Origin of the sequence: Pseudonocardia hydrocarbonoxydans (assembly GCF_006539565.1) — a bacterium.
GTDB classification, from domain to species: Bacteria; Actinomycetota; Actinomycetes; order Mycobacteriales; family Pseudonocardiaceae; genus Pseudonocardia; species Pseudonocardia hydrocarbonoxydans.
Genome location: NZ_BJNG01000043.1, coordinates 1 through 52,491 on the forward strand (window position 1 = coordinate 1; position 52,491 = coordinate 52,491).

57 protein-coding genes, 1 tRNA gene and 1 pseudogene are annotated in these 52,491 nt (G+C 74.5%); 40 read left to right on the forward strand and 19 right to left on the reverse strand.

From position 1 onward, the window contains the following. Positions 1 to 43: 43 nt before the first annotated feature. Positions 44 to 319, forward strand: a complete 276-nt coding sequence (locus PHY01_RS22815) for a hypothetical protein (protein ID WP_141281742.1) — start codon at positions 44 to 46, stop codon at positions 317 to 319. 43 nt (positions 320 to 362) lie between these two features. Here PHY01_RS22815 and PHY01_RS22820 read toward each other — a convergent pair whose 3' ends face one another. After that, positions 363 to 1,085 (reverse strand): class I SAM-dependent methyltransferase, encoded by a 723-nt coding sequence (locus tag PHY01_RS22820; RefSeq protein WP_170183942.1) that lies wholly within the window; start codon positions 1,083 to 1,085, stop codon positions 363 to 365. Beyond that, positions 1,082 to 2,188 carry a 5-methyltetrahydropteroyltriglutamate--homocysteine S-methyltransferase gene (locus tag PHY01_RS22825; protein WP_141281746.1) on the reverse strand — a complete coding sequence of 369 codons (1,107 nt, stop codon included), beginning with the start codon at positions 2,186 to 2,188 and terminating at the stop codon, positions 1,082 to 1,084. The genes PHY01_RS22820 and PHY01_RS22825 overlap by 4 nt, the downstream gene beginning before the upstream one ends. 46 nt (positions 2,189 to 2,234) lie before the next feature. Between PHY01_RS22825 and PHY01_RS22830 the strand changes: the two genes are divergently transcribed. Continuing rightward, complete coding sequence (locus PHY01_RS22830) at positions 2,235 to 3,068, forward strand: LLM class F420-dependent oxidoreductase (protein ID WP_141281748.1); 834 nt, start codon at positions 2,235 to 2,237, stop codon at positions 3,066 to 3,068. Positions 3,069 to 3,081: 13 nt separating this feature from the next. On the opposite strand, the gene PHY01_RS22835 is transcribed toward PHY01_RS22830, so the two are convergent. Continuing rightward, positions 3,082 to 3,864: an IclR family transcriptional regulator gene (locus PHY01_RS22835; protein WP_141281750.1), complete on the reverse strand. Its 783-nt coding sequence runs from the start codon at positions 3,862 to 3,864 to the stop codon at positions 3,082 to 3,084. A gap of 104 nt (positions 3,865 to 3,968) precedes the next feature. On the opposite strand from PHY01_RS22835, the gene PHY01_RS22840 reads away from it, so the two are divergent. Then, a complete protein-coding gene (locus tag PHY01_RS22840; protein ID WP_141281752.1) occupies positions 3,969 to 4,580 on the forward strand; it encodes a nucleoside/nucleotide kinase family protein in 612 nt (203 codons plus the stop codon). A 128-nt stretch (positions 4,581 to 4,708) separates the two neighbouring features. On the opposite strand, the gene PHY01_RS22845 is transcribed toward PHY01_RS22840, so the two are convergent. Then, positions 4,709 to 4,791, reverse strand: a tRNA-Leu gene (locus PHY01_RS22845). Positions 4,792 to 4,925: 134 nt separating this feature from the next. Between PHY01_RS22845 and PHY01_RS22850 the strand changes: the two genes are divergently transcribed. From PHY01_RS22850 to PHY01_RS22895, 10 genes are all read left to right on the forward strand, one after another. Then, a complete protein-coding gene (locus tag PHY01_RS22850; RefSeq protein WP_141281754.1) occupies positions 4,926 to 6,167 on the forward strand; it encodes an FHA domain-containing protein in 1,242 nt (413 codons plus the stop codon). A 37-nt stretch (positions 6,168 to 6,204) separates the two neighbouring features. After that, positions 6,205 to 6,669, forward strand: coding sequence for an FHA domain-containing protein FhaB/FipA (locus PHY01_RS22855; protein WP_141281756.1), 465 nt, complete (start codon positions 6,205 to 6,207; stop codon positions 6,667 to 6,669). A gap of 46 nt (positions 6,670 to 6,715) precedes the next feature. Next, positions 6,716 to 8,044 (forward strand): PP2C family protein-serine/threonine phosphatase, encoded by a 1,329-nt coding sequence (locus PHY01_RS22860; RefSeq protein ID WP_141281758.1) that lies wholly within the window; start codon positions 6,716 to 6,718, stop codon positions 8,042 to 8,044. A gap of 1 nt (position 8,045) precedes the next feature. After that, a complete protein-coding gene (locus PHY01_RS22865) occupies positions 8,046 to 9,470 on the forward strand; it encodes an FtsW/RodA/SpoVE family cell cycle protein (protein WP_141281760.1) in 1,425 nt (474 codons plus the stop codon). Between the two features lie 13 nt (positions 9,471 to 9,483). After that, positions 9,484 to 10,959 carry a peptidoglycan D,D-transpeptidase FtsI family protein gene (locus PHY01_RS22870; protein WP_141281762.1) on the forward strand — a complete coding sequence of 492 codons (1,476 nt, stop codon included), beginning with the start codon at positions 9,484 to 9,486 and terminating at the stop codon, positions 10,957 to 10,959. A 13-nt stretch (positions 10,960 to 10,972) separates the two neighbouring features. Next, positions 10,973 to 12,277, forward strand: coding sequence for a serine/threonine-protein kinase (locus tag PHY01_RS22875; RefSeq protein ID WP_246086092.1), 1,305 nt, complete (start codon positions 10,973 to 10,975; stop codon positions 12,275 to 12,277). 106 nt (positions 12,278 to 12,383) lie between these two features. After that, a complete protein-coding gene (gene pknB, locus PHY01_RS22880; RefSeq protein ID WP_141281764.1) occupies positions 12,384 to 14,303 on the forward strand; it encodes a Stk1 family PASTA domain-containing Ser/Thr kinase in 1,920 nt (639 codons plus the stop codon). A gap of 27 nt (positions 14,304 to 14,330) precedes the next feature. Further along, complete coding sequence (locus tag PHY01_RS22885) at positions 14,331 to 14,966, forward strand: aminodeoxychorismate/anthranilate synthase component II (RefSeq protein WP_141281766.1); 636 nt, start codon at positions 14,331 to 14,333, stop codon at positions 14,964 to 14,966. A 150-nt stretch (positions 14,967 to 15,116) separates the two neighbouring features. Then, positions 15,117 to 15,386, forward strand: a complete 270-nt coding sequence (crgA, locus tag PHY01_RS22890) for a cell division protein CrgA (protein ID WP_141281768.1) — start codon at positions 15,117 to 15,119, stop codon at positions 15,384 to 15,386. Between the two features lie 62 nt (positions 15,387 to 15,448). After that, the gene (locus PHY01_RS22895; protein ID WP_141281770.1) at positions 15,449 to 15,895 is read left to right on the forward strand and encodes a PH domain-containing protein; all 447 of its coding nucleotides are present in this window, start codon (positions 15,449 to 15,451) and stop codon (positions 15,893 to 15,895) included. On the opposite strand, the gene PHY01_RS22900 is transcribed toward PHY01_RS22895, so the two are convergent. Genes PHY01_RS22900 through PHY01_RS22910 form a run of 3 tightly spaced genes read right to left on the reverse strand, consistent with a single transcriptional unit; the run spans position 15,881 to position 18,391 of the window. Further along, entirely contained in the window at positions 15,881 to 16,741 is an 861-nt protein-coding gene (locus tag PHY01_RS22900; RefSeq protein ID WP_141281772.1) for a rhomboid family intramembrane serine protease, read from the reverse strand. The two genes, PHY01_RS22895 and PHY01_RS22900, sit on opposite strands and share 15 nt — an antisense overlap. 10 nt (positions 16,742 to 16,751) lie before the next feature. Continuing rightward, on the reverse strand, positions 16,752 to 17,291 hold the full coding sequence (locus tag PHY01_RS22905) for a peptidylprolyl isomerase (protein WP_141281774.1): 540 nt from the start codon (positions 17,289 to 17,291) through the stop codon (positions 16,752 to 16,754). After that, positions 17,279 to 18,391: an alpha/beta hydrolase family protein gene (locus PHY01_RS22910; protein ID WP_246086093.1), complete on the reverse strand. Its 1,113-nt coding sequence runs from the start codon at positions 18,389 to 18,391 to the stop codon at positions 17,279 to 17,281. Before PHY01_RS22910 ends, PHY01_RS22905 begins: the two co-directional genes overlap by 13 nt. Positions 18,392 to 18,539: 148 nt before the next feature. Here PHY01_RS22910 and PHY01_RS22915 point away from each other — a divergent pair, with 148 nt between their 5' ends. After that, positions 18,540 to 19,145, forward strand: coding sequence for a hypothetical protein (locus PHY01_RS22915; protein ID WP_141281778.1), 606 nt, complete (start codon positions 18,540 to 18,542; stop codon positions 19,143 to 19,145). Between the two features lie 143 nt (positions 19,146 to 19,288). Continuing rightward, complete coding sequence (locus tag PHY01_RS22920) at positions 19,289 to 19,708, forward strand: hypothetical protein (RefSeq protein WP_218030294.1); 420 nt, start codon at positions 19,289 to 19,291, stop codon at positions 19,706 to 19,708. Between the two features lie 42 nt (positions 19,709 to 19,750). Here the strand turns inward: PHY01_RS22920 and PHY01_RS22925 are convergent, their stop codons facing one another. Then, complete coding sequence (locus PHY01_RS22925) at positions 19,751 to 20,077, reverse strand: putative quinol monooxygenase (protein ID WP_141281780.1); 327 nt, start codon at positions 20,075 to 20,077, stop codon at positions 19,751 to 19,753. Positions 20,078 to 20,186: 109 nt separating this feature from the next. On the opposite strand from PHY01_RS22925, the gene PHY01_RS22930 reads away from it, so the two are divergent. Beyond that, positions 20,187 to 21,353 (forward strand): luciferase domain-containing protein, encoded by a 1,167-nt coding sequence (locus PHY01_RS22930; RefSeq protein ID WP_141281782.1) that lies wholly within the window; start codon positions 20,187 to 20,189, stop codon positions 21,351 to 21,353. A 7-nt stretch (positions 21,354 to 21,360) separates the two neighbouring features. On the opposite strand, the gene ligD is transcribed toward PHY01_RS22930, so the two are convergent. Then, positions 21,361 to 22,350: a non-homologous end-joining DNA ligase gene (ligD, locus tag PHY01_RS22935; RefSeq protein WP_246086094.1), complete on the reverse strand. Its 990-nt coding sequence runs from the start codon at positions 22,348 to 22,350 to the stop codon at positions 21,361 to 21,363. Between the two features lie 518 nt (positions 22,351 to 22,868). Here ligD and PHY01_RS22940 point away from each other — a divergent pair. From PHY01_RS22940 to PHY01_RS22970, 7 genes are all read left to right on the forward strand, one after another. Then, a complete protein-coding gene (locus PHY01_RS22940) occupies positions 22,869 to 23,753 on the forward strand; it encodes a molybdopterin cofactor-binding domain-containing protein (RefSeq protein ID WP_141281784.1) in 885 nt (294 codons plus the stop codon). An 11-nt stretch (positions 23,754 to 23,764) separates the two neighbouring features. Beyond that, on the forward strand, positions 23,765 to 24,652 hold the full coding sequence (locus PHY01_RS22945) for an LLM class flavin-dependent oxidoreductase (RefSeq protein WP_141281786.1): 888 nt from the start codon (positions 23,765 to 23,767) through the stop codon (positions 24,650 to 24,652). Then, positions 24,649 to 26,364 carry an acetyl/propionyl/methylcrotonyl-CoA carboxylase subunit alpha gene (locus tag PHY01_RS22950; RefSeq protein WP_141281788.1) on the forward strand — a complete coding sequence of 572 codons (1,716 nt, stop codon included), beginning with the start codon at positions 24,649 to 24,651 and terminating at the stop codon, positions 26,362 to 26,364. Before PHY01_RS22945 ends, PHY01_RS22950 begins: the two co-directional genes overlap by 4 nt. A 432-nt stretch (positions 26,365 to 26,796) precedes the next feature. After that, positions 26,797 to 27,204 carry a Fur family transcriptional regulator gene (locus tag PHY01_RS22955; protein ID WP_170183945.1) on the forward strand — a complete coding sequence of 136 codons (408 nt, stop codon included), beginning with the start codon at positions 26,797 to 26,799 and terminating at the stop codon, positions 27,202 to 27,204. Positions 27,205 to 27,268: 64 nt separating this feature from the next. Then, entirely contained in the window at positions 27,269 to 29,449 is a 2,181-nt protein-coding gene (gene katG, locus PHY01_RS22960) for a catalase/peroxidase HPI (RefSeq protein ID WP_141281833.1), read from the forward strand. Between the two features lie 134 nt (positions 29,450 to 29,583). Then, positions 29,584 to 30,474, forward strand: a complete 891-nt coding sequence (locus tag PHY01_RS22965; protein WP_141281792.1) for an ABC transporter ATP-binding protein — start codon at positions 29,584 to 29,586, stop codon at positions 30,472 to 30,474. Beyond that, complete coding sequence (locus PHY01_RS22970) at positions 30,471 to 32,048, forward strand: efflux permease Rv1217c-related protein (RefSeq protein ID WP_141281794.1); 1,578 nt, start codon at positions 30,471 to 30,473, stop codon at positions 32,046 to 32,048. The genes PHY01_RS22965 and PHY01_RS22970 overlap by 4 nt, the downstream gene beginning before the upstream one ends. A 52-nt stretch (positions 32,049 to 32,100) precedes the next feature. Here the strand turns inward: PHY01_RS22970 and PHY01_RS22975 are convergent, their stop codons facing one another. Then, positions 32,101 to 33,333 (reverse strand): MFS transporter, encoded by a 1,233-nt coding sequence (locus PHY01_RS22975; RefSeq protein ID WP_141281796.1) that lies wholly within the window; start codon positions 33,331 to 33,333, stop codon positions 32,101 to 32,103. 182 nt (positions 33,334 to 33,515) lie between these two features. On the opposite strand from PHY01_RS22975, the pseudogene PHY01_RS28290 reads away from it, so the two are divergent. From PHY01_RS28290 to PHY01_RS22990, 5 genes and pseudogenes are all read left to right on the forward strand, one after another. After that, positions 33,516 to 33,653 (forward strand): annotated as a pseudogene (locus PHY01_RS28290) (GntR family transcriptional regulator); the annotation flags it as partial. Positions 33,654 to 33,979: 326 nt separating this feature from the next. Continuing rightward, positions 33,980 to 34,432, forward strand: coding sequence for a substrate-binding domain-containing protein (locus tag PHY01_RS27245; RefSeq protein WP_507763226.1), 453 nt, complete (start codon positions 33,980 to 33,982; stop codon positions 34,430 to 34,432). A gap of 64 nt (positions 34,433 to 34,496) precedes the next feature. Then, positions 34,497 to 34,619, forward strand: a complete 123-nt coding sequence (locus PHY01_RS28035) for a hypothetical protein (protein WP_281283698.1) — start codon at positions 34,497 to 34,499, stop codon at positions 34,617 to 34,619. Next, positions 34,616 to 35,248, forward strand: a complete 633-nt coding sequence (locus PHY01_RS22985; protein ID WP_246086095.1) for a maleylpyruvate isomerase family mycothiol-dependent enzyme — start codon at positions 34,616 to 34,618, stop codon at positions 35,246 to 35,248. The genes PHY01_RS28035 and PHY01_RS22985 overlap by 4 nt, the downstream gene beginning before the upstream one ends. Positions 35,249 to 35,367: 119 nt before the next feature. After that, complete coding sequence (locus PHY01_RS22990; RefSeq protein ID WP_246086096.1) at positions 35,368 to 37,302, forward strand: SpoIIE family protein phosphatase; 1,935 nt, start codon at positions 35,368 to 35,370, stop codon at positions 37,300 to 37,302. Positions 37,303 to 37,331: 29 nt separating this feature from the next. Here the strand turns inward: PHY01_RS22990 and PHY01_RS22995 are convergent, their stop codons facing one another. From PHY01_RS22995 to PHY01_RS23015, 5 genes are all read right to left on the reverse strand, one after another. Beyond that, the gene (locus PHY01_RS22995; protein WP_141281798.1) at positions 37,332 to 38,402 is read right to left on the reverse strand and encodes a C45 family autoproteolytic acyltransferase/hydrolase; all 1,071 of its coding nucleotides are present in this window, start codon (positions 38,400 to 38,402) and stop codon (positions 37,332 to 37,334) included. A 1-nt stretch (position 38,403) separates the two neighbouring features. Continuing rightward, complete coding sequence (locus PHY01_RS23000; RefSeq protein ID WP_174824151.1) at positions 38,404 to 38,841, reverse strand: cupin domain-containing protein; 438 nt, start codon at positions 38,839 to 38,841, stop codon at positions 38,404 to 38,406. Between the two features lie 33 nt (positions 38,842 to 38,874). Further along, positions 38,875 to 39,480, reverse strand: a complete 606-nt coding sequence (locus PHY01_RS23005) for an Asp23/Gls24 family envelope stress response protein (RefSeq protein WP_141281800.1) — start codon at positions 39,478 to 39,480, stop codon at positions 38,875 to 38,877. Continuing rightward, positions 39,477 to 40,031, reverse strand: coding sequence for an RNA polymerase sigma factor (locus PHY01_RS23010; RefSeq protein WP_141281802.1), 555 nt, complete (start codon positions 40,029 to 40,031; stop codon positions 39,477 to 39,479). Before PHY01_RS23010 ends, PHY01_RS23005 begins: the two co-directional genes overlap by 4 nt. Before the next feature lie 78 nt (positions 40,032 to 40,109). Continuing rightward, positions 40,110 to 40,343 carry a hypothetical protein gene (locus PHY01_RS23015; RefSeq protein ID WP_141281804.1) on the reverse strand — a complete coding sequence of 78 codons (234 nt, stop codon included), beginning with the start codon at positions 40,341 to 40,343 and terminating at the stop codon, positions 40,110 to 40,112. Positions 40,344 to 40,743: 400 nt separating this feature from the next. On the opposite strand from PHY01_RS23015, the gene PHY01_RS23020 reads away from it, so the two are divergent. The 9 genes from PHY01_RS23020 (at position 40,744) to PHY01_RS23055 (ending at position 45,278) form a co-directional block, all read left to right on the forward strand. Continuing rightward, on the forward strand, positions 40,744 to 41,205 hold the full coding sequence (locus tag PHY01_RS23020; RefSeq protein WP_141281806.1) for an Asp23/Gls24 family envelope stress response protein: 462 nt from the start codon (positions 40,744 to 40,746) through the stop codon (positions 41,203 to 41,205). After that, on the forward strand, positions 41,202 to 41,549 hold the full coding sequence (locus PHY01_RS23025; protein ID WP_218030295.1) for a hypothetical protein: 348 nt from the start codon (positions 41,202 to 41,204) through the stop codon (positions 41,547 to 41,549). The genes PHY01_RS23020 and PHY01_RS23025 overlap by 4 nt, the downstream gene beginning before the upstream one ends. Positions 41,550 to 41,554: 5 nt before the next feature. Continuing rightward, positions 41,555 to 41,770: a DUF2273 domain-containing protein gene (locus tag PHY01_RS23030; protein WP_370467389.1), complete on the forward strand. Its 216-nt coding sequence runs from the start codon at positions 41,555 to 41,557 to the stop codon at positions 41,768 to 41,770. Then, a complete protein-coding gene (locus PHY01_RS23035; RefSeq protein WP_141281808.1) occupies positions 41,770 to 42,201 on the forward strand; it encodes an Asp23/Gls24 family envelope stress response protein in 432 nt (143 codons plus the stop codon). The genes PHY01_RS23030 and PHY01_RS23035 overlap by 1 nt, the downstream gene beginning before the upstream one ends. After that, positions 42,198 to 42,731 carry a DUF6286 domain-containing protein gene (locus PHY01_RS23040; protein WP_141281810.1) on the forward strand — a complete coding sequence of 178 codons (534 nt, stop codon included), beginning with the start codon at positions 42,198 to 42,200 and terminating at the stop codon, positions 42,729 to 42,731. The genes PHY01_RS23035 and PHY01_RS23040 overlap by 4 nt, the downstream gene beginning before the upstream one ends. Next, a complete protein-coding gene (locus PHY01_RS23045; protein WP_141281812.1) occupies positions 42,731 to 43,333 on the forward strand; it encodes an alkaline shock response membrane anchor protein AmaP in 603 nt (200 codons plus the stop codon). Before PHY01_RS23040 ends, PHY01_RS23045 begins: the two co-directional genes overlap by 1 nt. Before the next feature lie 39 nt (positions 43,334 to 43,372). Then, on the forward strand, positions 43,373 to 43,522 hold the full coding sequence (locus PHY01_RS26710; protein WP_170183943.1) for a hypothetical protein: 150 nt from the start codon (positions 43,373 to 43,375) through the stop codon (positions 43,520 to 43,522). Positions 43,523 to 43,651: 129 nt separating this feature from the next. Next, complete coding sequence (locus PHY01_RS27805; RefSeq protein WP_246086097.1) at positions 43,652 to 44,755, forward strand: helix-turn-helix transcriptional regulator; 1,104 nt, start codon at positions 43,652 to 43,654, stop codon at positions 44,753 to 44,755. A gap of 76 nt (positions 44,756 to 44,831) precedes the next feature. Further along, a complete protein-coding gene (locus PHY01_RS23055) occupies positions 44,832 to 45,278 on the forward strand; it encodes a hypothetical protein (RefSeq protein ID WP_141281814.1) in 447 nt (148 codons plus the stop codon). Between the two features lie 71 nt (positions 45,279 to 45,349). Here PHY01_RS23055 and PHY01_RS23060 read toward each other — a convergent pair whose 3' ends face one another. Further along, a complete protein-coding gene (locus PHY01_RS23060) occupies positions 45,350 to 47,071 on the reverse strand; it encodes a serine/threonine protein kinase (RefSeq protein ID WP_141281816.1) in 1,722 nt (573 codons plus the stop codon). Positions 47,072 to 47,092: 21 nt separating this feature from the next. Here PHY01_RS23060 and PHY01_RS23065 point away from each other — a divergent pair, with 21 nt between their 5' ends. Continuing rightward, positions 47,093 to 47,371, forward strand: coding sequence for a GlsB/YeaQ/YmgE family stress response membrane protein (locus PHY01_RS23065; RefSeq protein WP_141281845.1), 279 nt, complete (start codon positions 47,093 to 47,095; stop codon positions 47,369 to 47,371). Between the two features lie 39 nt (positions 47,372 to 47,410). Here PHY01_RS23065 and PHY01_RS23070 read toward each other — a convergent pair whose 3' ends face one another. From PHY01_RS23070 to PHY01_RS23080, 3 genes are read right to left on the reverse strand one after another with little or no spacing between them, the layout of a single operon-like run. Next, positions 47,411 to 47,980 carry a GNAT family N-acetyltransferase gene (locus PHY01_RS23070; RefSeq protein ID WP_141281818.1) on the reverse strand — a complete coding sequence of 190 codons (570 nt, stop codon included), beginning with the start codon at positions 47,978 to 47,980 and terminating at the stop codon, positions 47,411 to 47,413. Between the two features lie 9 nt (positions 47,981 to 47,989). Continuing rightward, entirely contained in the window at positions 47,990 to 48,634 is a 645-nt protein-coding gene (locus PHY01_RS23075; protein ID WP_141281820.1) for a response regulator transcription factor, read from the reverse strand. Beyond that, entirely contained in the window at positions 48,625 to 50,652 is a 2,028-nt protein-coding gene (locus PHY01_RS23080) for a sensor histidine kinase (RefSeq protein ID WP_141281821.1), read from the reverse strand. Before PHY01_RS23080 ends, PHY01_RS23075 begins: the two co-directional genes overlap by 10 nt. Before the next feature lie 107 nt (positions 50,653 to 50,759). Between PHY01_RS23080 and PHY01_RS23085 the strand changes: the two genes are divergently transcribed. Beyond that, positions 50,760 to 51,428: a hypothetical protein gene (locus PHY01_RS23085; RefSeq protein ID WP_141281823.1), complete on the forward strand. Its 669-nt coding sequence runs from the start codon at positions 50,760 to 50,762 to the stop codon at positions 51,426 to 51,428. Beyond that, the gene (locus PHY01_RS23090) at positions 51,425 to 52,255 is read left to right on the forward strand and encodes an SDR family oxidoreductase (RefSeq protein ID WP_141281825.1); all 831 of its coding nucleotides are present in this window, start codon (positions 51,425 to 51,427) and stop codon (positions 52,253 to 52,255) included. The genes PHY01_RS23085 and PHY01_RS23090 overlap by 4 nt, the downstream gene beginning before the upstream one ends. The last annotated feature ends 236 nt before the right edge of the window (positions 52,256 to 52,491 follow it).

The window sequence follows — 52,491 nt, forward strand, 5'->3', positions numbered from 1 at the left end:
AGGCGATCTACGCCGGCGCCGAGAACATGTGAGAGGCCCGGACGTGAAGAAGAAGCTCCTCGTCGGCGCGATCGTCGCCGCCACCCTGCTCGGCGGCGCGGGTGTCGCCCTGGCGGCCCCGTCCACCCCCGACGACCTGGTCCAGGGCGGCAGCGCCGTCTCCGCCCTGCTCGGCGACGCGGGTGCCCAGTTCACCGACTTCCTCGACGGCAACCGCCCCGAGGGCGCCGACGGCACCGAGGTCGAGCCCGTCGAGGCGGACCCCCGCTTCGTCGAGGGCCCGCTCGGCGGCCTGATCACCGACGGGCCGCTCGACTAGCACTCCCGTCCGGCAGTGGAGCCCCGGTGGGACGACGGTGGCTCTACTGCTGTGCGGGGGCCCGTGCGGTGAGGACCCGGAACGTGTTGTCCAGCCGGTAGCCGTCGCCGTCGCGGTGGCGTTCGAGGCGCTCCAGCACCGCCTCGCGCACCGCGGCCGGGCCGGCCGCGTTCATCGCGTGCCGGCCCAGTCCGGAGTCGAACAGCGGGCCCAGCACCGCGTCGGCGTCGGGGTAGCGGAACGCGCACACCACCTGTGCCGACCCCAGTACCTCCAGACCGGCCCCGGTGACGAGGTCGGCGAGCAGGTCCGGGCCGTCCTCGGGCGGCGGGCGGCGCGGACCCAGCCACGGCGCCAGCGCCTCGCCGAACGCCCGCACGTCGCAGTCCTGCTCCGCGCCCCATACGGTGACGGCGACGAACCCGCCCGGTGCCACCCGCGCGGCCTCCCGCAGCGCGCCCCGCGGATCGCGCAGGTGGGCGACCAGCTGCACGAGCCCGACGACGTCGACGGGCCCGACCCCGCCCAGGTCGGTCGCGTCCGCGACGGCGAACGTCGCCTCCGGCACCTCGCGGGCGGCCAGCGCCACGGCGGACGGGTCGCCGTCGACGCCGTGCACGCGGGCCCCGCGCGCCACCGCGGCCCGGGAGAAGCCCCCACCGCCGCACCCGACGTCGAGCACGCGGGTGCCGGGGCCGACGCCGGTGGCGTCGAGCACCGCCCCGTAGAGCGGTTCGGCCCAGCCCCGTGGCCCCTCCTCGGTCACGACCACACCTCGTCGGCGACGCGCACGATCAGCTCCAGCTTCGCCTTCTGCTCGTCGACGGTGAGGTCGTTGCCCTCCACGGTGGAGGAGAAGCCGCACTGCGGGGACAGGCAGAGCTGGTCGAGCGGCACGTACTGCGCCGCCTCGTCGATGCGCCGCTTGAGCGTGTCGGCGTCCTCCAGCCGCCCCGACTTCGTCGTGACGAGCCCGAGGACGACCCGCTTGCCCGGCGGCACGAACCGCAGCGGGGAGAACCCGCCGGAGCGCTCGTCGTCGAACTCGCAGAAGAAGCCGTCGACGGCCAGCTCGCCGAACAGCGCCTCGGCGACGTGGTCGTAGCCGCCCTCGGCCGCCCACGAGGAGCGGTAGTTGCCGCGGCACATGTGGGTGGTGACCCGCAGGTCGGCGGGCCGGTCGGCGATCGCCGCGTTGATCTGGCGGATGTAGCGCAGGTGCTGCGTCTCGGGGTCGTCGCCCTTGGCGGCCAGGTCGGCGCGGTGGGCGGGGTCGTTGAGGTAGGCCAGGGCGGTGTCGTCGAGCTGCAGGTAGCGGCAGCCCAGGCCGTACAGGGCGGTGAGCTCGTCGGCGTAGGCGGCCGACAGGTCGGTCCAGAAGCCCTCGATGTCGGGGTAGACGCTGCGGTCGATCACCGCGGAGCCGCCGCGGGCGTAGACCATGCTGGGTGAGGGGATCGTCAGCTTCGGGACGGCCGTGGTGACCTGCTCGGCGAGGAACGCGTAGTGGTCGGCGAAGATCGGCTCGGCCAGCCGCACCGGGGAGTCGACGGCCATGCCTGCGGAGGTGAACGCCCCCTCCCCGCTCGCGTTGCGCATCCGCACCTCGATCTTCTGGTCGGTGCGGCTGATCCCGCCGAGGCGGTAGATGAAGTCCATGTGCCAGGAGGTGCGGCGGAACTCGCCGTCGGTGGCCGCGCTCAGGCCCACCTGCTCCTGCAGCGCCACGACGTCGCGGATCGCGGAGTCCTCCGCGGCACGCAGGCCGACGTCGTCGAGGGTGCCGGCGGCGTGCCGCTCACGGGCGGCGAGCAGCTCGGGCGGGCGCAGGAGGCTGCCGACGTGGTCGGCGCGGAACGGTGCCGTCATGCCCGTGAGGCTATGCCCGCGGACGCATCGGTTGCATGATCGGCCGATGGAGATCGGCGTCGTGACGTTCCTGACCGACTACGGAATCACCCCCGTGGAGCTGGGTCGCGCGGTGGAGGAGCGCGGCTTCGACGCGCTGTTCCTCACCGAGCACACCCACATCCCGACCAGCCGTGAGTCGCCGTGGCCCGGCGGCCCCGAGCTGCCCACCCGCTACTCCCACACCTACGACCCGTTCGTCGCGCTGGCCGCCGTCGCCGCGACGACGGGGCGGATCGCGCTCGGCACCGGGGTGTCGCTGGTCGCCCAGCACGACCCGATCGTGCTGGCCAAGACCGTCGCGAGCCTCGACCGCATCGCCGGTGGCCGGTTCGAGCTGGGGATCGGGCCGGGCTGGAACGTCGAGGAGATGGCGCACCACGGCGTCGACCCGGCGCGGCGGACGGCCCGGATGCTGGAGCACGTCGAGGCGATGCGGGCGATCTGGACCGCGGACGAGGCGGAGTACCACGGCCGGTTCGTCGACTTCTCCCCCATCTGGTCCTGGCCCAAGCCGACGCGGGTCCCCCCGGTCCTCATCGGGGGCGGCGGGCCGACGGTGCTCGACCGCGTCCTGTCCCACGGCGACGGCTGGATCCCGCTGCGCGTGCCGGTCTCGGGCCTCGACGCGTTCGCCGCCCGGGTCGCCGAGCTGCGCGACCGGGCCGCCGACACCGGGCGCGGGCCGCTCCCCGTCACCGTCTACGGGGCGTCGCCGCGGCCGGAGGCGCTGGAGTCCTACGCCGCGGCGGGGGTCGACCGGGTGCTGTTCGAGCTCGCCGACCACGGCCCCGACGGCACCGCCGCCACCCTGCGCGAGCTGGACGCGCTGGCCCGCTAGTTCCCGGGCACGGCTAGTGGGCGCCGGTCGCGCGGGCGTCGTCGGTCTCGGCCCTGGCGACGCGCGCCGCGGCCTCGCGGACGGCGACCTCCAGCTCCCAGCGCCGCGCCGCGAACTCCGCACGCGACACCGTCACCCCGACGGCGGCCCGCACCACGGCGCCGGGCACCGGGGCCGCGACGCCCGCGATCCCCGGCCGGTACTCCTCCACCTCCACCGCGACGCCCGCCGAGCGCACCCGCATCAGCTCCCGGTCCAGCCCGCGGCGCTCCACGAGGGTGCGGGAGGTGAGCCGCGGCATCCCGTAGGGCGCCAGCAGCTCGCTGACCCGCGCCGGGCGCAGCGGGGCGAGCAGGACCTTGCCCCCGGCCGTGGCGTGCGCGGGCGTCGGCTCGCCGACGTCGAAGCCGTCGGGCCGTGGATGGTCGGCGCACTCGTCGACGGCGGCCACGACGACGTCGGTGTCGCGGAACACGACCAGGTGCGTCGCCGCGCCGACGGAGCCGTGCAGCTCGTGCAGCAGCGTCCGCACCGGGGCAGTGGGCCGGACCTGGTCGGCGAGGCTGCGGTGGAGCTCGGCGATCCGGTAGCCGAGGCCGTAGCCGCGGCTCTCCTGCAGGCGTACGAGGTAGCCCTCCTCCACCAGCGTGCCCAGCGCCCGGTACACCGTCGGCAGCGGGCAGGACAGGCGCCGGGCGATCGCCTTCGCGGTGACGCCGTCGCCCGCCGCCGCCACGGCCTCGACGATCCGCAGCGCCCGCGTGATCGACGTGCCGGTGCTGCGTTCGGGCTCCACGGCCCCAGTGTCGGGCCGGTCGGCCGTCGGGCGCCAGCAGGCGCCCACGGGCAGGTACCCGGTGCCGGGGCGCCACCGGCGGACCGGCTGGCAGCATCGGGTGCGTGCAGGTCACCCCGCTGACGCCCGACCGGCTCGCCGACCGGGTCGCCACGCTCGTCGAGGCCCGACCGGGCCGGGTGCGCCTGGTCGTCGACGGCCCGCCGCCCACCCGGCCCGACGTGCTCGCCGGGCACGTCGCGCGGGACCTGCGGACGCGTGGCCGGGCCGCGGTGCTCGTCGCGGCCGCCGACTTCCTGCGGCCGGCGTCGCTGCGCCTGGAGCGCGGCCGCACCGACCCCGACGAGTTCCTCGACGGCTGGCTCGACGACGCCGGGCTGCGCCGCGAGGTCCTCGACCCCGCCGCCACGACCGGCCGGGTGCTGCCCCGGCTCCGCGACGCGGCGGTGGACCGGGCGTTCCGCGACGGCTACACGCAGCTGCCGGCGGACGGGGTGGTCGTCGTCGCGGGCGGGTTGCTGCTGGGCCGCGGGCTGCCGTTCGACGTGGCCGTGCACCTGCGGATGGGTCCGGCCGCACTGGCCAGGGGCCTACCCGCCGACGAGCACTGGACGCTGCCGGCCTACGCCCGGTACGCCGCCGAACGCGATCCGGAGGGTGCCGCGGACGTGCTGGTGTTCGCCGACCACCCGGATCGGCCCGCGGTGCGGCGGTGACGGCGACCGCTCGGCGACGCCACGGACGTGCTCGGCGACAGGTCTCGGTCCCGTAACGGGAGGGAGAGGGGCCGACGTCGGGATCCCGACGGGCCGGGAGGCCCACGGCGGGCCTCCGGATGATGTTGTGGGCGAGGAGGGAGTTGAACCCTCACGTCCTTTCGGACACACGGACCTGAACCGTGCGCGTCTGCCATTCCGCCACTCGCCCTGGCGAGGGAAAAGCTAGCACGGCCCGTCCGACCCCCCGTGCCGCACCCCCGGATCGGGGGCGGCACGCTGGGGGGTAGCACAGATACGATCGGTGCTGTCAGCAACACGCCGTCGTGATCGGAGGAAGATCGGTTGGGCCGCGTCGAGAAGTTCGAGCGCCGTCTACAAGGGATGGTGGGCGACGCCTTCGCGCGGGTTTTCGGTGGCAGTGTCGTCCCCCAGGAAGTCATGCAGGGGCTGCTCCGAGAGGCCGAGGACCACATCGAGCAGCTGGCGGGGGGGCGCCTCCTGGCGCCGAACCGCTACACCGTGCTGCTCGGACCAGCCGATTTCGATCGCATGGCCGGTGACACCGCTCAGATCGTCGACTCGCTCTCGAGCTACGTCACCGAACAACTCGCCGACCAGGGATGGGACACCTACGGCGAGGTCGTAGTCTTTCTGGAGCGCTCCGATGCGCTGCACACGGGACAGTTCCGCACCCGCTCGTCCGTGGACCCCGACGCTTCCCGTCGGGACGCCACGCGAGCTCGCGACGCAGGAGAAGCACCCATGAGCCAGCAACCGGGCCACCCCGAGGAGAACGGGCAGTACGGCTACGACCGTCCCGCCCCCGGCGGATACGGCCAGCAGACCTACGCCCCGCCCGCCTACGACCAGCGCCAGGGCGGGTACGACCAGGGCGAGCAGCCGGGCTACGGCCAGCAGGGCGGCGCCGCCGACCCGTACGGCCAGCAGGGCTACGGCCAGCAGCAGGGCTACGGCCAGCAGGGCGCAGACCCGTACGGCCAGCAGGGCTACGGGCAGCAGCCCGGCTACGGCGGCCAGCAGGGCTACGACCAGGGCTACGGCCAGCAGCAGCCCGGGTACGGCCAGCAGCCCGGCTACGGCCAGCCGCAGGGCTACGACCAGGGCTACGGCCAGCCGCAGGGCTACGACCAGGGCTACGGGCAGCCGCAGCCGGGCTACGGCCAGCAGCAGGGTTACGGCCAGCAGGGCTACGACCAGGGCTACGGGCAGCAGCAGGGTTACGGCCAGCAGGGCTACGACCAGGGCTACGGCCAGCAGCAGGGCTACGGCCAGCAGGGCTACACCGCCACGCTGAGCCTCGACGACGGCTCGGGCCGCAACTACGAGCTCACCCAGGGCAGCCACGTGATCGGCCGCGGCCAGGAGTCGGCGTTCCGCCTTCCCGACACCGGCGTGTCGCGCCGTCATCTGGAGATCAGCTGGGATGGTCAGGCCGCGACGCTCACCGACCTCGGTTCCACGAACGGCACCACCGTGAACGGCAACCCGGTGCAGACGTGGCAGCTCAACGACGGTGACGTCATCCGGGTCGGGCACTCGAGCCTGGTCTTCCGGACCCAGTAGTCACCCTCACCAGACCCCAGGACGGAGTTCGCCGCGAGTGCCGGAGTTGGTGCTGCAGCTGACCAGGGCGGGCTTCCTGGCCCTCCTCTGGCTGTTCGTGCTGGTCGCGCTCCGGGTGGTGCGGTCGGATCTGTACGCCGCGTCCGGGCTCCGGTCGATGCTGCCCGGGGGAGGTCGGGTGGCGCCCCGCGGCGGGGGCCGGGGCCGCATGCCCCGGCAACTGCTCGTCACCGCGGGCGCGCTGGCGGGCACCCGGGTGTCGTTGGAGGACTCCCGGCCGATCCTGATCGGCCGGGCCGACGACTCCACCCTGGTGCTCGACGACGACTACGCCTCGACCCGCCACGCCCGCATCTCCCTGCAGGGGGAGGAGTGGTACGTCGAGGATCTCGGGTCGACGAACGGCACGTACCTCGACCGGGCTAAGGTCACCGGACCCACCCGGGTCCCCCTGGGAGTCCCTGTCCGCATCGGCAAGACGGTGATCGAGCTCCGATCATGAACCGGATCCCTCCCGCGCCCGCCGACCGAGCCGCCGGAGCCGCCCGATGACGCTGGTCCTGCGCTACTCGGCCCGTAGCGACCGTGGGCTCGTCCGGCAGAACAACCAGGACGCCGTCTACGCCGGCCCCCGGCTGCTGGCGCTCGCCGACGGCATGGGCGGGCACGCGGCCGGCGAGGTCGCGTCGTCCCTGGTGATCTCCGCGCTCGCCCCGCTCGACGAGGACGACCCCGGCGACGACCTGCTGCGCGAGCTGCGCGAGGCCACCGTCGAGGGCAACGCGGCGATCACCCACCACGTGCACGAGGCCCCCGACCTGGAGGGCATGGGCACCACGCTCACCGCCATCCTGTTCGCCGGCAGGCGGCTGGGCCTGGTGCACATCGGCGACTCGCGGGCCTACCAGCTGCGCGGCGGCGTCCTCACCCAGATCACCAAGGACGACACCTTCGTCCAGTCGCTGATCGACGAGGGCCGGATCACCGAGGAGGAGGCGCACACGCACCCGCAGCGCTCGCTGCTGCTGCGCGCCATCACCGGCCAGGACATCGACCCGTCGCTGACGATCCGCGAGGCCCGCGCGGGCGACCGCTACCTGCTCTGCTCCGACGGCCTGTCCGGTGTCGTGAGCGACGAGACGCTGGCCGACACGCTGCGCGGCTACCGCGACCCCCGCGAGTGCGCCGACCGCATGATCGAGCTGGCGCTGCGCGGCGGCGGGCCCGACAACATCACCTGCATCGTGGCCGACGTCGTCGACATCGAGTTCGGCGAGGACGCCCCGATCGTCGGCGGTGCCGCGGGCGACGGCCGCGACGACGGCCCCCGCCCCGACTCCGCCGCCGCCCGCGCGTCGGCCACCACCCTGACGCGGCCCGCCCCGCAGCGCACGGCCCCGGCCGCGGAGGCCCCCGCCGTGGCCCGGCGCTCCCGGGCACGGCTGTTCGTCGCGGCGGCCGCGGCGCTCGTGGTCCTCGTCGGCGGCGGCCTGCTCGCCACGGTCTGGGTGCTCCAGCAGTACTACGTGGGCGCCGACGCCGACCGGGTCACGATCTTCCAGGGCGTCCAGGGCGAGGTGCTGGGGGTGCCGCTGCACACCGTCGCCGAGCGCACCGACATCGCGCTCGACGACCTGCCGGAGTCCGACCGCTCCCTGGTCCGCGGCGGCATCGACGCCGCGGGGCTGGACGGCGCGCAGGGCGTCGTCGAGCGGCTGCGCACCAAGATGCTCGACCCCTGCCCCGCACCGACCCCGGCCGCGCCCGAGACGGCGCTGGTGCCGACCCTCCCCGACGTGACCTTCCCGGACTACGGCGCCACCGCGTTGCCGAGCGTGCCGCCCGAGCCGGGGATCAACTGCCGGCCGGTGGGCTGACGTGGTGGCACAGGGCGAGGCGCGGGAGCAGGCAGGCCCGCCGACCGGCCGCACGATCGAGCTCGTGCTGCTGGCGTTCGCGGCGGTGCTGGTCACCGGCGCGCTCATCCTGGTGGAGGCCAACCAGGAGCAGACGCTGACGATCGACCTGCTGCTCATCGGCGCGGCCTACCTGGCGCTGCTGGTGGGGGCCCACCTCGCCGTCCGCAGGCTGGCGCCCTACGCCGACCCGCTGATCCTGCCCGCGGTGGCCCTGCTCAACGGGCTGGGCCTGGTGATGATCTACCGGCTCGACCTGGCCAAGGCCGACCGCGCCGTCGCACTGGGCAACGACCTGCCGACGCTGCTGTGGCCGCGCCAGGTCGCCTGGACCGGCGTCGGGCTGCTGCTGTTCGTCGCGGTGCTCTGGGTGGTCCGCGACCACCGCAAGCTGGCCGCCTACGCCTACACCGCGGGGTTCACCGGGCTGATCCTGCTCGCGCTGCCGGGCGTGCTGCCGTCGTCGATCTCCGAGGTCAACGGGGCGAAGATCTGGCTGCGGCTGGGCATCTTCTCCATCCAGCCCGGCGAGTTCGCGAAGATCCTGCTGATCATCTTCTTCGCGGCGTTCCTGGTGCAGAAGCGCGACCTGTTCTCCACGGCCGGGCGCCGCTTCCTGGGCATGGAGCTCCCCCGCGCCCGCGACCTCGCGCCGCTGCTCGTCGCCTGGGCGTTCTCGGTCGGCGTGCTGGTGCTCGAACGCGACCTGGGCACCTCGCTGCTGTTCTTCGGCATCGTCCTGGTGCTGCTCTACACGGCCACCGAGCGCGTGTCCTGGATGCTGATCGGGCTGTCGTTCTTCGCCGCGGGCGGGTTCGTCGCCTACCAGCTGTTCGGCCACGTCCGCACCCGCGTCCAGATCTGGATCGACCCGTTCGCCGACTTCGACGGCGCCGGCTTCCAGATCGGCCAGGCGCTGTTCGGCCTGGGCACCGGCGGGCTCGGCGGCACCGGTCTCGGCGCGGGCCGCCCGGAGCTGGTGCCGTTCGCCGAGAGCGACTTCATGCTCTCCTCGCTGGGCGAGGAGCTGGGCCTGATCGGGCTCGCCGCGATCATGGTGATCTACCTGGTGCTGATCACCCGCGGGCTGCGCAGCGCGCTCGCCGTGCGCGACAGCTTCGGCAAGCTGCTGGCCACCGGCCTGGCGTTCACGCTCGCCCTGCAGGTGTTCATCGTCGCGGGCGGGGCGTCCAAGCTGATCCCGCTCACCGGCCTGACGCTGCCGTTCCTGTCCTACGGTGGCAGCTCGCTGGTCGCCAACTACGCGCTGGTCGCGCTGCTGCTGCGCATCTCCAACGCCGCACGCGCGCCGCTGCCCCGGCGCCCGGCCGTCCCGCTGCCGCCGATCGCGGAGGCCGGGACCGAGCTGGTGGAGCGGCCCTCATGATCGGTTTCCGGCTGTGAACACCCCCGTCCGCCGCATCGCCATCGCCGTGATGGCGATGGTCCTGCTCCTGATGGCCAACCTGACCTACATCCAGGTGGTCAAGGCCGGCGACTACCGCACCGACCAGCGCAACCAGCGCGTCCTGCTCGCGGAGTACTCCCGCCAGCGGGGGCAGATCAGCGCGCAGGGGCAGGTGCTGGCGCGCAGCGTCGAGACCGACGGCCAGTACCCGTTCCAGCGCGAGTACCCCGACGGGCCCGCCTTCGCCTCGATCACCGGCTACTACTCGCTGATCTACAGCGCGGGCGGCCTGGAGCGGGCGGCCAACGACGTCCTCAACGGCAGCGACGACCGGCTGTTCACCCGCCGCCTGTCCGACCTGATCACCGGCCGCGACCCGAGCGGCGGCAACGTCGTCACCACGATCGACCCGGCGGTGCAGCAGGCCGCCTACGACGCGCTCTCGGAGAACGGCTACACCGGCTCGGTCGTGGCGCTGCAGCCCTCGACAGGCGCGATCCTGGCCATGGCCTCCACGCCGTCCTACGACCCGAACCCGCTGGCCGCGCAGGGTGCCCGGACCCAGCAGGACGCCTGGGCGGAGTACACCGACGCCGACCCGCCGGTGCTCACCAACCGGGCGATCCAGGAGATCTACCCCCCGGGCTCGACCTTCAAGCTGATCGACGTCGCCGCGGCCCTGGAGAGCGGTCGCTACACCCCGGAGAGCCAGTTCACCGCGGCGTCGAGCATCACCCTGGCCGACACCGCCACGCCGCTGCAGAACTTCAACGGCAACGCCTGCGGCACCGGCCGGACCGCGTCCTTGCGCGACGCCCTGCAGCGCTCGTGCAACACCGCGTTCGCGGAGCTGGCCGAGCAGCTGGGCGAGCAGGCGCTGCGCGACCAGGCCGAGGCGTTCGGGATCGGCACCGAGGACATCGCGATCCCGATGGGCGTCGTCCCGTCGACGATCGGCGACATCGAGAGCACCGCGGCGCTGCAGCAGACCAGCATCGGGCAGCGCGACGTCGCGCTCACCCCGATGCAGAACGCCATGGTCGTCGCCGCGATCGCCAACGGCGGCCGCCTGATGGCGCCGTACCTGATCTCGGAGATCCAGGGCCAGGACCTGGAGACCCTCGACACCACCGAGCCCGACCAGATCGGCCAGTCCGTCAGCCCCGGGGTGGCGCGCACGCTCACCGAGCTGATGGTCAACAACGAGAACAGCTACCAGGGCGAGGGCAAGATCCGCGGCGTCCAGATCGCCGCGAAGACGGGCACCGCCGAGCACGGGGTCGACCCCAAGAGCACGCCGCCGCACGTCTGGTACGTCGCGTTCGCGCCCGCGGAGAACCCGCAGGTCGCGGTCGCGGTGCTGGTCGAGTCCGGCGGTGACCGCAACAACCTGGCCGCCACCGGCGGCGCCGTCGCCGCCCCGATCGGCCGCGCCGTGATCGGTGCGGCGCTGCGGGGTTCCCAGTGAGGGGCCCGGCGCGGTGAGGGCGTTCGCGGCCGGGGTGCTCATCGCCGACCGGTACCAGCTCGACCGACGCATCGCCGTCGGCGGGATGGGCGAGGTCTGGGAGGCCTCCGACACCCGCCTCGGGCGCAGCGTGGCCGTCAAGGTGCTGCGGCCGGAGCTGTCCGACGACGAGGAGTTCCTGCACCGGTTCCGGATCGAGGCGCGCACGGTGGCCTCGCTCGACCACACCGGCATCGCCGCCGTGCACGACTACGGCGAGGACGACCCGTCCGACAGCGGGCGGCGCACCGCGTACCTGGTGATGGAGCTGGTGCGCGGCGAGCCGCTGTCGGCCGTCATCGCCCGCGGGCCGATCGAGGCCGGGGAGACGCTGCGGATCATCGAGGAGACCGCCCGCGCGCTGCAGGCCGCGCACGAGCGCGGGTTCGTCCACCGCGACGTCAAGCCGGGCAACATCCTCGTCCGCACCGACGGGCTCATCAAGATCACCGACTTCGGCATCGCGAAGGCCGCCGACGCCGTGCCCGTCACGCGCTCGGGCATGGTGATGGGCACCGCGCACTACATCGCACCCGAGCAGGCCAGCGGGGCCGAAGCCGGGCCCGCGGGCGACGTCTACTCGCTCGGCATCGTCGGCTACGAGTGCCTGGCCGGGCACCGGCCGTTCCGCGCCGACAGCGCCGTGGCCGTCGCGATGATGCAGGTGCGCGACGAGCCGCCGCCGCTGCCCGGCACGATCCCGGTCGAGGCGCGCGAGCTGATCGAGTCGGTGCTGGTCAAGGACCCGACGCAGCGCTACGCGACGGGCGGGGAGTTCGCCGAGGCGGTGGCCGCCGTCCGGCGCGGGCAGGCGCTGCCGGTGCCGTCCGGGCTCACGCCCCGCGGCGGGTCCACCCCGGTGGCCCCGCCCCCCGAGGCCCGCACCCGGCGTCGCGCGCCCGCCCCGCCGCCGCCGCCCGGGGCCGCGCCCGACGGGCGGTACACGCCGGGGCGGCACGCCTCGGGCCCGCACCGGCTCCCGGAGCCGCGGCCCGACACCGGGCCCGGCGCCCGTGCCGAGGGACGCGCGGCCGAGCGTCACCACGAGCCCGCCCGCCGGCCCCCCACGGAGCCCCTGCGGCTGCAGCCGGCCACCGGGCCGGGTCGCGGGCTGCTGATCGTGCTGTTCGTGCTGCTCACCGTCGCCGCGGTGGTGTTCGGCATCTTCGTGGTCCGGGCTCTCGGGGAGGGCGACCCGGGCACGGGCGCGGGGGTACGGGTGGTGGCGCCCCAGGGGGTGGCGGCCGGCTCGATGATCGACTCAGGAACGGTCCGGTGAGCCCGCACAACACGCCGACCGGCGCTCGGGTGGTGGGGGGAACACCTCGGGCGTACACGGCGCCCGGCATGATGACCTCGTCCACACGAACCTCCCAGAGGCCGCGATGACCACCCCCCGCCTGTTGTCCGAGCGCTACGAGCTGGGCGAGACGCTCGGCTACGGAGGCATGTCCGAGGTCCACCACGGGCTCGACACCCGGCTGGGCCGTGACGTCGCGATCAAGGTGCTGCGCGCCGACCTGGCCCGCGACCCGCAGTTCCAGATGCGCTTCCGGCGCGAGGCCCAGAACGCCGCCGCCCTCAACCACCCCGCGATCGTCGCCGTGTACGACACCGGCGAGGTGCAGAGCGAGGCCGGTCCGCTGCCCTACATCGTCATGGAGTACGTCGACGGGCAGACGCTGCGCGACATCGTCAAGACCACGGGCCCGATGACCCAGCAGCACGTCATCGAGGTGATGGCCGACGTCTGCGCGGCGCTGGACTTCAGCCACCGGCACCAGATCATCCACCGCGACGTCAAGCCCGCCAACATCATGATCAACAATGCCGGCGCGGTGAAGGTGATGGACTTCGGCATCGCCCGCGCGCTGGGCGAGGGCCAGAACGTCACCCAGACCGCGGCCGTGATCGGTACCGCCCAGTACCTCTCGCCCGAGCAGGCCCGCGGCGAGGCCGTCGACGCCCGCTCCGACGTCTACGCCGCCGGCTGCGTGCTGTTCGAGCTGCTCACCGGGGAGCCGCCGTTCACCGGCGACACCCCGGTCGCCGTCGCCTACCAGCACGTCCGCGAGGACCCGCGGCGTCCCTCCGAGCTCAACCCGGAGATCCCGCCCGCGCTCGACTCGGTGGTGCTCAAGGCGCTGTCGAAGAACCCGGCCAACCGCTACCAGTCCGCCGCCGAGATGCGGTCGGACCTGGTCCGCGTGCGCAGCGGGCAGGCCCCGATGGCGCCCGCGGTGATGAGCGAGGACGAGCGCACCGCGATGCTCGCCCACCAGACCGGCCCCACCCGGCGGGTCAACGGCGGACGGCACACCCTGCCCCCGGCCGCCCCCACCGAGTACTACGACGACGAGCCGCGCCGCAGCACCGGGCGCATCGTCGGGATCGTGGCGGCCGTCGCGGTGGCGCTGGCACTGATCGGGTTCGTGGCGTTCCAGATCTTCGGGGGGCCGGCCGCACCGGAGCAGTTCGCGATGCCCGACGTGGTCGGCCAGGAACAGGAGGCGGCCCGGACCACCCTGATCAACGCCGGCCTGATCCCGAACATCCAGACGGAGGAGTCCACGGTCGACGATCAGGGCCGGGTCGTGCGTACCGACCCCTCCGCGACCACGCAGGTCCAGGAACGGGCGAACGTCACGATCTTCGTCGGGTCCGGTCCTGCTGTGGCCGCGGTACCCCCGCTCGCCGGCCTGACGATCGCCGACGCACAGACGGCGCTGGCCGCCCGAGGCCTCTCGCTGGGCGAACAGGTACCCGAGGAGACCACCGACGAGGCGCTGATCGACCGGATCATCCGGTCGACCCCGGCCGCCGGCGCGGACGCGCCCGGTGGCAGCGCGGTCGCGGTCGTCATCGGCACCCGGCCGACCACCCGGGAGGTGCCGTCGGTGTCGGGCCAGAGCCGCCAGCAGGCCCGCCAGACGCTGGAGGCGGCCGGCTTCACCGTCCAGGAGTCCGAGGTCGACGGGTCCGGCGAGAGCGGTGACGTCGTCGGCACCAACCCGGCCGCGGGGGCCCAGGCCGCTCCGGGCTCGACGGTCACCCTGCAGATCTCGCGCGGCAACCAGGTCACGATGCCCGACCTCATCGGGCTCGACCGCGGCGACGCCCTGCGCGCCCTGCAGCAGGCCGGGATCAGCCTGCGCGACGTCACCCAACGCGAGCGCAACGTCAGCGACGACAGCCAGGACGGCCGCGTGATCGAGCAGTCGATCGGCGAGGGGCAGTCCTACCAGGAGGGCGACGAGCTCGTCATCACGATCGGCGACGGCGGGGGCGGGTTCTTCGGCAACTGAGTCGCGCGCCGGGGCACACTGGTGCCCATGCGCGTGCTCGTGATCGACAACTACGACAGCTTCGTCTACAACCTCGTCCAGTACCTCGCCCAGCTCGGCGCCGACACCACGGTGCGGCGCAACGACGAGGTCGACCTCGACGAGCTCGGCGACGTCGACGGGGTGCTGGTGAGCCCCGGGCCGGGCACGCCCGAGCGGGCCGGGATCAGCGTCGAGGCGATCCGGCGGTGCGCCGACCGCGAGCTGCCGCTGCTCGGCGTGTGCCTGGGCCACCAGGCGATCGGGGCGGCCTGGGGCGGGGTCGTGGAACGGGCGCCCGAGCTGCTGCACGGCAAGACCTCGCTGGTGCACCACGAGGGCGCGGGGGTGCTCGCCGGTCTGCCCGACCCGTTCGTCGCCACGCGCTACCACTCGCTGTCGATCCGGCCGGACACCCTGCCCTCGGAGCTGGAGGTCACCGGCCGCACCGACAGCGGCGTCATCATGGCGGTGCGGCACCGGGCGCTGCCCATCGAGGGCGTGCAGTTCCATCCCGAGTCGGTGCTCACCGAGCACGGCCACCGCCTGCTGGCCAACTGGATGGCCGCCGCGGGCCATCCCGCCCCGGAGCCGGTCGTCGAGGCCCTGACGGCCGAGACCGCGGCCCTGAGCGCCCGCGCCTGACCCCACCGGTTGCAGTGGTGTGGCTCTACTGCAACCGGGTCGGAGTGGAGCCACCCCACTGCAACCGGCTCGGCCGGGGGTCTGCGCGCTAGCCTGGGGCCAGAGTCCGGTGCGGTGTGCGCCGGTGACGCCGTCTCACGAGGTCTGCAGATGCCGAAGAGCAAGGTCCGCAAGAAGGCCGTCTACACCCCGCCCGCGGGCGACAAGCGGACGACCACACCGGTCAAGGTCACGGGCCCCACGAACCCGATCTACGTCGCCGTCTTCCTGGGGCTGATGCTGCTCGGGCTGCTCTGGCTGGTCGTCAACTACCTGGCTGTGGACTACATCCCGTGGATGGCCGCCCTCGGCCCCTGGAACTTCCTCATCGGGTTCTCACTCATCGTGATCGGCCTGTTGATGACGATGAGGTGGCGTTGAGCTGCGGAAACACACCACTGTAAGTAGTCCCCAGTGTGGATGGACGCTGTGGACAAACTACCGTGAGTGATCATGATTGGGCCGTTCGGACCTGGAGCCCGGCCGCCGGCCTGGTCGCGCTGGGCTGGGTCGGGGCGGTCGCGGCCACGGCCTGGTGCGCGCTCCTGACGGTCTCCGGCGCCGATCCCGCCGGGCGCCTGCTGGCCGGCTGCGCGGCGCTGGCGCTCGTCGTCGCCGCGCTGTTCGGTACCCGCGCCCGGCCGCGCCTGCGCGTGGACGCCGACGGCCTGACGGTCGGCGGCATGCTGCGCGCCCGGCACCACCCCTGGCCGCTCGTGCAGGGGGTGCGCGTCCTGCGGACGCGGAGGTTCGGCCGGGAGACCTCGTTGCTGGAGGTCGACACCGTCACCGCCGACGGCGGGGAGCGGCTGCTGCTGTTCGGTCGCCTCGACCTCGGCGCCGACCCGGAGGACGTCGCGGCCGAGCTGCTGGCCCTACGCCCCCGCTAGGACGGCGCCCGCGGCGACCACCACGAGCAGCACCACGGCGATCGCCGCCAGGCCGCCGCCCTGCACCGGCGCGCGCCGGGCGGGTGGGGCGTAGACGAGCACGGCGGTGGCCGCGGCGCCCGCGAGCAGGCCCCCGAGGTGGGCCTGCCAGGAGATGCCGGGGACGAAGAACCCCAACGCCAGGTTGACGGCGAGCAGCCCGAGGACCTGGTTGAGCGGCCTGCGCAACCGCAGCAGGGCGACCACGAGCCCGCCCATCAGGCCGAACACCGCGCCGGAGGCGCCCGCGACGTACTCGCCGGGCCCGTAGAGCACCATCACCGCGGCCGCCCCGCCGAGCATCCCGAGCAGGTACACCGCCAGGAACCGGCCGCGGCCGACCAGCATCTCCATGTCGCGGCCGATGATCCACAGCGCGAACATGTTGAACGCGAGGTGCAGCGGGCCGATGTGCAGGAAGCCCGAGGTGACCAGCCGCCACCACTCGCCGGCGGCCACCGTGCCGGGCGAGAGCGCCCAGTCGACGAACAGCGCGGAGCGCGTGTTGGCACCGATGCTGCCCGCCTGCACGGCCGTGGCGGCGAAGGCGAGCAGGTTGAGCACCACCAGCGCGGGCACGACCAGCGGCCGCGCCCCGAGCACGGCGCCGGCGACGGTGGTGGCGCGGCGCACCTCCCGCTGCCCCTGGCGGACGCAGTCGACGCACTGGTACCCCACCGACGCCTCGCGCAGGCACTCCGGACACGCCGGGCGCGCGCAACGGGTGCACGCGAGCCCGGTGGGCCGGTCGGGATGGCGGACGCACACCGCCGGGGCTCCGGTGGGCGGGCCGGCGGGGTACGTCACGGCACGTCGCTCAGGAGATCTCGATCTTCTGGATCACGATGTCGGTGAGCGGCCGGTCGGACCGGTCGGTGCTCGTGGACGCGATCTTGTCGACGACGGCGCGCGAGTCGGCGTCGGCGACCTCACCGAAGATCGTGTGCTTGCGGTTGAGGTGCGGCGTGGGGCCGACGGTGATGAAGAACTGCGAGCCGTTGGTGCCGGGCCCCGCGTTGGCCATCGCCAGCAGGTAGGGCCGGTCGAACTGCAGCTCGGGGTGGAACTCGTCGCCGAACTGGTAGCCGGGCCCGCCGCGGCCGGTGCCGGTGGGGTCGCCGCCCTGCAGCATGAAGCCGCTGATCACGCGGTGGAAGACCGAGCCGTCGTAGAACGGGCCGGTGTCGCCGCCGCTGGCGTTGGGCTGGCTGTAGTTCCCGTCGCCGGTCGCGAGGCCGACGAAGTTCGCGACCGTCTTCGGCGCGTGGTCGGGGAAGAGGGTGATCGTGATGTCGCCCTCGGAGGTCCGCAGCGTCGCGGTGTTCTTGGCGTTGCCTGGTTCCGTCACAGGGACCATGGTGCCAGCACCTCGGTGAGGAAGGACGTCACGGTGCCCTCGTAGGCCCCCGGGTCGGCGTTCCAGGCGGCCGTGTGCTCGGGCCCGGCGACCTCGACGTAGCGCAGCGGCCACTGCAGGCCCGGGGCCGCGGCGGCCAGTGCCCGGCTCGCGGACACCGGCACGGAGGTGTCGTCGTCGGTGTGGAACAGCAGCGTGGGCGGGGTGACGGCGGGCGGGCGGCGGCGCAGGTCGAACCGGTCGAAGTCGATGCGGATGCGCCGGCTGGTGATCGCCAGGGCCAGCGGGCTGAGACCGGGGGGCAGCCGCCGGTTGCGGGCCTGCTGGCGCAGCGTGGCCCGCCAGTCGACGAGCGGGGCGTCCCAGACCACGGCGTCGACCGCTCCGGCCTCCGTCGAGCGGTCGAGGAAGGCGCCGGTGATGGCGCCGCCCATCGACCAGCCGTAGAGCACGATCCGGCGGGCGCCGTGGCGGCGGGCGTAGCGCACCGCGGCCTCCAGGTCCTCCCACTCGGAGTCGCCGAGGTGGTCGCGGGCGTCGGGGCTGGGCGGGGCGTCGCCGTCGTTGCGGTAGCTGGCGACCAGCACCGGCAGGCCCAGCTCGTGCAGCGCCGGGAGCACCCGCAGCGCCTCGCGGCGGGTGCCGCCGCGGCCGTGGACCGCGACGACCCAGGTGTCGCCCGGGGCCGGCACCAGCCAGGCGGGCGCCGGGCCCACCGGCGTGGGCACCTCGACCTCGGAGAAGGCCAGGCCGCGCTGCCCCGGGTCGTCCCACGGCCCGGTGTCCAGCACGGCCGACGAGCCGGGCTCCGGGACGTCGCCGCCGAGCAACGGACGGCGCACCGTCCCGTCGACGACCTCGGCCACCGGTCCCATCCGCGCGAGCCCGCCCACCCAGCGCAGGCCCCAGGTGCCCGGCTGACGGGTCAGGCGCGAGTCCGCGAGCACGACCGTCGAGCCGGTGACGGCCAGGACGCGCTCCGGATAGACGAGCTGCCGGCGGGTGTCGAGCAGCACGCCGGAGTAGAACCAGCCGATTCCGCCGAGACCGGCACTGATCCCCACACCGGCACCTGCTGCGAGCCTCGCCACGACCGTCACGGTGTCGATGATGTCCGACACGCCGGGGCGGGGTCGACGGCCACCATAACGAGTGAAAGACGATGACGGACACGTTAAGTGCACAACCGGGTGCACACCGTTTCGTTGAGGGGTCTGACCACGAACGCGTCTGGAAGGAACTTCCCGCATGAGCAGCCTCGCACGGCGCAGCCTGCGCACCACCGCCGCCGCGGCCGGAATCGCCGCACTCGGCCTCGGGTTCGCCGGCTCCGCGCTGGCCGCCCCCGAACTCCCGGCCCTGCCCGGCACCGACGGACTCGGAGGCGCGGGGATCCCCGAGGCCCCGGCCGCCCCCGGCCTCGACGGACTCCCCGCCGCCCCCGAGGCCCCCGGCCTGCCCTCGGCCGAGGGCTGGAGCGTCCCCGGCCTCGTCAACGTCGAGATGCCGGCCGTCAACACCGACTCCCCGGAGCTCCCCGCCGGCGACGCCTTCGAGCTGCCGGCCCTGCCCGGCGCCGAGGGTCTGCCCGAGCTCCCCGCCCTGCCCACCGCGGCGGACACCCCGGCCCTGCCCGAGGCCCCCTCCGCCGACGCGCTGCCGGAGGCCCCCTCCACCGACGGGATCGTCAACATGGGCGGCGGCGTCGACCAGGTCAGCGGCCCGACCCCGGACGGCTTCGGCCAGAACCAGGTCGGCGCGATGGCCGCCGCCGACATGGCGAAGATGATCGCCGAGCTGGCGCAGGGCGCCGGGTCCGGCGAGTCGATGACGGAGAACCAGCAGATCGGCTGACCCACGTCGGCCCGACGGCCACTGCGCAACGGGGCGCAGTGGTCCGTTACCCCCCCAGTTATCAGTCATCGCAGTGGTCAGTCACCCCGTGCGCTACCTCCGAGGTCATCGACCCGACGACCGGGCTGCACGACAGTTCGGTCATGACATCGACGACCGGATCCCGCACCTCCGCCCCCACCCGCGACGGCGGTCGCCTGCTGCGCCGCGCCCTGCGCCTGGACGCCGCCGCCTCGGGTGCGCTCGGCGTGGCCGCCCTGGCCGCGGCGCCCGCGCTGGCCGGCCTGCTCGGCCCGCCCACCCCGGTGCTGCTCGGGGTCGGCGCGTTCCTCGCACTGTTCGCCGCCGGGCTGCTGGTGCTCGCCGCCCGGCCCGCGATCCCCCGGCCCGCCGCGTGGACGGTCGTCCTCGGCAACGCCGGCTGGGTCGCCGCGAGCGTCGCCACGGCCGTGCTGGCGGCGCCCGTCCTGACCGGGCTCGGCGTCGCCGTGGTGCTGGCCCAGGCCGCGGCCGTCGCGGTGTTCGCCGACCTGCAGTGGCTGGGCCTGCGCCGGATGGGCTGAGCGGGTACGGGCGGTGGGCCCCGGACCCACCGCCCGCCGAGTTCAGCGGGGCGTGATCTCGCCCATCGGGCCCCAGCCCTTCACCTGCTCGTCGTCGACGTAGATGATCTGCGGCTGGCGCGACACGAGGTCGGGCGCCTTCTCGACGAAGTCGGCGAAGTGCGCGGTCTTCGTGTGGGCGCCGCCGGCTTCGGCGTCACGGAAGCACTCGATGGTGACGAACTCCAGCGGGTCGGCCAGGCCGCGCGACCACTCGAAGAAGACGCAGCCCTCCTCGGCGTTGACCGCGGTCGCGTACGACTCGGCCAGGGGCAGCCACTCGTCCACCTTCTCGGGACGGATCGGGAACTTGACGTTGATCAGGATCATGGCGCACATGCTAGTGACGGGCGTCGCTGTTCCACGTGGAACGTCCCGGGATGAGACGCCGTATCGAACTGAGACCGGCGGGCCGAGCCGCCGCTTCTAATGTGGCGCGATGGGTGACCAACGCCACGCCGGACCGGCCGACATCCCGCTGGTCGCCCGGTGGGGCACCGAGCATCCGCGGGCCCCGCTCGTCGTGGCGCTGCACGGCAGCGGCACCAGCGAGCACTCGCTCATCGAGATCTCGCCGTGGCTGCCGCACGGCCCCGTCGCCTACGTCACGGTGCGCGGGCCGCTGCAGCTGGGCAGCGGCTACGGCTGGTACACCGATCCCGGCGACGGCCCGCCCGACGCCGACGACCTGCGCCTGACGTGCACGTGGCTGCTCGACTGGCTCGACACCGAGGGCGACCCGGACCGGCCGGTGCTGCTCATCGGCTTCCGCGAGGGCGTGACGATGGCGGGCGCGCTGATGCTCACCGCGCCGGAGCGCTTCGCGGGTGCGGGCCTCATCTACGGGGCGCTGCCGCTCGACTCGGGGCTGCCCGCGGGCCGGGGCGTCCTCGCCGGCATGCCGGTGTTCCTGGCCCACGGCGACGCCGACGTCCGCACCCCGGCCCCGCTGCTCGCCCGCACCTGGGAGTGGCTGGCGCAGGAGAGCGGGGCCCCGCTGTGGGCCGAGCGTGGCGCGGGCGGGGGTCAGCTGGAGGGGGCCGTGGTCGGGCATCTGGGCACCTGGCTCGGCGACCGCCTCGACCACATCCGGGCCCACGGCGAGAACCCGCTGCCCGACGGCGACGAGCCGCCGTGGCCCTCGGTGCCCGGCGGGCGGCTGCCGGCCCGCGGCGGGCCGCCGCCGGAGACCACCACCACCGTCCCGCAGCACCAGCTGACCCAGCACGCGCCCGCCGCGCGGCAGGACGAGCTGTGGACGCGGGTCTCCCATCTCGCCGGGGTGACCACCGCGCCCGCCACCGTCGGGGTGGAGGGCACGCGCTCGCTGCTGCTCGACCGCGCCGACGCCACCGGCCCCGACGCCGCGTACCTGCTCCCCGACCTCGGCGAGTTCGCGCACCTGCACCCCGACGGCAGCGTGCACGCGGCCCTGCCCGACGAGCTGGCCTACGACGGCATCGCCAAGGGCTGGGTGGTGCCGCACCCGCTCGCCGGGATCCGGGTGCGCTCGGGGATGGTGCTGGTGCCCGGCCCGCGCGACGAGGAGGAGGTCGGCGTCGTCGCGGGGATCGTGGCCGCGGCGCACCAGTTCGCGACGGGGTGAGGGGCGGTCAGCGGCGGGGCAGCACGACCTCGGCGGGATCGCGGTCGGGCCGCAGGCCACGCCAGACCGCGTGGCGGAGCCGGTGGTCGTGGGTGAGCGTGCGGTACTCGACCTCCCCCACCAGCACGGGCTCGACCCACCGCGCGGGCCGGGCGTACTCGCGGGGGACCTCGTCGTCGTCGAAGGCGCCGGTGTCGCGGCGTAGGGGCGCGAGCCGGGCGTGCAGGTCGCGCAGCACCGCGTCGGTGAACCCGGTGCCGACGTGCCCGAGGAACCGCAGCCGGCCGGTGTCGTCGCGGGCGGCCAGCAGCAGGGCCCCGATGCCGCCCGCGCGCCGGCCCTCCCCCGCCGTCCAGCCCGCGACGAGCACCTCCTGCGTGCTGAGCAGCGCGGTCTTCACCCAGGACGACGAGCGCCTGCCCGGTTCGTAGCGCGACCCCCGGCGCTTCGCGACGATCCCCTCCAGACCGTGCGCGCGGGCCACCTCCAGCAGCTGCGCCGCGGGGACGTCGGCGACCGAGGGGGGCACCTGCACACCGGGCACCTCGCCCAGCCCCAGCGCGTCGAGCCGCTCGCGCCGCGCGTCGTAGGGCTCGCGGAGCAGCCGGAGCCCGTCGAGCTCCAGCAGGTCGAACACGTAGAGCGCCACCGGCACCCGAGCCACGAGCTCCGGGGCCGGGTGCCGCAGGTGCATGCGCTGCTGCAGCAGCCCGAAGTCCGGGCGGCCGGCCGCGTCGAGCGCGACCAGCTCGCCGTCGAGCACGACCGGGCGGCCCGCCGCCCAGCCGCCCAGTGACGCGGTGCGGGCGAGCTCCGGATAGCCCGCGCTCAGGTCGTTGCCGTTGCGGCTGGTCAGGCGTACGCCGTCGGCGGTGCCGTCGACGATCGCCCGCACGCCGTCCCACTTGAACTCCACCGCCCACCCGGTGGTCGTCACCGGGGCCGGGCCGGCGGTGGCCAGCATCGGGCGCACCGGCTCGGCCTGCGGGGCATCCATGCCGCACACCCTGGTCGTCCGGGACGGCCGCCGCCAGACGCCGGGCCCCGCCGGACGGCCTCGCGCACCCGCGCCCGCGCCGCCGCCACGTCCGCTTCTGCGGCTACACCACCCTATGGGGTGAATTCGGCGGAGCTGCGCCCGCGATCGGCGAGTTCGACCCGCGGTCGGCTCTGACCTGCGGAGATGCCGGAAACGACCGAACCGGACGATGTTGCAGGGGTGTGAACTGGCGAGGGACGCCCGACCAGCGGTCGGTCTCGTCGGACCGGCGTCGATCATCTCGGGAGGTCGAAGCGGCCTGAACGGGGCAAAACCGCATTTGCGGAGAAGCGGGTCGAGTATCGCAATACCCCAGCGGTCGTTACGTCCACCATCAGCCGCGGTGATGCGTGCCACACCACTGACCCGCTGCCGTGCCGAACTGTCGCGCGGGTTCCGTGCTGACGCCGCTCCCCCTGATGTCGAGGTCGTCCAGGTGACGCCCTCCGCCTCACCGTCCCGTGGAAGGACCGAAGATGGCCAGCCCCACGCATGCGCCACCCGGTGACCGTTCCGGTCGCCACCGCGCCACCAAGTCGATCGAGATCGACCGGCGTCGGTTCCTGACCTACCTGGTCAGCGGCGCGACACTGACCGTCGCGACCTACGCCGGCGTCGAGGCGCTGGCCCCCTCGAGCGCGAGCGCCGCCCCGATCCCCAGCGGACCGCACCCGATCGACTTCCAGGACCTCGGCGACATCCTCATCGCCGCCTACCGCCCGACGTTCAACCTCATGCGCCTCGAGGTGCTGGAGAACGGCAAGGTCCGCTTCGAGCTGCCCCGCACCGACGTCGGCACCGGCATCAGCACGGCGATGGCGATGGTCATCGCCGACGAGATGGACGTGCCGGTCGAGAACGTCGAGGTGCCGATGTCCGACGCGCGCCCCGAGCTGCTGTTCAACATGCTCACCGGCGGCTCGTGCACGCTGCGCGCGCTGATCCCGCCGGTGCGGGCCCTGGCCGCGGTGGCCAGGGGCCGGCTGGTGGCGGCCGCGGCGAACATGCTCGACGTCCCGCCGGGCACCATCCGCACCCTGGACGGCTACGCGGTCGACGACGAGGGCCGCCAGATCGCCTTCGGCGACCTCAGCTCGGTGGCGGCCCAGCTCGACCTGCCTCTCGAGGACGTCCCGGTCAAGACCTCGGCGGAGGAGATCGCGCACGCCCGCGCCGTGCTCGAGGCGGGGGCGTCGGGCGTCGGGATGGTCGACGGCGCGATGGTCGACGACGTGCACCTGCGCATGGCGCAGGCGTTGCTGGACCGGGCGGACGGACGACCGGCTCGCACACACCTCCGGGGGCCGGCACACAGGTCCGGCCCTCTGTGCCGACCCCGCACCCTGTGTGCGAGCCCGTAGCGGTGGGGCTGATGCTCGCGCCGCAGGGCGACCCGGCGGAGGTCGTCGGGGCCGCGCGGCGGGCCGAGGAGCTGGGGTTCGACTTCCTGGCCTGCGGCGAGCACGTGTTCTTCCACAGCCCGACGCCCAACGCGTTCGTCGCGCTCGCGGCCGCGGCGGGCGCCACCTCCCGCATCCGACTGCTGTCGGCGCTGACGATCCTGCCGGTGTACCCGGCGGCGCTGGCCGCGAAGATGGCCGCCACGCTCGACCGCGTCTCCGGGGGCCGGTTCGACCTCGGGATCGGCGTCGGCGGGGAGTTCCCGGCCGAGTTCGCGGCCGTCGACGTGCCGGTCACCCGGCGCGGGCGGCGCACCGACGAGGCCCTCGACGTCCTGACCCGGCTGTTCGCGGGCGAGCGGGTCTCCTTCGACGGGCACGAGGTCACGCTCGACCCGCTGCCGCTGCAGCGCCCCCGTCCCCCGATCTGGGTCGGCGGGCGCAAGGAGGCCTCGATGCGCCGCGCCGGCCGCTTCGGCGACGTGTGGGTGCCCTACATGTACAGCCCCGAGCAGCTCGCGGCCGGCCTGGCGACGGTGGCCGCGTCGGCCGCCGAACACGGACGCGGGCCCGTCGAGGGCGCGGTGTTCTGCTGGACCGGCGCCGGCCGCGACGGCCCGGCCGCCCGGCGGGCGGCCGTCGAGACGCTCGGCGCGGTGTACCGGCAGGACTTCGGCCCGCTCGCCGACCGGTACGTCCCCGGCGGCACCCCGGAGCAGGTCGTCGCCCGGCTGCGCGAGTACGTCGACGCGGGGGCGCGGTCGATCGTGCTCGTGCCCGCCTGTCCCGACACCGACCGCGCGGCGATGGTCGAACTGTTCGCCCACGAGATCGTCCCGGCCCTGAGGAGTTCACCATGACCACCCTCCGCAAGGTGCTCGTCGCCAACCGCGGTGAGATCGCGGTCCGGGTGGTCCGCGCCTGCGCGGACGCCGGGCTCGCCAGCGTCGCGGTGTACGCCGACGGCGACGCCGACGCCCCGCACGTCCGGCTCGCCGACGAGGCGTACCCGCTGCACGGGACGACCGCCGCGCAGACCTACCTCGACCAGGCCAAGATCCTCGACGCGGCCGACCTGGCCGGCGCCGACGCCGTCCACCCCGGCTACGGCTTCCTCTCCGAGAACGCCGACTTCGCCCAGGCCGTCGTCGACGCCGGGCTGACCTGGATCGGCCCGACCCCGCAGGCGATCCGCGACCTCGGGGACAAGGTCACCGCCCGCAAGATCGCCGCCGCGGTGGGTGCGCCGCAGGTGGCGGGATCGGCGGGCCCGGTCGGCGGCGCCGACGAGGTGGTCGCGTTCGCCGCCGAGCACGGCCTGCCGGTGGCGATCAAGGCCGTGTACGGCGGGGGCGGACGCGGGCTCAAGGTCGCGCGCACCGCCGAGGAGATCCCCGAGCTCTTCGACTCCGCGGTGCGCGAGGCGCAGGCGGCGTTCGGGCGCGGCGACTGCTTCGTCGAGCGCTACCTGGAGCGCCCCCGGCACGTCGAGGCGCAGGTGCTCGCCGACACCCACGGCACGGTCGTGGTCGTCGGCACCCGGGACTGCTCGCTGCAGCGCCGCCACCAGAAGCTGGTCGAGGAGGCCCCGGCGCCGTTCCTCACCGACGCGCAGCGCACCGAGATCCACACCGCGGCGCGGGCGATCTGCGCCGAGGCCGGCTACCACGGGGCGGGCACCGTCGAGTTCCTCGTCGGGCAGGACGGCGTCATCTCGTTCCTGGAGGTCAACACCCGGCTGCAGGTCGAGCACCCGGTCTCGGAGGAGACCACCGGCCTGGACCTGGTGGGCGAGCAGTTCCGGATCGCCGCCGGGGAACCGCTGCGGATCACCGAGGACCCCGCCCCGGTCGGGCACTCCATCGAGTTCCGGATCAACGGCGAGGACCCGGCCCGCGGGTTCCTGCCCGCGCCCGGCACGGTGACCGCGTGGGAGCTGCCGTCCTGTCCCGGCGTCCGGGTGGACGCCGGGGTCGAGGCCGGCACCGTGGTCGGCGGGCAGTTCGACTCGCTGCTGGCCAAGCTGATCGTCACCGGCACCGACCGCCGCCAGGCGCTCGCCAGGGCCCGGCGCGCGCTCGCGGACTTCCGCGTCGACGGGCTGCCCACCGTGCTGCCGTTCCACCGTGCCGTCGTCGAGGACCCCGCGTTCACCGCGCAGGACGGCTTCGGCGTGCACACCCGGTGGATCGAGACCGAGTACGCCGCCCCCGAGTCCGCACCCGGGAACACCGTGACGATTCAGGTCGGCGGTCGCGCGCACGTGGTGACGCTGCCCGGGCTGTCCGCGGTGAGCGCCGAGACGGCAGCGGGGATCCGCGCCGGTGCGCAGCAGACCGGCGGGGCGGCCGCTCAGGGCGACGATGTCGTCGCGCCGATGCAGGGCACCGTCGTGAAGATCGTGGTGGCCGACGGCGACGCGGTGCGTCGGGGCGACCTGGTCGCCGTGGTCGAGGCGATGAAGATGGAGAACCCGATCACCGCGCACCAGAACGGGACCGTCGCCGGCCTCGCGGTCGCGACCGGCGCCTCGGTCGGCCAGGGCTCGGTGCTGTGCCGGATCGAGGGCTGATCGGCGCCGCGGAGCGGCGTGGCCGAACCTGGTGTGGGCGTGGTGCTCGCGCAGGCGGTGCGACTCCTCCGGGCTCGACGCCGAGCGGTCACGTCGCGAGCTCGGCGCCGCGGGTGAGATCGACGTGGTGGGGGTCTCGCCACCGGAGAATCCCGATGGTGTCGATCTCACCCGAGTGCGGCGACAGCGCGGGCTGGTCGCGGTCGTGGAGGTCATGAAGCGGGAGAACCCCGATCGCCGCGTACCGGATCGAGTCGGGCGACCCCGTCTCTCATTGAGACGGCGGCGGCGCCCCGGCCGCCTCTACCGTGGCGCGGTCCGCCGGCCGCCGCTCCCCGGTCACCGCGGCACGCCCGACCGTCCATAATCTTGATTCAATCCAGATTATGGGCCACAATCGCCCAGGTGCCGACGATCACGGAGCTCGAACGCATGTTGCGAGATGCCGCGCTGCGCGTCACACGCCCGCGCGTCGCGGTCCTCGCAGCGGTGTACGACCGCCCGCACGCCGACACCGACTCGATCATCCGCGTGGTCCGCGACGACCTCGGCGAGGTCTCCCACCAGGCCGTCTACGACGTGCTGCGGGCGCTCACGACCGCGGGCCTGGTGCGGCGGATCCAGCCGCGCGGGTCGCTGGCGCGCTACGAGTCCCGGGTCGGCGACAACCACCACCACCTCGTGTGCCGGTCGTGCGGTGCCATCGCCGACGTCGACTGCGCGGTGGGCACCACCCCCTGCCTGACGGCCGCCGATGATCTCGGCTTCACCGTCGACGAGGCCGAGGTCATCTACTGGGGCACCTGTCCCGCCTGCGCCACTCCCACCACCACCCACTGATTACGGAAGGACCCCCGTGACTGACGACCAGCTCTCCGCTGATCACGAGACCGTCGAAGCCGACATGAACACCGAGCAGGCCGGCGGCTGCCCCGTCCACGCCGGTCGCATGGGGCACCCGACCGAGAGCGCCAGCAACACCGACTGGTGGCCCAACCAGCTCAACCTGAAGATCCTGCGCAAGCACCAGCCCGCCTCCGACCCTCATCGCGGGGAGTTCGACTACGCCGCGGCGTTCGCGAGCCTCGACCTCGACGCGCTCACCGCCGATGTCGACGCCCTGATGACCGACTCGCAGGACTGGTGGCCCGCCGACTTCGGCCACTACGGCGGCTTCATGATCCGCATGGCGTGGCACAGCGCCGGCACCTACCGCGTCGAGGACGGCCGCGGTGGCGCGGGCGCGGGCATGCAGCGCTTCGCGCCGCTGAACAGCTGGCCGGACAACGGCAACCTGGACAAGGCGCGCCGGCTGCTGTGGCCGATCAAGAAGAAGTACGGCAACAAGATCTCCTGGGCCGACCTGATGGTCTTCGCCGGCAACCGCGCCCTGGAGACCATGGGCTTCCGGACCTTCGGCTTCGCCGGTGGCCGCGCCGACGTGTGGGAGCCCGACGAGGACATCTACTGGGGCCCGGAGCGCGAGTGGCTGGGCGACGAGCGCTACACCGGTGACCGCGAGCTGGAGAAGCCGCTGGGTGCGGTCCAGATGGGCCTGATCTACGTCAACCCGGAGGGCCCGAACGCCAACGCCGACCCGCTGGCCTCGGCCCGCGACATCCGCGAGACGTTCGGCCGGATGGCGATGAACGACGAGGAGACCGTCGCGCTGATCGCCGGCGGCCACACCTTCGGCAAGACCCACGGCGCGGCCGACCCCGACCAGTACGTCGGTCCGGAGCCCGAGGGCGCCCCGATCGAGCAGCAGGGCTTCGGCTGGAAGCAGGGCTTCAACGACGGCAAGGGCCGCAGCGTCATCACCTCGGGCCTGGAGGTCACCTGGACCTCCGAGCCCACCAAGTGGACGAACAAGTACTTCGAGAACCTGTTCGCCTACGAGTGGGAGCTGGAGAAGAGCCCGGCGGGCGCGTGGCAGTTCCGGCCCAAGGACGGGGCCGGGGCGAACACCATCCCCGACCCCGAGACCGGCGAGCTCAACCGCTACCCGACGATGCTGGTCAGCGACGTCGCGCTGCGGGCCGACCCGATCTACGAGCCCATCTCGCGGCGCTTCCTGGAGAACCCCGACCAGTTCGCGGACGCGTTCGCCCGCGCCTGGTACAAGCTCACCCACCGCGACATGGGCCCGATCCAGCGCTACCTCGGACCGCTGGTCCCGCAGGAGGAGCTGCTCTGGCAGGACCCGATCCCCGCGCGCGGCGACTACACCCTGTCCGACTCCGACGTCGCCACCCTCAAGGCGTCGATCCTGGACTCGGGCCTCACCGTCGCCCAGCTGGTGTCCGCCGCGTGGGCCGCGGCGTCGACGTTCCGGATCAGCGACAAGCGCGGTGGCGCCAACGGTGGCCGCATCCGCCTGCAGCCGCAGGTCGGCTGGGAGGCCAACGACCCCGACGACCTCGCCCAGGTCATCCGGACGCTGGAGGGCATCCAGTCCTCCTTCGGCAAGGAGGTCTCCTTCGCCGACCTCGTCGTCCTCGGTGGCGTCGCGGCCGTCGAGAAGGCGGCGAAGGACGCCGGTCACGACGTCACCGTCCCGTTCACGCCGGGCCGCAAGGACTCCACGCAGGAGCAGACCGACGTCGACTCGTTCTCCTACCTGGAGCCGAAGTCCGACGGGTTCCGCAACTACCGCGGTAAGGGCCACCGCCTGCCGGCCGAGTACCTGCTCGTCGACCGGGCGAACCAGCTCAACCTCAGTGCGCCGGAGATGACCGTCCTGGTGGGCGGGCTGCGCGTGCTGGGCGCCAACACCGGCGGCTCCACGGCCGGCGTGCTCACCGACCGGCCGGGCACGCTGACCAACGACTTCTTCACCAACCTGCTCGACATGGGCGTGCAGTGGTCGTCGGTCGGCGGTGACGAGGACTCGTTCGAGGGTCGCGACGCCGGTGGCGCCGTGAAGTGGACGGGCACCCGCGCCGACCTGGTCTTCGGCTCGAACTCCGAGCTGCGGGCCGTCGCCGAGGTCTACGCCTCCGACGACGCGGGCGACAAGTTCGTGCGCGACTTCGTGGCCGCGTTCGACAAGGTGATGAACCTCGACCGCTACGACCTCAGCTGATCCACCGCTGAGACCCCGACGGCCCCGACCGGTGATCCGGTCGGGGCCGTCGGTCTTGCGCGGCGGCGTACGCTTCCGCCAGGAGCGCCGGGAAGCCTGGTCGGCACGTCGATGACCAGCGTCCGGAGGCCGTCATGCCCGCCGTTCCCGCCCTGCGCACCGAAGGTCTCACCAAGCGCTACGGCCGCACGCTCGCCCTCGACTCGCTCGACCTCGAGGTGCCCCCCGGCGAGGTGTTCGGGTTCCTCGGGCCCAACGGCGCGGGCAAGTCCACCACGATCCGGCTGCTGCTCGGACTGGCCCGGCCGAGCGCCGGGCGCGCCTGGGTGCTCGGCACACCCGCCGCCGACGTCGCGGCCGCGCACGCGTACCTCGCGCACGTACCCGCCGACGTCGCGCTGTGGCCCTCGCTCACCGGCGCCGAGACGCTGGATCTGCTCGCCCGGATCGGTCCGGGGACCGACCCCGCGCGGCGCGCCGAGCTGGTCGAGCGGTTCGAGCTCGACCCGTCGAAACCCGGCCGGACCTACTCCACCGGCAACCGGCAGAAGGTCGCGCTGGTCGCGGCGTTCGCCACCCGAGCCCCCGTCCTCGTCCTGGACGAGCCCACCAGCGGGCTGGACCCGCTGATGGAGCAGCAGTTCCGTCTCGCCGTCGCCCAGGCCCGCGACGACGGCCGCACCGTGTTCCTCAGCTCCCACCAGCTCGCCGAGGTCGACGCCGTGTGCGACCGGGTGGGCATCCTGCGCGACGGGCGGCTGGTCGAGATCGCCGACGTCACCGACCTGCGCGGCCTGCACCGGACCGAGGTGCTCGCCGTCGTCCGGGGGCCGGTGCCCGCCCTGCACGGGGTGCCGGGCGTGTCCGGTGTCTCCGTCGACGGCGGGCGGGTCCGGTTCGACCTGGTGGGGCCGCCCGCCCCGGCGCTGCAGGCCCTGGCCGGCGCCGACGTCGTCTCGCTGCGGATGCGGGAGCCCACCCTGGAGGAGATCTTCCTCGGCTACTACGGCGGGGCCGCCCGGTGACCGCCGTCGCCCGCCTCGCGGCCCGGCTCGTCGCCCGGGGCGGGGGCATCCTGCTCGGCGTGGCGGCCGGCATCTCGGCGCTGGTCGTCGCCACCTACGCCACGGTGATCGCCTCGGCCCCCGGGGGCGCCGCGTCGTTGACGGCGCTGGCCGCGAACCCGGCGATCCGCACGCTCTTCGGCCAGCCGGTCGCGCTCGACGACCCGGGCGGCTTCACCGTGTGGCGCACCGGGACCGTGCTGGCCGTGGCGGTCACCGTCTGGGCCGCGCTCGCCACCACCCGGGTGCTGCGCGGGGAGGAGGACGCGGGCCGCTGGGACCTGCTGTTGTCCGGGCGCGTCCCGGTCGGCACGGTCGTCGGGGTGCACCTGGCCGTCGTCGTCACGGCCGTCGTGGCGGTCGGGGCCGGGGTCACCGTCGCCCTGCTCGCCACCGGGACCGCCGCAGGCGGTGCCGTCGTGCACGGCGCGTCGCTCGCGCTCGCCGGGGCCGCGGCCGTCGGGACGGCCGGGGTCACCTCCCAGCTGCTGCCCGACCGGGGCCGGGCCACCGGTGCCGCGGTCGCGGTGCTGCTCACCGGGCTGCTGGCCCGCATGGTCGCCGACGGGGTGACCGCGCTGGAGTGGCTGCGCTGGGTCTCCCCGTTCGGGGTCGTCGCGCTCACCCGCCCGTTCGAGGCCGACCGCGTGGCGCCCCTGCTGGTCCTCGGCGGCGCCGCGGCCGTGCTGCTCGGCGCCACCGTCGTGCTGGCGGGGCGGCGCGACCTGCGCGACGCCCCGCTCGGTCACGGCCGTCCCCGCGCCCCGCGCACGCGCCTGCTCGGCTCCGTGCCCGCCTTCGCCCTGCGCAGGCTGGGCAGGCCGCTGGTCGGCTGGACCGTCGGCGTCGGCGCGTTCTTCCTGCTCATCGGGCTGATCGCGGAGTCCATGACGGATTTCCTCGCCGAGAACCCGGTGTTCGCCGAGCTGGCGACCCGGGCGGGCTTCGCCGAGCTGGGCTCGGTCGCGGGCTACGCCGCCACCCTGTTCGCGCTGCTCGCCGTGCTCGTCGGCGGGTTCGTCGCCGCCCGGGTCGGCGGGCTGGCCCACGCCGAGTCGGCCCGGCACCTCGACCTGCTGCTCGCCGCCCCCGTGACCCGGCCGCAACTGGTCGGGGCCGAGGTCGCCGCCACCGCGACGGGCGCGGTCGCGCTGACGGCCGCCGCCGCGGTCGCGACGTGGGCGGGCACCGCGGTGGTCGGGGCCCCGCTGGGTCTCGGCGACGCGCTGGCCGGGGCCGCGAACACCCTGCCGCTCACCGCGCTCGGCCTCGGCGCGGCGGTGCTCGCGCTCGGCGTCGCACCCGCCCACGTCGCGGCGATCGGCCTGCTCCCCGCGGCCGGCGGGTTCGTGCTGAACGTCGTCGCCGACAGCGTCGACGCCCCGGAGTGGGTCGCAGGGCTGTCGCCCTACGCCCACCTGGCCGCCGTGCCGGTGGAGCCGCCCGACCTGGTGGCGGCCGCCGTCATGCTGGCGATCGCGGCCGCCGCCGGGGCGGCCGGGACCTGGGCGCTCGGCCGGCGCGACATCCGGTGACGCGCGGCCTCCGTCGTCCCGGTGCGGCGCGGCCGGCCGGCACGGGCGGGGATCAGCTCCCGGCCCGGGTCCGCCGGGCCGCCCGGGCGAGCAGGACGAGCGCGGCGAGCATCCACACCGCGAGGTAGCCGAACGCGACCGTCGGGGACGCGACGGTGTAGAGCAGGCCGGCGACGACGCTGGCCGCGACGTTCCCGAACGCCTGGACGGTGGCGAGCAGCCCGAACGCCGACCCGCGGATCTCCTCGGGGGCGAAGGCGGCCACCGCGGCGTGCTCGGCGGTCTCGACGCACCCGATCCCGATCCCGGCCAGTGCGAACGCGACACCGAGCAGCGCAATCGCCGGCCCGGCCACCGCGAACAGCAGGTAGGCGGTCAGGAAGGTCGCGACGCCCGCCGCGGTGACCAGCAGCGGGCCGCGTCGACCCATGCGGTCGGAGAACCCACCCGCCGGGAAGGACGCGATGGTCGCCGCGACGTTGTAGACCACGTACAGCGCGATCGCGATCCGGGTGGCCGCGTCGATCCCGCGCCCCGGGGTGAGGACGTCGGTCGCGCGCAGGATCAACAGGGTCGCCGCGACGTTGCCGACCTCGAACGCGGCGAACCCGGCCATCACCCGCCCGAGCTGCCCGCGCAGCACCGGCCGCACCCGGAACCGCAGCGTGCGTCGCACGGTGACCTTCGGGAGCCCGGCCTGCCGGATGGCGTAGACGATCGCGACCGCCGCCAGCAGGCCGGGGATGATGGAGAGCAGCATCGCGGTCCGCACGCTGAACAGCGACACCAGCCCGAGCGCGAGCAGCGGGCCCCCGATCGCCCCGAGGTTGTCCATCGTGCGCTCGAACCCGTAGGCGCGGCCGTAGGCGTGCGGGGGCACCACGTCGGCGAGCAGCGCGTTGCGCGCCGGCACCCGGAGTCCGCGCGCGGCCCACGCGGCACCGCGCAGCACCCCGGCCTGCACCACCGACGTGGTGGTGCCGATCAGCCCGGACAGGACCGCGGTCGCGGTGTAGCCGCCCACCGCGACCGCGCGGCGGCGCCCGGGGTCGTCCGCGAGCGCGCCGCCGACGAACCTCCCGGCGCCGGCCAGGCCCTCCGAGATGCCCTCGATCAGCCCGAGCGCGGCCGCCGGGGCGCCGAGGGTGGCCGTCACGAAGCTCGCCATCAGCGACGTCGGCACCTCGTGCCCCACGTCGGCCAGGAAGCTCGCCGTGCCGATCCCCCCGACGCCGGGCGTGAGCCACGGTCGCCGGTGCCGGGGTGTCGCGTTCTCGCCGGTCATGCCGACGACACAACCCCACCGGCCGCGGCAATCGCAGACTGTTTCTGCTGGTGGATGCCGCGTAGAATGATCAACGAGCCGCTCTGTGCTGACACTGACCGGCGCACACTGACCGGTTCACACCGACCGGAGCGGACCGCATCGGCGGGTCGGGGTGGCCGGGGGTCCTAGGGTCCACTCCCGTGACCCGTTACGTCGAGATCGGCGCCCAGATCGCCCGGCGCGTCCGTTCCGGCGACCTGCCTCCGGGCGCCGAGCTGCCTGCGGTGCGCGCGTACGCCCGTGAGCACGCGACGACGGCGTCGACGGTCGTGCGTGCCTACCGCTATCTCGCCGACGGCGCGGTGATCACCCTCGCCGACCGCCGCCGCGCGCGGGTGGCCACCGACGGCGCGGTCGCGGCCGCCCGGCTGCTGGAGGCCGACCGCGTGTTCCGGCTCGCCGGCAGCGACGATCCCGCCCTGCGGATCCTGCTCGACCACGTCGGCCCGGCCGTCGTCCCGGTCGGCACCCGCGGCAGCTTCCAGGGCCTGCGCGCGCTGGCCCGCGGCGCGGCCGACGGCGCCGCGATCCACCTGCGGCACCGCGACGGCACCGACAACGCGCCCTTCGCGCGCGCCCTGCTCCACGACCGGGGCCCCACCTGCTGCACCTGTGGCGGCGGGAGCAGGGTCTGCTCGTCCCCGCCGGCAACCCGCTCGGCATCACCGGTCCGGGTGATCTGGCCGGCCGTGTCGTGGCGCGCCGCGAGGTCGGAGCCGGCACACGCGTGCTGCTCGACCAGCTGCTCGTCGCGTCCGACGTCGCCCCGCACGACGTGGCCGGTCCGGAGCTGCACTCGCACCTGGAGATCGCCCTGGCCGTCGCCGCCGGCATCGCCGACGTCGGTCTGGGGCTGCGCGTCGGCATCACCGAGCTCCGTCTGGAGTTCGTCCCGCTCACCTGGGAGTCCCACGACATCGCCCTCGGACGTGCGGCCCTCGGCGCGGTGCAGCCGCTCGTCGCCGCCCTGCACGACCCGACCGTCCGGGACTCCATCCTCGCCCTCGGCGGCTACGATCTCGGCCGCGCCGGGGGCGTCGAGGCCGTGCACCCGTGATCCGCCCCGTGACGTGCGAGCCTCTCGATCAGCCGCCCCGCGGTGTCCCGGCACAGGAGGGCCCATGACCACGACCGCGTCGATCCCCCCGACCTCAGGTACCGCCACCGTCCCGGTCGAGGGGGCGTGCCGGGTGTCCACCGGGTTGCTCGACCGGCCCGCCACCACCGTCGCCGCGCGATCGTGACCGCGACCGTGGACGCGATGGGCCTGGCCCGCGACGAACGGGCCGACCTCGCCGACCTCCTCGCCACCCTCAGCCCCGACCAGTGGGACGCACCGTCGCTGTGCGCCGGGTGGCGCGTCCGCGACGTCGTCGCGCACATGTTCAGCTACGAGGGACTGGGCCCGATCGGGCTCGTCGGCCGGTTCCTCAGGGGCGGGGTACTGCCGGACCGGGTCAACGCCGCCGGTGTCGCCGCCCACGCCGACCACACCCCGGAGCAACTGCTCGCGCTGGTGCGCCACCACCAGCAGCCCCGCGGCCTGACCGCCGGGTTCGGCGGCAGGATCGCCCTGACCGACGGCGTCATCCACCACCAGGACATCCGCCGCCCCCTCGGCCTGCCCCGGACCATCCCGGCCGAGCGGATGCGGACGGTCCTGGACTTCGCCCGCACCGCCCCCACCATCGGGGCGGGGAAACGGATCCGCGGGCTCACCCTCACCGCCACCGATCTCGACTGGTCCGCGGGCAACGGCCCGGTGGTCGAAGGCCCGGCCGAGTCGCTGCTCATGGCCATGGCGGGGCGTCGCGGAGTCTCCGCGGAGCTGGCCGGGCCCGGGGCGTCCAGGTTGACCGACCGGATCACGTAACCGCCCCGGTGACGAGCCCCGCGACCGAGCCGTCGTCCGTGGCGGCGCGGTAGCGCGGGTTGAGGACGTGCGGCCGGCCGCGGTATACCGGGCGCCTCGACACGGGAGGGGCCGGACGCGTGCGTGACGACGAGGACGCGGTACGTCGACGGGTGGGTGACGCCGACGCCATGCGACGGCGGTGGGACACCTTCCCGGCGATGCTCGTCGCGTACGAAGGTCCGCAGCACCGGGTGGTCACGGCGAACGCGGCGTACCGCACCCTCCTCGGCCGTCCCGAGCCCATCGGCTCCACGCTGCGCGAGCTCCTGCCGGAACTCGACGGCCAGCAGATCATCGCGCTGGTGGACCGGGTCTACACCACCGGCACGTCGCAGGTGGCGCGGGAGTGGCGGGTGCTGCTCGACCGCACCGGCACCGGCGAGCTGCAGGCCAGGTTCATCGACTTCGTCCTGTCCGCGTTCTACGACGGCGACGGCCGCATCGCGGGGGTCAACGCCTACGGCGTGGACGTCACCGAACAGGTGCACCGGCGACAGGCGGCGCAGACCGCCACCGCGCAGGCCCAGGCCGCGACCGCGGAGGCGCAACGCCGCTACGAACGGGCCCGCGACCTGGTCGGCGAGCTCCAGCGCGAGCTGCTGCCCTCGGGGGTGCCGGTGCTGCCCGGGGTGCAGGTCGCGGCGTCCTACCTGCTCGCCGACGTCGACACCGCCGCGGGCGGGGACTGGTTCGACGCCCAGCCGCTGCCCGACGGGCGGGTCGCACTGGTGGTGGGCGACGTGGTCGGGCACGGCGTGACGGCCTCGGCGGTGATGGGCCAGCTGCGGGCCGTCCTGGCCGAGCGGCTCGCGGACGGGACGGACCTGACCGGGGCGATGGCCGCGCTGGACCGGTCCACGGAACGCATCCGCGGCGCCCGGGCGGCGACGGTCGGCGCCGCGGTCCTCGACCCGCGCGGCGGTGCGCTGGAGTACTGCACCGCCGGGCACCCGCCGCCGCTGGTCGTGCCCGCTGCCGGGGAGGCGCGCTACCTGCCGCCGACCGGCGCGGGCCCGCTCGGCACCGGGGCCGGGTTCCCGACCGCGACCGCCACCCTCGACGTCGGCGACGGCCTGCTGCTCTACACCGACGGCATCCTGGAGCGGCCGGGCCGCACCCCGGCGGAGAGCACCGTCGAGCTGGCGCAGGTCGTCACGGCCGTCGGGGCCGGTCACGCGCTGGGCACCGACGGTGCGCCGGTCGAGCGGTGGACCACCCAGACACTGGAGCTGATGGTCCGTGCCACCGGGCACACCGACGACATCACCCTGCTGGCCGCGCAGCGCATCGAGCCCGTCCCCCCGCTCGAGATGGTCACGGCCGGCGAGGTGACGGCCATCCGGGACGTGCGCAGCGCCCTCGGAACCTGGCTGCAGGACCTCGGCGCGGCCGTCGACGATGCCTTCGTCGTGCAGCACGCGGTCGGCGAGGTGGTCACCAACGCCGTCGAGCACGCCTACTCCGACACCCCCCGCGAGGTGTCGGTCCGCGCCCGGCTGCATCCCGACGGCGCGCTCGGTGTCGTGGTCGCCGACCGCGGCCGGTGGCGCCCCGACCCCGGCGGGACCCGACGTGGCATCGGCCTGGGCATGACCCGCGACCTCGTCGACGCCGTCCACATCGACCGGGGTGCCGACGGGACCACCGTCGGCCTCACGCACCGGCTGTTCCGCCCCGCCCGGCTGCTCACCACCCACGACTTCGGCGCGGCCCCGACGCCACGGGACGCGCCGGAGTTCGGCCTGGCCGGGGACGGCGACCGGCTGGTCGTCACCGGCCCGGTCGACGCGGCCGGCGCGTCCGAGCTGCACCGCGCGCTGCGCCAGGGCTCCCGCGGCGGCACCCGCGCGCTCACCGTCGACCTGACCGCGGTCACCCACCTGGCCAGCGCCGGTGTGGCCGTGCTGCACGCCAACCCGGACCTCACACTCGTCGCGCCCGCCGGCAGCGTCGCCCAGCAGGTCCTCGCCCTGGTCGCGCTGCCGCACCTGACCGGCGACCCGGCGCACTGACCCGACCGGTCGGGCACTGCTGACGGCGCTCAGCCGGTCGCCGGCAGCACCGTGTGCGCGTAGGGGACCTCGCTCGGCGGGCCCGGGCTGACCCAGGACTCCACCGGCGTGCCCGGCCGCAGCGCCGAGACCATCGATCCGGTGGTGTAGTCCTGCGGGCCCGCGCCGCGGACCCGGCAGACCGGGTGCGCGGGGTCGTCGGCGGACCGCAGCGCGTCCTGCAGGTCGGCCAGCGTCGGTGTGCCCGACCCGAGCCGTGCCCGGACGGCGGCGAGGCGGGCCTGCGAGTCGCGGTGCGCGGCGGGCGGCCCGGGGGTCCCGGTCACCGGGCCGAGCGGGTGGTTGGTGTGCAGCACCCGCGCCGGGTCCTCGGGCCGGTACTCGGCGACGCCGTCGGGCCGCGCCTCCAGCGACCGCACCTCCCCCGGTCCGGCGAGCAGGTAGTGCTGGCTGGTCGCGTGCGGCAGGTCGTGGACCAGCCGCACCGCCTCGTCGAGGGAGCGTGCCTGCAGCAGCCTGCGGATCACGAACGCGACCGGGAGGCCGTCGCGGGCGGCGGGGAGCTGGGGCACGGCGTTGACGCACACCCCGACCGCCGCGGCGTTCACGCCCATCAGCGCGACGACCCCGGCGACGCTGAACACCAGCGCGGCCGGGGCGTCGCGGCGGGGGGCGACCCGCAGCAGCACCTGGTGACCCCGGGTGTGCGCGCCCAGGTCCATGTTCTGCCCGATCCAGGTCGGGCCGCCCGGGAGCGCGAGCCCGAGACCGGTGCACTTGGCGAGGGCGACCGACCGGGCCGCGGGCTCCTCGTCGATCAGCTGCAGGCCGAGCAGCAGGTCCGGGTCGAGGCCGGCCCCGGCCGCGACTCCCCGGACCTCCTCGGCGAGGTCCGGGGTCAGCTCCTGCACCGCCGACCGGAACCCGGTGGCGTCGAGCAACCCGCGGACGTGCGCGGGCGGGTCCGCGACGCCCTGGGCGGCGAGCGCCCCGAGCCAGGCCTCGAGGTGGGCCGCGATCCGCACGGCGTGCGCGGCGCCGTGCGCGACCGGGTCGTCGAGATCGACGGGGGCGAACCCGCCGGCCGGCGGCGCGGCCACGTCAGTCGTCGTCCGTGGCGGTGACCAGCACCTCGGCCGGGGCGACGTACCCGTTCGCGTCGAGCACCCGGCCGGCGTCCCGGGCCGCCGCGACGACCTCGGGGGCCCACTCCAGCACGGTGCGCCCGTCGCCGCCGTTGACGACCAGCAGCTCGCCGAGGCCGGCGTCGGCGGCGCGTCCCGGCGCGGCGTCGAGCAGCGTGAACGAGCGCCACGCACCCGCCGGGACCGACAGCGTGTCGAGCGGGCCCAGCTCGACGGTCCGTTCGTCGGCCCCGGTGTTGATCCGCACCGCCCAGCGCCCGGCCTTGGCCGTGAGCACCTGGGTGCCGGGGTGGCGGTGGGTGAGCACCCCCTCCCCGGGGGTCGCGCGCAGCCAGGCGAGGTCGAACCCGTGGGGGTCGTGCAGCCGCGGCGTACCGCGCCGGTCCTCGCTCATCCCCCGCGGGCGTCCGCCGCCCGCCGGACGTGGTTAGCGCTCGCCGAGGACGTCGTCGACGACGACGCTCACCGAGGCGGGCTCCATGCCCGTCAGCTCGCGGACGCGCGCTGCCACCGCGCGTCGGACCCGGTCACCGAGGTCGACGAGGTCGGTCCCGTAGTCGGCCGCGAGGGTGACCTCCACCGTCGTGGTGCCCCCGGTGACCCCGGCCGCGGCCCGGGGGGACGCCGCGGCGGTCCCCCCCTCGGCGCCCGGGCCGGGCCGGTACCGGGACAGGGCCACCCGCACTCCCGGCACCTCCTGGGCACTGCGGCGCGCGATCGCCACGACGACCCGGACGGAGATGCGGGTGAGTCCCTCCGCCGAGCCGAGGAGGCCGTAATCGGCGTGCTCGACGACCTGCCGGATCTTCTCGAGCGCGACCTCGAGGACGCTGGCGGGCGCCTCGACCCGCTCGGCGGCGAGCTCGCGCACCGGTGACCACAACCGGTCGTACTCGGCCAGGGCCGCCCAGCAGTGCAGGCACCCCGACTGGTGGGCGTCGCGTTCCGCGGCCCGGCCCTCGGCGACCTGGTCCAGGATCCCCTGGACGTCCCGCCCGCAGGCCAGGCGCCCGTCGCTGCGCGGGATGGTCATGACCAGCTCCGCAGGGTGTCGAGGAGGTGCCGGCGGGCACGGTAGAGGCGTCCGCGGACGGTGGCTTCGGGGACGTCGAGGATCGTGGCCACCTCCTGGTAGCTCAGACCTTCGATCTGCTGGAGCACGAACACGGCCCGCAGATCCGGCTGCATCGACCCGATGGCCCGCAGCGTGGCCTCGCTGCGCTGCCGGGCGACGACCTCGTCGTCGGCGCCGACCGTCGGGGGGTGGTCGGAGTCGAGTATCGGACGGACCGGGGGGCGTCGCCGGACCAGGTTGAGGCAGCGGTTCACGACGATCCGGTAGAGCCAGGTCGTGAACGCCCCCTCGCCGGTGAAACCGGCCAGCGCGGTCCAGAGCTGGATGACGACGTCCTGGGCCACGTCCTCGGCGTCGTGCGGGTTGGCCAGCATCCGCAGCGCGATGCGGTAGATGCGGTTGCGGTGTCGCCGGACGAGGACCTCGTAGGCGTCGACGTCGCCGGCCTGGGCCTTGCCGATCAGCCAGTCGTCGGCGGCGGCGTCGAGATCGTCGTGCTGCACCGCCACCCTCCGCTCCTCCTCGACGGCCGGGACGCGCGGGGCGCGCCCGTGTGCATGTGTCGCCTGCGGTTCCCGACGCCGCACCTACCGGACCGGCGTCCCGGTGCCCTCGTCGGCGGTACGGCCCCGGCGCGCCAGCGGCCCGCGGGAGCGGCGGCGCAGCCAGTCGCGCCCGTACTTCAGCGCCCGGCTCGCGGTCCCGGGTCCGTGACGACGCTCCAGCCGGTCACCCACCGCCCCGAGCAGTGCGCCCAGGACCGGCGCCCCGATCGCGAAGAGCGCCCACACACGCAGTCGACGGCTCACGAACACCCACATGCGGTTCTCCTCTGTTGGTCACCCTGAGCGACGTCCGATGCGGAGTCGATCCCAGACGACCGTTGGACACGCGCCAGGCCGCTTCCTCACGGCCACCACCCCAGTTCCCCGACGCGATCCGCGTCAATCCTGGTCGGCGACGTTAGATCGACCCTGTTTCGGCAGCTCAAACGGGTGGTCCACGCCCCACGGTTCGACCCGTGTGCTCATTGCCACAGCAACTACCGGTTCCCCGATCGTGCGCCCACCCTCGAGCGACACCCGGGCCGGCACGGTCACGATCGTGTCGTGACCACAGTCACTCTCACCCCCCGTGATGATCGGGCGCCGGCGGTGTCGAACCGATGGCAGGTCACCGACCCGCCCGATCCACCGTCCCACCGCTGACCCAGGAGTGCACATGAGCAGCCCGACCACCCAGCCCGCCACCACCCGGTCGCCGTCCGGCGACGCCCACCCGCTCGCCGGCGGCCAGGGCACCACGAAGATCGCCGAGGCGGTCGTCTCGAAGATCGCCGGGCTCGCCGCCCGCGAGGTCGGCGGCGTCCACGCCCTCGGCGGCGGAGCGGCCCGCGCGTTCGGCGCCCTGCGCGAGCGCATCCCGGGCGCGGCCACCAACGCCTCGCAGGGCGTGTCGGTCGAGGTCGGCGAGAAGCAGGCCGCGGTCGACATCGACGTCGTCGTCGAGTACGGCGTCGCGATCGCCGACCTGGCCACGGCCATCCGCCGCAACGTCATCTCCGCCCTGGAGCGGATGACAGGGCTCGAGGTCGTCGAGGTCAACGTGTCGGTCAACGACGTGCACCTGCCGTCCGAGGACGCCGACGACGACCGCCCCGCCGAGCCCCCGCGCGTGGCGTGACGACCCCGCCCCTCCCGCCGACGTCCCCGGAGACCGACGTCGACCGGATCGCCACCGCCGTGCTGAGCTGTCCCTCGGTGGCCGCTCTGCACGGCGGCCGGTTCGGGGAGGTCGCGGCCTACCTCCCCGGCCGGCGCGTCGTCGGGATCCGGCACGAGGCCCGGCACGTCGCGGTCCACGTCGTGGGCCGGTACCCCGCGTCCGTCGAGGACATCGGCACGCAGGTCCGCAACGCCGTCACCGCGGTCCTGCCGGGATCCGCCGGTCTCGTCGTCGACGTCACCGTCGAGGACTACCTCGACCCGTTCCCCCCCGTCGCCGCACCACCCCCGCACAAGGAGTGACCCCCATGGTTCCCGTGATCGACAACGGCCGGCTCGGCCTGATCGTCGGGCTCGTGCTCGGCGTCGCCGGCGCGTTCGGCGGCTTCTCGGCGTTCGTCGTCGTGCTGCTGCTCGGAGCGATCGGACTACTGGTCGGGCGCTACCTCGACGGGCAGCTCGACCTCTCCGAGTTCTCGGAGCGCTCCGGCCTGACCGGCCGCGGCTCGGAACGGCGGCCCTGATGACCGTCAGACCGGCACCGCCCGCCGCGCCGTACGTCCCGGCCGGGCGGCACCGCCTGCAGCGCGAACCGGAGCTGCGCGGGGACCTCGACATCGCGGACGGGGTCGTGGAGAAGATCGCCACGGCCGCGCTCGGCGAGGTCCCCGACCTCGGCGGGGCGGCCCGCCGGGTGCTCGGTGTGGCACTGGGATCCGACGAGCCCGACGGCCGGCCGGACGTCACCGCCACCGTGTCCGGGGCCTCCGTCGTCCTGGACGTGGCCGCGTCGGTCGCCTACCCCGCGCCGGTCGCCCCCACCGCGGACCGCGCCCGCGCGCACGTCATCGACCGCGTGGGCGAGCTGACCGGCCTGCGCGTGGAACGCGTCGACATCAAAGTCACCGCGCTCACCCGGCCGCAGACCGCGCCGCGCCGCCGGGAGCTGACGTGATCCGCCGTCCCCGCCGGATCGTGCCGGCCACCGTCGTCGCGCTGCTCCTGCTCACCGCCGCGGTGCTCGTCGTCGTCTCGTGCGTCCAGGTGCTGACGGGGCAGCCGCCCGTCGTGCCGTTCGCCGACCTCGCCGCGGTCGGCGCGCAGGCCACCCTCGGCGACCCCGGGGTCGTCGCGGTGTCGGTCGTCGTCGCGCTCGTCGGCCTGTGGCTGCTGCTGCTCGCGCTCACGCCCGGCTCCCCCACCGTCCTGCCGCTGGGCGACGGCGGTTCGGGGATCGACACCGGCATCACCCGGCGCAGCCTCGACCGGGCGCTCTCCGACGCCGCCGAGGGGATCGACGGCGTCCGTTCCACGACGGTCCGGTCCCGCCGCAACCGGGTCCGCGCCGACGTGCGGCCCGCGTTCGGCGATCCCGCGCAGCTCAGGGACCGGGTACGCGAGCGGCTCGGTGAGCGCCTGGCCGAGATCGGCCCCGCCTCCACCCCGCGGATCACCGTCAGCGTCGCCCGACCGAGGAAGACCTGATGGCGTCGACGAACCGCCCCGCCCGGCTCAACCGGACCCTGCTCGCCGCCGTCGGGGTGCTCCTGCTGCTCGCGGGCGCCCTCGGGGCCGCCGCCGGGACGGGACTGCTGCGCACCCTGCTCCCCGCGATCGACCCGGCCGTACCCCTGCTCCCGGCCGGGATCGCGCCGCCGCCGTGGGCGACCTACGCGGCCGTCGCCGTCGCGCTCGTCGTCGGGCTGCTCGCCCTGCGCTGGGCCGTCGCCCAGATCCGTCGCCGTCCGCGGACCGACACGTGGCGGCTGCCCGCCGCGCGGATCCAGGACACGGACCGGGGCACCACCACCATCGACTCCGACGACGTCGCCGACGCGTTCGCCGCCGACATCGAGACCTACCCGGGCGTCCTGTCGGCACGCGCCGCGCTGACCGGACCCCGGCACCGTCCCGATCTGCACCTGGAGATCACCGCCGGCACCGACGTCGAGCTCGCCGACCTGCGCGGGCGCATCGCCGACCACGCCCTGCCCCGGCTGCGCAGTGCGATGGACATCGACGGCCTGCACGCCGATCTGGTCCTGCGGCTGGACTCGACCAGGGCGGAGTCGTCCGGGGTCCGGTAGTCGTCGCCCCGACCAGCTGCGACGGGGCACGATGAGGGCGTGACGCCAGCCGACCTCGCGCAGTCCGCGCTGGCGACGGCCGTGCTCGTGATCGGGGTGATGCTCGCGGCAGTGGGCGCGTTCGCCCCGGCTGCGGTGTGCGGGCTGGTCGGGGGCGCCTGGCTGGTGCGGTCGCTGCGCCGGCTGTAGACCGCCGCCGGGTGCGGCCCGTCCTCCGCGGCGGTGGCCCGCCGTCGTCGACACCGACGAGTGCGTACCCCGCGATCCTCCCCGGTTCGGACGACGCCCGCACCACGGGGCCCGCCGTAGGCTCCCACCGTGGCGGTCCACCGTTCCCGGCTCCCCTTCGCGTGGTTCGTCGGTGGTCTCGCGCTGCTGGTGACGGCCGCGGTTGTCACCGCCCGGCAGACCCCGGCGCCGCTCGGGGGTGCGTCCTACGCGGTGCTCGTTGCCGCGCTCTCCGCCGCCGCCGTGCTCGTGCGCACCTACCTCACCCTCGACCCGGGTTGGATCACCTGGCGGCGGGCGGTGGCCGGGCTCGCGACGGCCTCGCTCGCGGTCCCGGGCTGGGCGGCGCTCGCGACGCTCGCCTCCGCAGCCGTTCCGCACACGCCAGTCGCCTGGGGCTCAGCCGTCCTCGCCGGGACGGCACACCTCCCCGTCCTCGCCGCCTTCTCGCTGTTGCCGCTGCTCGCCGTGCGCTACCTGGGTCGAGGGTCCACCCGCCGCCCGCTCGCCGTCGTCCTCGGGCTGCTCGTGGCGGCCGTCCTGTCGTTCGCGGCCTTCTTCGACGACTTCGCCCCGCTCGCCACGCGGGCACCGCTGGTCTGGCCACCGGGCGTCGTCATCGGGACAGCGCTGAACGCCGCGTTCCTGGCCACCGTCCTGCTCGGTCCGCTCGCTGCCCTGCTCGCCGCCCGGCATGCCGAGGCCGAGGCGCTGCGCCGGTTGGTCACCGTCGGAGCGTCGTCGCTGGCCGGAGCGGCACTCGTCATGCTCTGCGGAGCGGTGGGCCCCTCCGGCGGGGACGGCGCCGCCGCCGTCGTGTACGGAGGGATGTACCTGGCGGTGGCCGTCACCGCCGTGTGCGCATCGCGGGCGTTGACCGTCCGGCTGCCCGGCACCGACCAGCGCTCCGACGGCGCAGTGGTGCCGGAGATCGCACCCGTGCCGGACCCGGCGGCGGGCGTCCACCTGGGGGCGCTGACCGGACGCGAGAAGGAGATCCTCGCGCTTCTCGCCGAGGGGCTGTCCAACGCCGGGATCGCCGCCCGCCTGGTGCTGTCCCAGCGCACCGTCGACGCCCACCTGCGTTCGGTGTTCGCCAAGCTCGATCTCCCGGACTCGCCGCGGGACAACCGTCGGGTGCACGCCGTACTGGCGTTCCGGGCCGGCGCCGGCACCCCGCGCGCGACGGGTTAGGCGTTTTCGCCGATGCGGCCCTGAGCAGCGGATTCCTACGCTCCGACGCACTGTCACCGTCCCGGAGGAGTGTCCCGTGGTGCGTCGCCTGCTCGTGTTGTCCGCGCTGGTCTGGCTGCCGTTCGTGTCCCTGTTCGTGTTCCCGTCCTTCGGGAACACGAGCCTGCTCCACATCGCGCACCACCTGATCGCCCTCGGTCTGCTCGTCCCCGCCGTCCTCCTGACCTGGCGGCACCGGCGCGCCGCCGCCACGCGCGCCACCCGCACGCTGGCCGGTGTGCTCGCGGTCGTCCTGCCCCTCGGCACCGCCGGGCACGCCGTCGAACTCGCCATCGCGGTTGGCCGCTACGCCTCGGACGGCTTCGCGAACCTCGACACCACCGATCTCTTCCACCACGGTCCGCACGCCGCGGTCGCGACCGTCACCGCACCGGCCATGCTCGCGAGCATGCTGCTGGTGGTGGCACTGACCGTCACGACGGCGGTGCAGGGCCGCCGCGTCCTCGAGCCGGTCGCGGACTGAGCGCCGACGGCTCGTCGCAGCATCGGCCGTCGGCGGCCCCGACCGTCCCGCCGCCGGGCCGGACGCGACACCTAGTTCCGGGCATGCTCGGGCGGTCCCTGGCCCCTCCCTCGGCCCCTGTCGGGACCACCTCCGTTCTCGGGCCGGGCCGCCACCTCATCGTCGCGCCGGTCGGCCACCCGGTCGTCCTCGTCGGGACCGGTACGAGGGGCGTCACCGTCGCCGACCGAGCGGACGACAGGCCCGGCGACCGAGGGCTCGTCGACGGGCCGGGCCGCAGCGCCGACGGTGTGGGGAGGGTCCGGGGCCACGGTGACACCGGCCTGCTCGGCGGGTGAGGGGACGGCGACCAGCGCGGCCACGTCCTGCCGGCCGGCCCCGGACGTGGTCGCCGCGGACCCGGGCGGAGACGCCGCTTGTCGGGCGGGGGCCGCCGGCCCGGCGGACGGAGGGATCGGCACCCAGGCGGTTCCGGCCGGCCCGACCGCGCCGAGGACCAGCAACGGCCCGAGAACGGACGTCGCGGCGACGAGCAGGGCACGTCGCGAGCGGGAGGACCCGGCGCCGGTGGCCGGTGCGGCCCGCCGGACCGTCGAGATCGCGGTGTCCGACAGCATCCTCGCCACCTCGGCCGCCCCCGGGCGCCGAGCCGGATCGGTCCGGGTCATCGCCTCGACGGCCGCGCTCAGCGTCGCCGGGAGTCCGCCCGGCACCCGCGGCGGCCGGCTCAGGCGGGCCACGGCCGACTCCACCGCCGAGCCGGGGTACTCCCGTCGACCGGTCGACGCCTCGATCAGCACCAGCCCCAGCGCGTAGACATCCGTAGCCGGGCCCACCTCCCGACCACCGACCTGTTCGGGCGACATGTACGCCGCGGTGCCGACCACCGCCCCCGCCGTCGTCGCCGTCGCACCGTCCTGCGTCCAGGCGATGCCGAAGTCGGCCAGCCGGGGCCGGCCCGCGCCGTCGAGCAGCACGTTGGCGGGTTTGACGTCCCGGTGCACGAACCCGCCCGCGTGCACCACCGCGAGAGCGGCCGCGAGCATCGCCCCCAGCCGCCGGACCCGACCGGCGTCCCACGGCCCTACGGCCAGGGCCTGCGCCAACGTCGGCCCCTCGACCAGCTCGGTGACGACGAACGGACGCGGACCGGTGGGGTCACCGTCGAGCAGGCGGACCAGACCCGGATGCTCCAGCCGCGTCAGGGCGTCGATCTCGCGGCGACGCCTGCGCAGATCCGCAGGCGACCCCGCGCTCGAGAACAGCTTGACCGCGACCGCCTGCCCGGTGCGTACGTCCTCGGCGCGGTGGACCACCGCAGAGGACCCGATCCCGAGGACCTCATGGAGTACGTAGCGCCCGCCCAGGAGACCGTCCGCCCGCGGACAATTCGTCGTCACCCGCACCGCATTCCCCGTTCGCGCCCTCGTCACGCCACATTCCGGTAACGACGGCGACTCGGCACCCCGTCGCTCGCAGGTGCACGCTCCGGAGTGATCACATACAGCACAGCGAGTACTACTTCTTGTCATATCCGGGGATTTCCTCGGGCGAGTTCGTCTGTTCGGACCATGCCGATCGGCATTCGGACGGTTCCGTGCGAGCGCCGCCGAGTATCCGGGACGCGTCGGTGGTGAGCACCCGTCCACCTTCTCCGACCAGCGGAGCAACGGAAACAGATCCACCCGGGAGCGCATCCACATCACGATTCGCCGCACACACCGGTACCTCATCGTGCGGTCGACCGAATGAACCCCCACACTCTGCATGTTCTGCACCCCGCAGACGACCATCGCGTGGAGGAAACGGACGACATGACCGTCACCGGCATCATCAGTGCAATCATCATCGGCGCGATCATCGGCGTCCTGGCGCGACTCATCCTTCCCGGTAAGCAGAACATCCCGATCTGGCTGACCATCGTCGTGGGGATCGTCGCCGCACTTCTCGGGACCTTCCTGGCCCGCGCCCTCGGCCTGCCGACCGCCACCAACGGGATCGACTGGATCGAGCTCGTCGTGCAGCTCGTGCTCGCCGTCGTCGGTGTCGCCATCGTCTCCGGCACCTACGGCCGGCGCGGCGTCGCCCGCTGACCGCACCCGATCGCGGACTGCACCGTGGATCGTCGTCTCTCACCTCTCGCCCGGGTCCGTCAGACTGCGACGGAGCCGTCGCTCGTGCAGGTCGACGCCGCCCGGTCCGCGGTCGACCTGGGTGCGTCCGGTGTCGGTCCAGCCGTGGCGGTCGTAGAAGCGCAGGGCGCGCTCGTTGGTCGCGAGGACCCACAGGCCGGCGCGGGTGAAGCCGTCGAACCGGAGATCGTCGAGGGCGGCGGCGTGCAGCCGAGTGCCGATACCGCGGCCCCAGAGGTGGGAGTCGAGGTAGAGCGCATAGAGGTCGCCGACGGTGGGATCCCGGCGGTCGGCCGGAACCAGGGGCGGCCCGGTCGCGGCGACGCCGACGACCCCGGTTCCGGCCGTCGCCACGACGGTGTGCGTGCCGGGTCGGCGCGCGCTCAGCATCTCCGACCAGAGCCGCTCGCGGTCGGTGACCGACAGGTCGGCGAGGACGTCGTCGGGAAGCTGTCCTCGGTACGCGACGCGCCATGACCGCACGATGAGCGTGGCGACGGCACGGGCGTCGGCCGGCGTCGCGGCCCGGAGCTCGACCACGTAGTCGGTGCTGCCACTGGAACACGTCATCGGATCGGCTCAGGCACGCAGGAACCGCAGCACCGCGAGCACGCGCCGGTGGGAGCGTTCGTCGGCGTCGAGGTCGAGCTTGGTGAAGATGCTGCGCACGTGCCCCTCCACGGTCTTGGCGCTGAGATGCAGGTCCGCGCAGAGCCCCGCATTGGTGAGGCCCTGCGCCATGAGGGCGAGCACCTGGCGTTCGCGTGCGCTGAGCCGGTCGAACGGATCGTCCCGGCGGCGCCGGGCGACCAGCCGGGCGACCAACTCGGAGTCGAGGACGACATGGCCGGCCGCGACGCGCCGGACGTCGGCGGTGAACGCGGTGAGATCGAAGACCCGGTCCTTGAGGAGGTACCCGACGCCGCCGTCGAAGTCGCTCATCAGCCGGAGCGCATGGTGGACCTCCACGTGCTGGGAGAGCAGCATCAGCCCGACCGCCGGGGCGAACGTCCGGATCTCGACGGCGGCGTCGATGCCCTCCCCGGCGAAACCCGGGGGCATCCGCAGGTCGATCACGGCGACGTCGGGACGTTCGCGCCGGACGAGGTCGACGAGCGCCGGTGCGTCGCCGGCCTGCCCGACCACCTCGAAGCCGGCATCGGTGAGGATCCGCGCCAGGCCCTCGCGCAGGAGCACGGCGTCGTCGGCGAGGACTACCCGCACGTCAGCACCGTCCGGACCGTGGTCCCACCACCGGGCGGGCTGACCACCTCCAGCCGCGCGTCCAGCGCGGCCAGGCGGTCGGCGAGCCCCTGCAGGCCACCGCCGGGCTCCAGGACCGCGCCCCCGGCACCGTCGTCGCGCACCTCGACGGCGAGGCGGCCGCCGCCGTCCGACACGTCGACGTGGACGACCGTCGCCCGCGCGTGCCGGGCGGCGTTCGTCAGTGCTTCGCTGACCAGGAAGTAGGCGCTGGCCCCGACCTCGGCCGGGGGCCGCCGGCCGAGGGCGACGTGCAGCCGCACGATGACCGGTGAGCGGTCGGCGAGGGTGGCCAGCGCGGCCTCGAGCCCGTCCTGGGTGAGCACCGCCGGGTGCAGTCCCCGGGCCATCTCGCGCAGCTCGGCGGTCGCGTCGAGCAGCTGTCGTCGCGCGTGCTCGGCGCTGCGCACCAGGTCGAGCTCACCCGTCGCGGCGGCCCGCTCGACCAGCGCGCCGAGCTCCATGCCGAGCGACACCAGCCGCTGCTGGGCCCCGTCGTGGAGGTTGCGCTCGATCTGCCGCCGGGCGGAGTCCTCGGCCGTGACGATCCGGCGGGCCGCCGCCTGCAGCGCGCTCGCCTGTCGCGCGACCTGTTCGAGGCGGGCCCGGTGGTCGATGACCAGCCCGGCCTGCGCGACCAGGTCGCCGAGGAGCCGGTCCTCGGTCGGTGTCAGCCCCGGCGACCTGGTCAGCACGAGCGCCCCCCGCACGACCCCGTCGTGCCACACGGGCCGCACCAGCTCGCGGCGGCTCCCGAGGTCGGCGAGCGGGCGCGGACCCGCCGGGGGGAGGGTCGGCCACGCGGCGACGCTCCGCATCTGCGCCGCGTCGCCGAGCCAGACCACCACCCGGGAGGCGCCGACGCCCCCGGCGATCGTGGCGGCGAGGCCCTCCAACAGCCCCTCGTCGTTGCGGGCCAACTGCGCGGAGAGCCGGGACAACGTCTCGTACGGCGTGACCCGCGTGCCGTAGACGAGCCGGTCGGCCAGGGCCTGCGCGCGCCGTCGCACGGGTTCGAACACGACCGCCACCGCCGCAGCGGCGGCGAGGGCCAGCACCCGGTCCGACACCGGGATCAGCGCCCCCACCCCGACCACCACGCCGAAGTAGCCACCGGAGACCAGCAGCACCATCGCCCCGCCGACCAGGGCCTTGTTGATCACCGGATCGATGTCGTAGAGCCGGTACCGGACGATCGCCACCCCCGCCGCGAGGGGCACCAGCGGAAGGGTGAGCAGCCCGGGCAGCGGCGTGCCCCAGACGATCTCGCCGGTCAGCAGGACCAGCAACGACGTGGTCACGGCGAGCCCGAACCAGCGCAGCTGGCGGGCCTCGTCGCCACCGGCCCGGCGCACCCGGGTGGCGACCGCCGCAGCCCACAGGACCTGGAACCCCAGGTAGCAGGCCAGCATCAGCGGCCCGACGACGGTCCGGGCGGTGTCCGCACCACCGAGGTCGAACGGGAATCGGAGGTCGCCGCGGCGCCAGTCGTCCTCGATCGGCCACAGGGCCGACGCCACCGCGACGAGGACCGCCAGCGCGGTCATCGCGTACGACGTGGCGCGCCACCGCCGCGACAGGTGCCGCCCGGTGGGGAACACCATGACGGTGACACCGGCGGCCGCCATCACCAGCGGTACCAGCCAGATCGACACCCAGGCCAGCCACGACCCCCCGGGAAGCACGGGGCTGTGCAGTCCGGCCTGGCGACCGAGGTACATGAGCGCGGACGCCACCCCGAGCGCGACGAACAGCTGCCCCACACGGTGCGCGGGCCGGGCGCGGAGCACGTAGAGCCCGACCCCGGCGAAGGTGAGCGCGAGCAGCGCGTTGTGCAGGTTTCCGAGGTGGAAGTCCAGCGTCGCGCCGTAGGCGACCAGTCCCAGCACCAGCAGGCCAAGGCCGCCGACCACGGCCTCCCGCGCGAGCGGGGGCGCATCGCCGTACCCCGCCCGGTCGGCGGCGAGAGCCGGGCTCATGCGGAGATGGTGACACGGCCCGGGCACCGGTTCACCAGGGTTGACCCTCGGAACGGTCCCGGGCCCGCCCGCATGTGCCGGGCGCGGGACCGGCGGAACGTGGGCGTATGACCACTTCTCACCAGCCCCGCACCGCCACTCCCTCCACAGGTCGACGCCGCGCCGGGTTCGTGCTCCTGACCGTCGGCGGCGCCGCCTTCTTCGCCGGGGGCCCGCTGCACCCCGAGGGCGGCGACGCGGGCGACCGGACCGAGCAGCTGCACTCGATGCTCGTCGATCCCGCCTGGTATCCCGCCCACCTCGTGGCGCTGCTCGGCTTCGCCTGCGTCGCGGCCGGGCTGCTCGCGCTCCGGGGCGACCCGGAGATCGGTGTCCGCCTCGGCAGGCTGCTGCAGATCAGCGCGGTGGTCGCCGTCGTCGCCACGCTCGGCGCCGTGGTCCACCTCTTCGCCGCCACCCGGGCCGCCGACGTCGCGCACGGCGGCACGACGCCGCTGATCGCCGCGTTCATGGGGGTCGAGACCGTCGTCAACCCCGCCTGGGGCCTGATGATCGCGACGCTGGCCGTCGCCGGTGGCGTCACCCGCTCGCTCGGCAACCGGATCGTGCTCCCACTCGGCCTGGTCGGCGGTCTCGCGTTCGCACTGGCCACCGCCACGATCGCCTTCGTCGACACGTTCGACCCGCTCTTCCCCGTCGCCGGCCTCGCCGGTGTCTGGCTGGTCGCCACCGGCGTCGTCGGCCTCAACCGCCGGGCCGAGGAGGTCCGGCCATGAGCACTCACACCGTCCTCGTCACCGGATCCGGCCGTGGCATCGGCCGCGCCATCGCCGTCCGCCTCGCCCGCTCGGGGTGGCGGGTGTACGGCGGCGTCCGCACCGACGTCGCCGCCAAGGACCTGGCCGCCGAGTCCGACCTGATCACGCCGGTCAAGTTGGACCTCACCGTCCCCGAGCATCTGGATGCACTCGACGCCGTGCTCCCCGCCCGGCTCGACGCGCTGGTCCACAACGCCGCCGTCGCGGTTGCCGGCCCGATCGAGACGCTGTCCCGGGCCGACATGCACGAGCAGTTCGACGTGAACCTGGTCGGGCCGCTGGCGCTCACCCGCGCCATGCTGCCCCGGCTACGTACCGCGCGGGGCCGGGTGGTGTTCATCTCCTCGATCAACGGCCGGGTGTCGTTCCCGTTCACCGGCATCTACAACGCCTCGAAGTACGCGACCGAGGCGGTCGCCGACTGCCTGCGGGTCGAGCTGCGGCCCTTCGGTGTGCAGGTCGGCCTCGTCGAGCCGGGGGTGATCGACACCGATCCCTGGCACCGGATGGACCAGCTCATCGACGATCTGGAGGCCGGTCTCGATCTCGGGCACCGGACGCTCTACGCACCGCACTTCGCCGGCGAGCGCAGGCTGATCCCGAAGCTCCGCCGGAACGCCAAGCCGCCGGAGCGGGTCGCCGCGGCGGTCGAGCGGCAGCTGACCCGGCGCCGGATGCGTCCGCGCACCCTGGTGGGAGCGGACGCCCGATCCATCCTCGGCATGAAGGTCCTGCTGTCGACCCGCGGACTGGACGCGGTGTGGGCCCGGGGACTCGGTGTCTGACTCCGGGCGCGGTGACGGACCGGCTGCCCCGGATCGATCAGGACATCGCTGGTCGGAACTGGTGGAGACGAGGGGAATCGAACCCCTAACCCCTGCCTTGCAAACGTGCGGTGTCATACCCGCTCGGCCGGATCCTGCTGGTGAGCGGTGGCCGGCCGGTCCGGACAGCGTGATCGCGTGTAGCCGGCCCAGCTCGCGGGCGATGGTGCGCCAGGTCTGTCCGGTGCGGCGTTCGG

What these genes read in the sequence shown, in the direction of transcription:
- PHY01_RS22920 (WP_218030294.1), top strand. Translation starts at nt 19,289, where the DNA reads ATGACATCGACGACCGGATCCCGCACCTCCGCCCCCACCCGCGACGGC.
- PHY01_RS22965 (WP_141281792.1), top strand. Translation starts at nt 29,584, where the DNA reads ATGCCCGCCGTTCCCGCCCTGCGCACCGAAGGTCTCACCAAGCGCTAC.
- PHY01_RS22885 (WP_141281766.1), top strand. Translation starts at nt 14,331, where the DNA reads ATGCGCGTGCTCGTGATCGACAACTACGACAGCTTCGTCTACAACCTC.
- PHY01_RS23080 (WP_141281821.1), bottom strand. Translation starts at nt 50,652, where the DNA reads ATGAGCCCGGCTCTCGCCGCCGACCGGGCGGGGTACGGCGATGCGCCC.
- PHY01_RS23030 (WP_370467389.1), top strand. Translation starts at nt 41,555, where the DNA reads ATGGTTCCCGTGATCGACAACGGCCGGCTCGGCCTGATCGTCGGGCTC.
- PHY01_RS23070 (WP_141281818.1), bottom strand. Translation starts at nt 47,980, where the DNA reads ATGACGTGTTCCAGTGGCAGCACCGACTACGTGGTCGAGCTCCGGGCC.
- PHY01_RS22860 (WP_141281758.1), top strand. Translation starts at nt 6,716, where the DNA reads ATGACGCTGGTCCTGCGCTACTCGGCCCGTAGCGACCGTGGGCTCGTC.
- pknB (WP_141281764.1), top strand. Translation starts at nt 12,384, where the DNA reads ATGACCACCCCCCGCCTGTTGTCCGAGCGCTACGAGCTGGGCGAGACG.
- PHY01_RS23065 (WP_141281845.1), top strand. Translation starts at nt 47,093, where the DNA reads ATGACCGTCACCGGCATCATCAGTGCAATCATCATCGGCGCGATCATC.
- PHY01_RS23020 (WP_141281806.1), top strand. Translation starts at nt 40,744, where the DNA reads ATGAGCAGCCCGACCACCCAGCCCGCCACCACCCGGTCGCCGTCCGGC.
- PHY01_RS22940 (WP_141281784.1), top strand. Translation starts at nt 22,869, where the DNA reads ATGGCCAGCCCCACGCATGCGCCACCCGGTGACCGTTCCGGTCGCCAC.
- PHY01_RS22955 (WP_170183945.1), top strand. Translation starts at nt 26,797, where the DNA reads ATGTTGCGAGATGCCGCGCTGCGCGTCACACGCCCGCGCGTCGCGGTC.
- PHY01_RS23015 (WP_141281804.1), bottom strand. Translation starts at nt 40,343, where the DNA reads ATGTGGGTGTTCGTGAGCCGTCGACTGCGTGTGTGGGCGCTCTTCGCG.
- PHY01_RS23045 (WP_141281812.1), top strand. Translation starts at nt 42,731, where the DNA reads ATGGCGTCGACGAACCGCCCCGCCCGGCTCAACCGGACCCTGCTCGCC.
- PHY01_RS23060 (WP_141281816.1), bottom strand. Translation starts at nt 47,071, where the DNA reads ATGGTCGTCTGCGGGGTGCAGAACATGCAGAGTGTGGGGGTTCATTCG.
- PHY01_RS28035 (WP_281283698.1), top strand. Translation starts at nt 34,497, where the DNA reads ATGACCACGACCGCGTCGATCCCCCCGACCTCAGGTACCGCCACCGTC.
- ligD (WP_246086094.1), bottom strand. Translation starts at nt 22,350, where the DNA reads ATGGATGCCCCGCAGGCCGAGCCGGTGCGCCCGATGCTGGCCACCGCC.
- PHY01_RS22830 (WP_141281748.1), top strand. Translation starts at nt 2,235, where the DNA reads ATGGAGATCGGCGTCGTGACGTTCCTGACCGACTACGGAATCACCCCC.
- PHY01_RS22905 (WP_141281774.1), bottom strand. Translation starts at nt 17,291, where the DNA reads ATGGTCCCTGTGACGGAACCAGGCAACGCCAAGAACACCGCGACGCTG.
- PHY01_RS23005 (WP_141281800.1), bottom strand. Translation starts at nt 39,480, where the DNA reads ATGACCATCCCGCGCAGCGACGGGCGCCTGGCCTGCGGGCGGGACGTC.
- PHY01_RS22975 (WP_141281796.1), bottom strand. Translation starts at nt 33,333, where the DNA reads ATGACCGGCGAGAACGCGACACCCCGGCACCGGCGACCGTGGCTCACG.
- PHY01_RS22930 (WP_141281782.1), top strand. Translation starts at nt 20,187, where the DNA reads ATGGGTGACCAACGCCACGCCGGACCGGCCGACATCCCGCTGGTCGCC.
- PHY01_RS22825 (WP_141281746.1), bottom strand. Translation starts at nt 2,188, where the DNA reads ATGACGGCACCGTTCCGCGCCGACCACGTCGGCAGCCTCCTGCGCCCG.
- crgA (WP_141281768.1), top strand. Translation starts at nt 15,117, where the DNA reads ATGCCGAAGAGCAAGGTCCGCAAGAAGGCCGTCTACACCCCGCCCGCG.
- PHY01_RS22950 (WP_141281788.1), top strand. Translation starts at nt 24,649, where the DNA reads ATGACCACCCTCCGCAAGGTGCTCGTCGCCAACCGCGGTGAGATCGCG.
- PHY01_RS23085 (WP_141281823.1), top strand. Translation starts at nt 50,760, where the DNA reads ATGACCACTTCTCACCAGCCCCGCACCGCCACTCCCTCCACAGGTCGA.
- PHY01_RS22925 (WP_141281780.1), bottom strand. Translation starts at nt 20,077, where the DNA reads ATGATCCTGATCAACGTCAAGTTCCCGATCCGTCCCGAGAAGGTGGAC.
- PHY01_RS23035 (WP_141281808.1), top strand. Translation starts at nt 41,770, where the DNA reads ATGACCGTCAGACCGGCACCGCCCGCCGCGCCGTACGTCCCGGCCGGG.
- PHY01_RS23090 (WP_141281825.1), top strand. Translation starts at nt 51,425, where the DNA reads ATGAGCACTCACACCGTCCTCGTCACCGGATCCGGCCGTGGCATCGGC.
- katG (WP_141281833.1), top strand. Translation starts at nt 27,269, where the DNA reads ATGAACACCGAGCAGGCCGGCGGCTGCCCCGTCCACGCCGGTCGCATG.
- PHY01_RS22915 (WP_141281778.1), top strand. Translation starts at nt 18,540, where the DNA reads ATGAGCAGCCTCGCACGGCGCAGCCTGCGCACCACCGCCGCCGCGGCC.
- PHY01_RS23000 (WP_174824151.1), bottom strand. Translation starts at nt 38,841, where the DNA reads ATGAGCGAGGACCGGCGCGGTACGCCGCGGCTGCACGACCCCCACGGG.
- PHY01_RS22945 (WP_141281786.1), top strand. Translation starts at nt 23,765, where the DNA reads ATGCTCGCGCCGCAGGGCGACCCGGCGGAGGTCGTCGGGGCCGCGCGG.